A 56,752-nucleotide genomic window follows, 5' to 3' on the forward strand; every position below is an offset into this window, starting at 1 on the left:
GCGCAGCGAGGACTCCTCGATGCCGGTGACGGAGCCGCCCGTCGCGGTGCGCAGGCCGACGGCCACGGCGACGGCCTCCTCGTCGTCGAGGAGCAGCGGTGGCAGGCTGCTGCCCGCGCCGAGCCGGTAGCCGCCGACCGCGCCGCGGGTGGCGTGCACCGGGTAGCCGAGCCGACGGAGCCGTTCGACGTCGTTCCGTACGGTCCTGCTGGTTACTTCGAGCCGTTCGGCCAGCTCGTTGCCGGTCCACTCGCGGGGGGTCTGGAGGAGGGACAGGAGCTTCAGCAGGCGTGCCGATGTCTCAAGCATGGTCCGAGTCTCCCCCGGTTCTAGGAACGTGACGTTCCTGATGGCGGGAAAGTTATCCACAGGCTGTGCAGGGTGGGCGACCCACGGCCAGGGGCGGGGGTGGAGGCAGCACCACCCCCCATCGTCGCCCCAGACGGCTGGGTGCGGGCGGCACCGGGCGGGACAGTGGTGGCATGAACGAGACACTGGAACGGTCCGCACCGCTCGCCACCGACCGCACCGCCCCCCGGCCGGTCCCCGCCGCGCCGCGGCCGGGGCCCACCGGGCGCTTCGAGCGCTTCGGCCGCGAGGTCGGCTACCTGCTGACCGGACTGCCGCTCGGCATCGTCGCGTTCACCCTCGCCGTCACCGGATTCTTCCTCGGGCTCGGCACGCTGGTGATCTGGGTGGGCCTGCCGGTGCTCGTCTGGACGCTGACCACGAGCAGGTACCTCGCCGGCGTGGAACGCGAGCGCATCGGCTCGGTCACCGGCCGCCCGATCCCGCGGCCCGCCTACCGTTCGGGCGGCATGCTGCGCGTGCTGGGCGACGCGCAGGCGTGGCGCGACCTGGTGCACGCGATCGTGTCATTCCCGCTGCGGGTCGTCACGTTCTGCGTCGCGGTGACCTGGACCGTCGGCGGCCTGGGCGCGCTGCTGTACGTCACGTGGTCGTGGGCGCTGCCGCGCGAGGACGGCGAGGAGGGCCTGCCCGACCTGATCTGGGGCGTCGAATCCGAGGCCGCCGACATCGCGTTCAACACCGGCATCGGCGTCGTCCTGCTGGCCACGGCGATCCCCGTGCTCCGCGTCTGCACGGCGATGCAGGCCGGACTCGCGCGCACCCTGCTGGCGGACGGCACGCGCTGACCGGGGTGGCCGGGTTGAACGGAGGGAGCCGGGCACGGGCCCGGCTCCCGTGACCGTATGACAATCCCCTCGTTGGGCCAGGTGCGCGGAGGCGACTGGAGTACGAGGCGTCGAGGGTTTGTGAAGTGGTGGTAGCCGGCGGCGGCGAGTCCGCGCCGGTAGTGCAGTGAGTGGCGCATAGGGCAGATCTCCGCTCCTGGGCCCTGGATACGGGCGAATCTCACCATGCCCGTACGGGACCGGAAGGGGTCTCTCCGTCATGCACGAAGAACAAGTGCTGCTGGAGTCGCGCACGCTGCGCGACCGTTACACAGAGCGAGTGGATGTGCTCGACAAGGTCAAGGCACTCGCACTGCTGCCCGATGGACTGCACGTGACGACGGAGGCCGTGGCGGCCTACTTCGTTATCCACAGGTCGATCATCCGCAAGGTCATCGAACGCCACCGGGAGGAGCTGAGCGAGAACGGGCTGACCGTGCTCCGGGGCTCTGACCTGCAGGTCTTTGAAAGTGACAACTTGTCACTTTCAAAGCAGAGTTATCCACAGGGCAGGGCCCATCTGACCCTCTACACCCGCCGGACGGTGCTCAACATCGCGATGCTGCTGCGCGACAGCGCCGTGGCACGGCGGGTGCGGAGGTACCTGCTCGACGCGGAGGAGACCGGCATGCGTCCGGACGGTGACGTCTCGCGGGCCGTTCGGGAAATCGGTGGTGTGCTGGCCGAGTTGGGGCCGGTTATCCACAGGATGTCCGTTCGACTGGAGCATGTGGAAAGGCGTGTGGACAACACGGAGCGTATCGTCTGCGCGATGAGCGAGCGCCTCGCCACCCTCCAGGAACGCCGGCTTCCGTAACAGTCGGTCACCGGCCCCGGCCACCCGGCCGGGGCCGGCGGGGTGGCCGGCATTCCGCCCGGCGCTCCTGCGCCGGGCGGGATTCTGTTGACCCCGTTGCTCGCTGCGGCCTACAATTTCCATTGTTTTTCCCGGAATTCAAAGATGATCCGGCCGGTGCGCTCACACCCGGAGGACCAGGTGGCGCTACGAGACGTAATCAACGAGAATGACGAAGTCATCGGCCAGGCCGAGAAGGAGGAGATCCAGCACAAAAAGCTGATCTGCCGGGTCGCGTTCGTCATCATCGTCAACTCCGCGCAGGAGCTCCTCCTCCAGCAGCGTTCCGCCCGCAAGAAGGCGTACCCCCTCTACTGGTCCGGCGCCGCGGCCGGCCATGTGCACAGCGGCGAGACGTACGAACAGGCGGCGGCACGGGAGTTGAAGGAGGAGCTGGGCATCACCGCCCCCCTCCGCTATCTGGGCAAGCACTTCTCGGCGGAGGACAGGGAAATGGTGGCCTCGTTCCTCGCCTTTCACGACGGCCCCTACAACATCGAGCGTCATGAGATCGAGAAAATCGACTTCTTCACTCTCGAACGCTTGCGGCAGGAGATGCCCGGCATGAAAGTCACCAGCTTCCTGGAAAGGGCGCTGCCGCTCATCGACGGGAAGTTCGGCTAGGCCGCGGGCCGACGCGCGCCGCGCGAGGGCCGCGCCGGTTTCAGCGCCACCATCTTGATGTGGCTGTGCGCGTGCGGCTCCATGTCCTCGTGGGCTATTTCGAGGCGGTTCCGCTCGTAGTAGTGCAGCAGTTTGTCCCAGCCGCGGTACGCACGCGTGATGGCGCCGTCCTCGTCGTCGGGGAACGTGGGCACGACCTGGTGGCCCGGCGGGACGGGCGTGAAGGTGCTCCACGAGGAGACGGCATGACATCCGCCGGGCGCGGTCATCTCCTGCATGCGGGCGATCAGTTGCTCCTTGGCCGCCACGTAGTGGAGCAAGCCGTTGCAGACGACGAGGTCGTAACCGCCGGCGGAGTCGAAGGCCAGCGCATCGGTGTGGTGCACGGTCACCCGGGCACCGGCCTCGTACGCGAACCGCTCGATCTTCTTCGCCCCGACGTCGCTGATCTCCACCGCGTCGACCTCCCAGCCCAGCAGCGCCATGCGGATGGCGTCCGTACCCTCGCCGCTGCCGAGGTCGAGGGCCCGCCCCGGCGGCAGCCCGCGGACATGGCGCAGGACGACCTGGGTGATCAGCGAGGCCGAGTGGTCGGCCGGATCGGCGGAGTACCGCCGCTGTTTCCGCCACCAGTACCGTTCCGTCGCGCCATAGGCCGCGTTGAAGAATTCCCTGACTTCCATCCGGAGCCTTCCTCTCACACTTCGATCGGCAGGGCGGTCACCATGTCCTCGCTCTCGTAGCACGACTTGAGGTCGAGGACGGCCCGTCGCCGCACGGGGTCGTCGGCGAGCGCGGAGAGCGCACGGGCGGCGGAGGCCACGCCGACCGCGGCGTACACGGGAAGGATGTCGGTGAAGAAGCTGCGGTACTGGAGCCCGGCGAGTCCGGCCAGGTGCAGCTCACGCCCGGCCGAGTAGCGGCTGAGCCCCGACGCGTCCACGAGGGGCCGCAGCTCATCGGCGAGCTGCTGCCGCGCACGCTCCCGCGGCGGGCATTCCGCGACACGTTCCGCGAGCGCCGCGTGACCGTGCAGGAGCAGGTTCAGCGAGGCGATTCTCCCGGCGATGGCCCGCTGGGCGACCGTGAGGTGCTCGTCGGTGAGCGCGAGCACCGCGTTGCCCAGCACCTGGTGCTCGCGCACCCGCAGCAGTTCCGCGACCGTCCACGCGTGCATCTGGACGCTCGGCACGAATCCCGTATCCGCAGACAATTCCGTCTCGAATATGTAGAAGTACAGATTCTCCTTGTCCGGATAGTAGAACGGCACCGTGCCCGTGAGGCGCGGCACGCCCCTGGGATGGCGCACGCCCAATTCGTCGAGTAGTTCGCGGCGGACCGCGGCTTCCGCCGTGTCCCGGCCGAGCAGGAAATTCGACGGCGCGCTGCCCGATTCTGCGCGGTCGCGTGCACCGTGATCGCGCTGGTTGATGTACCCGCTCAGGTGGGAGACCTTGCCCAGCTCCCGCGTCGAATTCTTCGGAGTGTTTATTTCGAGCAGGGGCTCGACCTGGTCCTCCCGCCTGCGCCAGGTGATGACGATGACAGCGGGCAGCCAGTCATGGGTGTTCTGGTGGCTGATCATGACGCCCCTGCGGAACCGTGCGCCGTAACAGGAGAAACTCCCGCCGTCCCAGGCGGGACGCCCCACGAGCACGACCTCGTGGTCCTCTTCGCCGTGCTCCACGATCTCGTTGAATATCGACTCGAAGCGCTGATCGGGCAGGTCCTCGAATTCCATGCGGGACGCTTCCGGGCCTGCCAGGTGGGAGGGGGAGGCGGTCAGCTGGACGAAGACGCGGCCGTCGCCCATGCGCAGGACCGCGCCCGGCAGCGGCATCAGCCCGCGGTGCGCGTACACCTTCCAGCGCCCGGGAACGCCGCGCCGCAGGAGCAGCGACATCACCGTCCGTCGTGCGAGTGCCGCGCGCTGCCTGCGTTCCCGCGCCGCCGCCTCCGGGTCGGGGAACTGGGCCGTGAGATCGTCCCGCACGAGGTGCAGCAGATCGTCGCTCAGGAAGACGATGCACAGCTCGTCCCAGAACGCCGCCTCCCCGTACCGCTCGCGCTTGCGCAGCAGGGCCCGCTCCAGCAGCTCCGCCAGGTCACGGTGGACGGGGTCGACGATGACCACCCGCACGGCGTCGGCGAGCCGGTCGAGGAGGAGCCCAGGACCCACGGCGGTGTGCACGGCACGGCCGCCCGCCTCGGGAGCGGGGCCGGGCAGTGGAACGGGAACGGCGCCTTCCGCCCGCGGGGCGGGGTCCCGCGCGCGGTCCTGGCCGGGTGCCGGGGCCCGGGCGGCCAAGGCGGCCAGGATCTCCTCGGCCACCTGCTCGCAGATGGTCACCTCGTAGGTCTTCCTGAAATGGTCCGTCGTCACCCCGCACTGCTCGGCGGCCTTCTTCCGCCTTTGCTGCGCCGGCCAGGCGCGGGTCCCGGGAGCGAGACCGAAGGTGTACTCGGCGGCATCACCGAGTTCGCCGCCGCCGATGCCGGACACCGCCATTCTGAGCAGGTTTTCAATGGCGGTCTGCGACGAAGGCGTTGCCGAGGAAGCGAGGCCGCTCAGCCGCGCAGCCCTTTCCAGAGCGTCGAATCGGTGTCTGCGGACTTGGGTGAGTCCCTTTTCCCGCAGTTTCTTCAGGTCGGCGACAAGCCGGGGGTAGTCCGGCCCCCTCGATTCCTCCGGCATATCCAGATGGTCCCCGAACCACCACCGGGTGGCAACCGGGTGACGCCACATCAGGCGTGTTTCGATCGACGTAGGCGCCTTTCTTTCCACTTGCAGAGAAGGGGATCAAGACCAGATGTCCAGGGAACTCTCAGGTTTCGTCCTGCGGTACGCGGCCCGCACCATCGTCTGGTGCCAGGCCGGCGCCGAACCGGCGCACCTGCTGGTGACAGGGCTGTTCGAGCTGGCCGTGCTGCTCCTCGGGCGCCGTGCGCGGGGCGCGGCGCCCGGACCGGGCGCCGCCCCGCCCGCATCCGCCGCGGACCGGGACGCGGGCACCGCCCGGTGAACCGGCCGGGCGGGCGGCCCCCGCCGGACCGCCCGCCCGGCCATCCGCCCGCCCGGCCATCCGCCGGGGCCGGCCCGCTAGTCGTCGCCCGCGACCTTCAGGCTTCGCAGGCGTTCGCCCGCGTACCAGGTGCCGAGCACCGTGGCGACCACGAGGAGGATCACCGCGGTGGGCAGGGCGACGTCGGAGGAGATGTCGGCGCCGTCGGCCGCAATGCGCTCGGCCAGGGAGAGCGACCACTGCTGAATGGACAGCACGCGGGCGCCGGGGACGAGGTTGCCGAAGAGTGCCTCCCAGACCATGGCGTAGATCAGGCCGAGGACCACCGCGTTCCGCGAAAGGGTGCCGAGCAGCAGGAAGACCGCGCTGTAGGCGACGGAGGCGACGATGGCGGCCACGGTGAACGCGGTGGCGATCTGCTGGCTGTTGCCGTTGAGGATGATGCCGGCGATCAGGATGGGCACGACCGTGAACGCGAGGGAGACGCCGATCGCCACGAACAGCTTGGTGGTGACGATGGTCCGCCGGTTCAGCGGCTTGGACAGCAGGTAGACGATGGACCCGTCATCGATCTCCGGGGCGATGGCGCCCGTGCCCGCGATGACGCCGATCAGCGGGACCAGGGTGGCGAGCGCGAGGCCGCCGAGGATCTCGGTCGCGGCCCGGTCGTCTACGCCGGCGAACGCGCGCACGGCGACGGCGATGACCAGCAGCAGGGCGGGCAGCGCGCAGAGGATCAGGGCGCGGCGGCGCCCGAGCAGGGCACGGTAGGTGAGCCGGGCGACGGTGTGGTTGTACAGCATCGTGTCGAGTCCTTAACGGCTGACCAGGTAGGAGAAGACGCTTTCCAGCGACTCGTCGGACGGGGAGACCGTCAGCAGCCGGATGCCGTGGTCCTTGGCCAGCCGGGGCAGTTGGGTGGTGAAGCGGCCGAAGTCGACGGCCTGTACGCGCAGTGCGTTCTCCGCCGTGTCGAACTCGATGCCGCTGGTGGACCTGTCGGCGATCAGCGCGGCGGCCAGGGCCCGGTCGTCGCTGGAACGCACCAGGTAGCGGTGCGGCCGGTCGGTCATCAGGCGGCGGATCTTGCGGTAGTCGCCGGAGGCCGCGTGGCGGCCGGCGACGATGACCTCGATGTGGGTGGCGAGTTGTTCGACCTCTTCGAGGATGTGCGAGGAGAACAGCACGGTGCGGCCGTCGTTCCCCATCTTGCGCAGCAGCTCCATCAGATGCATGCGCTGGCGCGGGTCCATACCGTTGAACGGCTCGTCGAGCAGCAGCACGGACGGCTCGTGGACGAGGGCGGAGGCCATTTTGACGCGCTGGCGCATGCCCTTGCTGTAGGTGGCGATGCGGCGGTCGGCGGCGTGCGCCATGTCCACCGTGTCCAGCGCGGCGCGGGCGGCCGAGCCCGGGTCGGCCAGGCCGTGCAGCTCGGCATTGGCCAGGACGAACTCGCCGCCGGTGAGGTAGTCGTACATGCCCTCGCGTTCGGGGACCAGGCCGATCTCGCTGTAGACCGGGGCGTTGCGCCAGATCGTGCGGTCGTCGAGGGTGACGGTGCCGGAGGAGGGGGCGAGGAAGCCGCTCATCATGTGGATGAGGGTGGACTTGCCGGCGCCGTTGGGGCCGAGCAGCCCGGTGACACCGGGCCCGATCTCCATGGTGACGTCGTTGACCGCGACGACGTTGCCGAACCAGCGGGAGGTCTTGGTGATGCGGATGGTGGTCACTTAGCCCGCCTTCCGGTAGCGGCGCGTCAGCAGGAGGTAGCACAGCGCGATGATGGCGGCGATGACCACGACGTACGCGGCGCCCGCCGCGTTGGTGAGCATCTGGTCGCCGGGGAACTCCAGCTCGCCGCCGAGGAATTTGGCCTGAAAGCCCTCAAACAGGGAGCCGGGCGAGAACAGCCCGATCCAGCCGACCGCGTCGGGGCTGCCCTGCTCGTCGGCGACGACCATGAGGGAGATCACGGCGAAGTACGGGATGGTGAGCACCGAGATGATCGCGGCGACGCCGAAGCCGCGCCGGGGGGTCATCGAGGCGATCAGCAGGCCGATGGCGGCGTGCAGCACGGCGAACACCGCGGTGGCGACCAGGCCGCGGGCGAACGCGGTGGTCTGGTCCACGAAGTCCAGCTTGGCGAGGAGACTGCCGAGGTAGGAGATGAGCAGCGGAATACCGACGAAGAGGAACAGCGAGGCGGTCAGCGAGGCAAACTTGGCGATCACGTAGTCGCCGCGTTCGATCGGGCGGGAGAAGTACAGCGGGATCGTCTTGTACCGCAGGTCGAGCGACACCATCTGCGGCGCGGCGAGCGCGAGGTAGAGGCCGAAGATCGGCTGCATGAACACGCCGTAGGCGGTGTACTCGATCGGCAGCTCGTCCCGCCCCGTGGTCATCACGACCGCGACCATCACCACCGCGGGGGCGCACATGATCACGAACAGGCCGATGGGCAGCAGCTTGGAGCGCGCGGAACGGCCGAGCCCGTAGGCGCCGCGGAGCGAGTGGACGAACAGGGAGCGCCGGGCGTACATGGCGCCGAGCCGCTCGCCCTCGTAGCGGCGGTAGCCGATGTCGTGGATGCGTGCGTCGGGCGCTGGGGCAGTCATGAGCGGACCTCTTCCCGGCCGTCCTGGAAGACCTCGGCGATGCGGTGGCGGCGCTGTTCCATGCGGATGAGCCCGAGGCCCAGGTCCGCGACGACGTCGCGGACGGCATCGTGCACCACGTCCTGCACCACGTCCTGCGCCGCCTCCTGCGCGGCTTCGGGTCCGGGGCCGGCCGCCGGGCCGGGCTCGGGGGCGTCGATGTGCACGATGTGGCCGGTGCCCGCGGTGGCCGTGAGGCCGCGGGCGGCGAGCGCGTCCAGCAGGGCCCTGGTGCCGTCCGGGTGGGTGTCGCTGTCGGTGACCTCGACCGCCAGGGAGGCGGTCGCCTCGGTGAAGCCGGCGATGCTCTGGGCACGCAGCAGCTTCCCGCCGTCGATGACGACGACGTGGTCGCTGATGCGCTCCAGCTCGCCCAGCAGGTGCGAGGTGACGAGCACCGATATGCCGAACTCGGCGTGGATGCGGCGGATCAGCCCGAGCATCTCGTCGCGCCCCGCGGGGTCGAGGCCGTTCGTCGGCTCGTCGAGCAGCACCAGCTTCGGGTCGTGCACGAGCGCCTGGGCGAGCTTCACCCGCTGCTTCATGCCCGTGGAGTAGCCGCCCATCGGCCGGTACCGCTCCTCGTAGAGCCCGACGTGCCGCAACGTGTCGGCGGTCCGCTCGCGGGCCGAGGTACGCGGCAGCCCCGACATGCGGGCCATGTGCACGACGAACTCGGTCGCCGAGACGTCCGGTGGCAGGCAGTCGTGCTCGGGCATGTAGCCGACCTGCTCCCTGATGGCGCCGCCCTCGTGCGCGGCATTTCTGCCGAGCACGGTGGCGGTGCCGTCGCTGGCCGGGGCCAGTCCCAGGAGAATCTTGATCAAGGTCGACTTTCCGGCCCCGTTGGCACCCACAAGACCGGTCACACCCGGTCCGATGTCCACGGTCAGCCGGTCCAGCGCGGTCACCCTCGGGTACCGCTTGGTCAGGCTCTCGGTCTGAATCACGCTCACCCGGGTGACGCTAGTGTCTTTGTGCGGCAGCGCGCGTCACACTTTGGTAGGGCGGTACCGGACTTTGGTAGGGCCCTGACCCGGGTCGGTCCCCTAGGGGAGGGTCACTCGGCCCGCAGGAAGGCGCTGGTCGTCACCTTGCCGATCTTCGTCAGCCGGGTGCTGCCGCTCGCGAGGTGCTCGTCGGTGGCCTCCTTCACGCCCGGCCACACGTGGTCGTCGTAGTCGTCGATGACCACGACCGCGCCCGGCGCGGCCAGCTCCTCGACCCACTCCAGGTCCGCCTTGACGCCCTTCGCCGAGTGGTCGCCGTCCACGACGATGACGCCGAACTTGCCGCCGGCGAGCGACGTGTGGATGTCCGCGTCCGTGGAATAGCCGCGCAGCAGCCGCACGCGGTCGGGCAGCACCCCGGCGTAGTGGAGGTTGGCGCGGACGATCTCCTCGTTGATCGGCGTGGCGGAGGCGTCCGCGGTGATCTCCATGCCCTCCTGGAGCTGCACCGGGGCGATCGGGTCGACGATCGTCAGCTGGTACGGGATACCGGCCCGCAGCATCTGGCGCGCGAGGCAGCCGGCGAACAGCCCGTACAGGGTGCCGATCTCCAGCACGTCCCCGTTCGGCGGCTTCAGCAGCGGGGTCGTGGCCAGCTTCCCCAGGATGTTGGAGGTGCCGCCGGCGAGCCGGCCGACCCCCCGGTTCTCGACCTCGACCAGGGTGCGGTACGCCTGGATAACGGCACGGCGCGCGTGCTTCTCACCGGTGACCTCGCCGACCTGCTTGGCCACGGCGCCGAGCTGGGCGGGCCCCGGGTGGCGGTGGAAGCGGCGGCCGTCACTGCCGAGGAGCAGCTCGATGCTGTGCTGCTGCTCCTTGAGGCGCTTCAGCTCGTCCTTGGTATCGCGCAGCTCCTTGCGCACCTTCCGGTCGATGCGCTGGTCGATACGCCTGAGGACAGGACGAGCGGTTCTGCGGAGGAGACTCATGGTCCGACGCTAATGCGCGCCGGGCCATTCGGCTATCACATCATCCGAACGCAACAAGGCCCTGGAACACTTTTCACCCGCCGTTCAACTTCGCCGAAGATCACGGACGTTGATCATCCACACGGGGGTGCGGACGGCGGCGGCGCGGCGGCCCTCAGCCGGCCAGCTGTGGCAGGCCCTCGGTGACGACCCGCTCGAAAACGTCCAGGTCGGCGGCGAACACCGAGTCCGGGATCGGCCAGTGCAGCACCAGCTCGGTGAAGCCGAGGTCGGCGCACGCACCGGCGTAGTCGACGAACGCGGCGACCGAGGCCAGCGGGTCGATGCCCGGCGGGGTGCTGCTGGCATCGAGCAGGATCTTGCCGAGCCCGGCGGGCTCGCGGCCCGCCTCCTCGCACACGCCCTCCAGGTGCTCCATCTGCCGCGCGAGCCCGGCCATGAAGTCGGCCGCGGAGCCGTCGAACGTCCGCGGATCGCCCGTCGTCACCCATGCCTGCCCGTGCCGGGCGGCCAGCCGCAGCCCGCGCCGCCCGGTCGCCGCCACCGCGAACGGCAACCGGGGCCGCTGCACGCAGCCGGGCACCGTGCGGACCTCGTGCGCCGAGTAGAACTCGCCCCGGTAGGAGATGCCACCGCTGCCGCCCTCGCTCAGCAGCCGGTCGAGCACCCGGACGAACTCCTCGAACCGGTCGGCCCGCTCCCGCGGCGGCCACGCCTCGTTCCCCAGCGCCGTCGCGTCGAAGCCGGTGCCGCCGGAGCCGATGCCGAGGGTGACCCGCCCCTGCGCCACGTCGTCCAGCGTGATCAGCTCCTTGGCCAGCGTGACCGGATGCCGGAAGTTCGGCGAGGTGACCATCGTGCCCAGGCGCATCCGCTCGGTGACCGCGGCGGCGGCCGTCAGCGTCGGCAGCGCGCCGAACCAGGTGCGGTCGCGGAAGCTGCGCCACGAGAGGTGGTCATAGGTGTAGGCGGCGTGGAAGCCCAGCTCCTCGGCGCGCTGCCAGATCCGTCTGCCCTCCTGGGACCAGCGGTGGACCGGCAGGATCACGGTTGAGAGCCGCAGCGGAAGCTCGGGAGAGGCAGCCATAGGCAGCAAGCGTAGGCCCTTTCCGGCCAGTGTTCCGCCGCTTCACGAAGCACGCCGGGGCGCGGGCACAGCTGAGTGCTCCTCCGCACGCATGTGCGCGCATATGCTGATGGATTGTGCCCCCTCCCCCTCCCTCGCCCCGCCTCATCGCCACCGACCTCGACGGCACCCTGCTGCGCAACGACAAGACCGTCTCCCCCCGCACCGTCGCCGCCCTCGCCGCGGCGGAACGCGCCGGAATCCACGTCATCTTCGTCACCGGCAGGCCCGCCCGCTGGATGGGCGTGGTCAGCGCGCACGTACACGGCCACGGCCTGGCCATCTGCGGGAACGGCGCGGCCGTCGCAGACCTGCACCGCGGCGGCGAGCTGGTCGAGACCCGCCCGCTCGCCCCGGAGAACGCGCTGGCGGTCGTGCACGCGCTGCGCCGGGCCGCGCCCGGCGTGAGCTTCGCCGTCGAACGCACCGGCGGCATCCACCACGAGCCCGCCTACCCCCCGCTGAGCATGGACCCCGCCTCCGAGGTGGCGCCCGTGGAGAAGCTGCTCGCGCCGCCGCAGGAGCACCAGGAGCACCAGGAGCACCCGGTGCTGAAGCTCCTCGCCCACCACGGCGGCCTCGACCCCGACGAGTTCCTGCGGCTCGGCCGCGAAGCCGCGGGGGAGCACGGCGAGTTCACCCGTTCCAGCCCCACCGCGCTGCTGGAGATCAGCGCGCCGGGCGTCAGCAAGGCCAGCACGCTCGCGCAGCGCTGCCGCCGCTACGGCATCAGGCCGGACGAGGTGGTGGCGTTCGGCGACATGCCCAACGATCTGGAGATGCTGGGCTGGGCCGGCACCGGCTACGCCATGGCCAACGCGCATCCCGCGGTGCTCGCGGCGGCGCACCGGCACACCGTCTCCAACGAGGAGGACGGGGTCGCGGTGGTCATCGAGGACCTGCTCGGCCGCGCGGCCTGAGCCCGGCCCGCCCGCTCCACCGCCCCGCCGCCGCGCCGCCGCGGTCAGTCGCGGTCGGCGCCGCCCTCCGCGGGCGAGGTGAACGTGGGCCCTGAGAAGTCCGGGTGCCCGAACCGCGGCCTTGCGCCGTCCCCGCCGTCGGCGGGGCTGGAGAAGTCCGGCGAGGAGAACTCCGGCTGCGCCGCGTCCTGATCGTCATCGGCCGGACTGGAGAAGTCGGGCGAGGAGAAGTCCGGCGAGGAGAACTCGGTCCTGCCGTACCGCGGGGCGGCGGACGCCCCGCCGCCGCGGCTGGAGAACTCCGGCGAGCTGAAGTCGGGGGAGGAGAACCGCAGCCGGGGGCTGCGCCCCTGCCGCTCGTGGTCGGCCCCCGCGGCGTGCTCCCGCAGGAACGGGGCGATGCCGCGCTCCAGCAGCGCGCGCCGCCACTCCTCGCGGGCGCGGGCCAGCTGGTCCTGCCCGGTGGCGGTGGCGCGGATCGACGTCGCGCCGTTCCGCACGGCGGCGACCACCAGACCGCCGACCGCCACCAGCAGTCCGGCCGCGGCGATCACGGCGAACACCCAGCCGGCGCTCCGCATCGGCGCGGCCATCGCGGGCTCGGGGTCGGCGACGCGCAGCGCGTAGCCCAGGAGCAGGAAGACCACCGCGGCGATGGCCGCGAGCACCGGAACCAGCGCGAAGAACACCGTGATCACGCCGCTCCCGCCACCCGGTCCGTCCGGCCGCCCGGACGCGGACGCGGGCCCGGACGCGGGCCCGGACGCGCGGCCCTCGGTCCGCGGCTGGAGGCGCAGCCGCACCAGCCGTTCGTACTCGGGCGCGGCGGCGGCCGTGATCTGTGGCAGCGCGTCGACCGCCAGGCCGCGCAGTGCTTCGATGCGGTCCGTGTCGGCGTGCGTGGTGAGCCGGGCCGAACGCAACGCGTGGTCCAGGATCTGCTCGTACTCGGTGCGATCCTCCGGTGACAAGCCGTCAAGGCTGCTCATAGGCGTCCCCAGATACTTCTCCGGCAGAGAGCTGGTGAGCGGGCCATGATGGTAGAGCCCATCCGGCGTGTTGTGACAGAGAATTACCGGAATCTTCTCAACCTTCAGCCCTGCTCGACAATTACGTCCCCCCTTCCCGCTGACTTCGTTCGCACGCGGGTTGACGCCGAGTTGACCGTGAGGAGAAGACTCCGGAAGGGGCTCACTCCGCCAACGGCAGCCGTGCGACCAGGAGTTTGCCCGCCATGGTGACGCCGCCGTCCATCGCGATGGCGAGCGCGTCGGCGTAGACGTGCGGCCCCTCCACACGTGGCGTGCTGTCCGCCCCGGCCTCGCCCTGGGCGTCGGAGTCGGCCCCGCCGGTCTCGCCGGTGAGGTAGGGAATCGGGCTGTGGCCGTGGACCACGCGCCGCCCGCCGTAGGTGTCGAGCAGCTCCCGCACGGCCTGCGGCCCGCCCTCGTCGCGGAAGGCGAAACGCTTGGTGAACTTGCGGAACAGGTCCCAGGTCTCCTCCGCGTCATTGCGCTGGAGTGCCTGCCAGATCGCGTCGTTGACGTCGTCGACCGTGCCGCCGTACTCCAGGTAGGCGGTGGTGTCCGAGTGCAGCAGCAGGTGGCCGTCCGCCAGGGCCATCGAGTCCAGCCGCGACATCCACTGGATGTGGTGATCCCGCAACCGCTCCATGTCCGTCCGCTGCCCGCCGTTGAGCAGCCAGGCCGCCTGGAACGTGGCCGTGCCCGCCGCCGAGTCCACCGGGGTGTCGCCGAACCGGCTGGCGCCGAGCAGCAGCAGCTCGTGGTTGCCCAGGAGCGCCTTGCAGTAGCCGCCGGCCGCGGCGGCCTCCGCGGACAGCCGCATCACCAGGTCGATCACGCCGACCCCGTCGGGCCCGCGGTCGGTGAAGTCGCCGAGGAACCACAGCCGCGTCGTGCCCGCGGCCCACCGGTCCTCGGCGTCCGTAAGACCGGCCTCGCGCAGCGCGGCGCGCAGCTCGTCGAGGTATCCGTGCACGTCACCGACGACGTAGAGCGGTCCGGCCCCGTCGATCACGGGCAGGTCGGGCACCGTTGGGGAGTAGACGGCGTCTGACTCCTCCGAGCCGTCCCGCTCCTCGCCCTGCCACGCATCCGGTCCCTGGCCGGCCCCCTGAGTCATCGACCCCTCCACCACTACGCGCCGCCTCGCCTTCACGACCTGACCGTCCGGCCAGGTCACGGTGCCATTCGCCCATCATAGGAATCCCGGTGCCGGGCGTTGACACACCCGGGGCACCGTCGGCTGCCGGATAACTGTCTACCCGAAACTACTGGTCGGCGGCAGGGGGTGTACGAGGGGCTGCCAATGTGGCGTGCGGGAGACGGGGTGCGGGGCACCTGGCGCGCTGGGAGGAGGCGCGCACGATCAGCTCGGTCGGCATCACCTGGTGGCTGCCCTGTGCACGGCCGGCGGCCCCCTCGATGGCGTCGATGAGGAGGTGGATGACCGCGGTGCCGATGCGGCCCGGCTTCAGCGAGAGCGTGGTGATCGGCGGCTCGGTCGTCGCGTAGACGCCGGACTCGCTGCAGCAGACGAGGAGCAGGTCGTCGGGAACGCGCAGCCCGTAGCGGCGGGCGGCGGCGAGCAGGTCGGTGCCGTTGGGGTCGAAGAGTCCGTACACGGCGTCGGGCCGGTCGGCGCGGGCCAGCAGCCGGTCGGCGGCGACGGCGCTGGCGCACGGGTCGTGCGCGGGGTACGCCTCGTAGACCGGGTCCTGGCGGGCGCGGGCGCACCAGTCGAGGTAGGCGGTGGTCGACAGCCGGGTGTAGGTGTCGGTGCTGGTGCCGGTCAGCAGGCCGATGCGGCGGGCGCCGGCCGCGGCGAGGTGGTCGAGCAGGCCGGTGACGGCGGCCTCGTGGTCGTTGTCCACCCAGGCGGTGACGGGCAGGCTGCCGCCCGGCCTGCCGTCGGAGACCACGGGGATGCCCTGGCGGACCAGCTCGGTGACCACCGGGTCGTGGTCGGAGGGGTCGATGACGACGGTGCCGTCGAGCGCCACGTTGGACCACACGTCGAAGTCGCGGCGCTGGGAGGTGGCGGGCAGGATGACGAGGGCGTAGCCGCGGGCGAGGGCGGCGGAGGTGGCGGCGCGGGCCATCTCGGCGAAGTAGGCGAACTCGGTGAAGGTGAACGGCTCCTCGCCGTAGGTGGTGACCGTGAGGCCGATCAGCCCGGATTTCCCGGTCCGCAGGGTGCGCGCGGCGGCCGAGGGCCGGTAGCCGAGGCGGTCGGCGACGGAGCGCACGTGGCGCCGGGTGGTGTCGGGCAGCCGGCCCTTCCCGTTCAGCGCATCGGAGACAGTGGTGATCGAGACACCGGCGGCTGCCGCGACATCGCGGATGCCCGCTCGCCCGCCCGTGCGGCGACCGGTGGCCCGGGTCATCTGATGCTTCGCTGCTGTCATGGCGACCTGATGGTAGGCCCGGAGGAACCGGCGGACGGCTGGATCAAGACCCACGTGTGGCAGTACGTTTCTGCAAGGTCATGTGCCCATTTCACCTTGCATACGAAGATCATTCGACCAGATTCGACTTAACAGAACCGATGTGCGAGCGGCTGCTCCATATGGCCCACGGCCGTTCAACACCGTGGCCCTCACTCTCACGGGTGTAGCGCGCTACGGCGCTCGCCAGGGGCGCGGGCATCGCGGCATGCGCCGTTCGGCGGAGGGCTACGCCGAGACCGGCGTTCCCCATAAAGTGAGGAGGATGAGCACATCTTCTCAGGGACCCGTGGTGCCCGCGGCCTTGGGCCCCCGGCTGCGCGCGGCGCTCGACGGCGTCCCGGTCTACGCCCCCGGCCGGCCCGCAGGCACCGGGCCGCGCTCGTTCAAGCTCTCCTCCAACGAGAACCCGTATCCCCCGCTGCCCGGCGTGCTCGAAGCGGCGGTGGCCGCGGCGGGCTCGTTCAACCGTTACCCGGACATGGCCTGTTCCGCGCTGATCGACGGGCTCGCCGAGCACTACGGGGTACCGGCCGCGCACGTGGCCGTCGGCACCGGCTCGGTGGGGGTCGCCCAGCAGCTGCTCCAGGCCACGGCCGGACCCGGTGACGAGGTGATGTACGCCTGGCGCTCCTTCGAGGCGTACCCGATCATCACCCGGATCTCCGGCGCGACCCCGGTGCAGGTGCCGCTGACCGCCACCGAGGAGCACGATCTGCCGGCGATGGCGGACGCCATCACGGAACGGACGCGGCTGATCTTCGTCTGCAACCCGAACAACCCGACCGGGGCCGGCATCGGCCGGGCCGCCCTGGAGGCGTTCCTGGCGCGGGTGCCGCCGGATGTGCTGGTGGTCCTGGACGAGGCGTACCGGGAGTTCGTGCGCGATCCGGAGGTGCCCGACGGCCTGGAGATCTACCGGGACCGGCCCAATGTGTGCGTGCTGCGGACCTTCTCCAAGGCGTACGGGCTGGCCGGGCTGCGGGTCGGCTTCGCGGTGGCGCACGAGCCGGTGGCCACGGCGCTGCGCAAGACGGCCGTGCCGTTCGGGGTCAGCCAGATCGCGCAGGACGCGGCGCTCGCCTCGATGCGCGCCGAGGCGGCGCTGCTGGCGCGGGTGGACGCGCTCGTCGGTGAACGGGCGCGGGTGACGGCCGGGCTCGCCGCACAGGGCTGGCGGGTGCCCGCCTCGCAGGCGAACTTCGTGTGGCTGCGGCTGGGGGAGGCCACGTCGGCCTTCGCGGCGGCGTGCGAGAGCGCGGGCGTGATGGTGCGGCCGTTCGCGGGCGAGGGGGTCAGGGTCACGGTGGCGGAGCCGGAGGCGAACGACGTCCTGCTGGCAACCGCCGCCCAGTTCGCGGAACTTCGGGCCGGGACCGGAGCCGGGGCCGAGGCCGGGGCCGACACCGGAGCCGACGCCGGGGCCGAGGCCGCGGGCGGCTGACGGCCGGGGGTGCCCCGGGCCGCCAGGGCACCCCTCCGCACGCACCCCCTGGTCACGGGCTCGGGAGGAGGTGGTCCATAATGGCTTGTGAATGTGAATACGTTCACAAGATCCGATCCGCGGACCCTGCGGAGGAGCAGAACCATGGACCTCGCTCTTGCCCCGGAGACCCTGGCGCGGTGGCAGTTCGGCATCACGACCGTCTACCACTTCCTCTTCGTCCCCCTCACCATCTCCCTCGCCACCCTGACGGCGTGCCTCCAGACCGCCTGGGTACGCACCCGCAAGGAGAAGTACCTCAGGGCCACCAAGTTCTGGGGCAAGCTGTTCCTGATCAACATCGCGCTGGGCGTGGTCACCGGCATCGTGCAGGAGTTCCAGTTCGGGATGAACTGGTCGGACTACTCGCGCTTCGTCGGTGACGTCTTCGGGGTCCCGCTGGCCTTCGAGGCGCTGATCGCCTTCTTCTTCGAGTCCACGTTCATCGGCCTGTGGATCTTCGGCTGGGACAAGCTGCCGCCCAAGCTCCACCTCGCCACGATCTGGACCGTCGCCGTCGGCACGGTGATCTCCGCCTACTTCATCCTCGCCGCCAACTCCTGGATGCAGCACCCGGTCGGCTACCGGATCAACGAGGAGACGGGCCGCGCCGAGCTGACCGACTTCCTGCACGTCCTCACGCAGAACACCGCGGTCGCCCAGTTCGCCCACACCATCACCGCCGCCTTCCTCACCGGCGGCGCGTTCATGGTCGGCATCGCCGCCTACCACCTGGTCCGCCGCCGGCACGTCGCCGTGATGCGCACCTCGCTGCGGCTCGGCCTGGTCACCATGGTCGCCGCCGGGCTGCTGACCGCGTTCACCGGCGACCGGCTCGGCAAGATCATGTACGAACAGCAGCCCATGAAGATGGCCGCCGCCGAGGCACTGTGGGAGACCGAGGGGCCCGCGCCGTTCTCCCTCTTCGCCGTCGGCGACGTGGAGCAGGGGCACAACACGGTGGCCGTGGAGATCCCGGGCCTGCTGTCCTTCCTCGCCCACGACAACTTCTCCGAGCCCGTGCCCGGCATCAACGACATGAACGAGGCGCTCGCCGAGGAGTACGGCCCCGGCGACTACCGGCCCAACATCCCGCTGGCCTACTGGAGCTTCCGCTGGATGATCGGCTTCGGCATGGCCTCGGCCACCCTCGGCGCCATCGGCCTCTGGCTCACCCGTCGCCGCTTCCTGCTCGATCCGGCACTGCGCACCGGCGAGGACGAACGGCCGCGCCTCGCCCTCACCCCCGGCCGTGAACTCGGCCCTGCCCTCACCGGCTGGTACTGGCGGCTGGCGCTGCTCACCATGCTGTTCCCGCTGATAGCGAACGTCTGGGGCTGGGTCTTCACAGAGACCGGCCGCCAGCCCTGGGTCGTGTACGGCCTGCTGCGCACCGACGCCGCCGTCTCGCCCGGCGTCTCGCAGGGCGAAGTGATCACCTCGCTGGTCGTCTTCACCCTGCTCTACGCGGTGCTCGCGGTGATCGAGGTCCGGCTGATCGTCAAGTACGCCAAGGCCGGTCCGCCCGAGCTGACCGAGGCCGACCTGAATCCGCCCACCCGCATCGGCGGCGACAGCGGCGGTGGCGGCGCCGGTGACGCCGACGCGGACGCCGACCGGCCGATGGCCTTCTCCTACTGACCCACGTGAGGAGTCCGCGATGAATCTGCCCGAGCTCTGGTTCGTCCTCATCGCCGTCCTGTGGACGGGCTACTTCTTCCTGGAGGGCTTCGACTTCGGCGTCGGCATCCTGACCGGAACGCTGGCCCGCGACCGCGCGGAACGCCGCGTGCTGATCAACACCATCGGCCCGGTCTGGGACGGCAACGAGGTCTGGCTGATCACGGCGGCCGGCGCCACGTTCGCCGCCTTCCCCGAGTGGTACGCCACCCTCTTCTCCGGCTTCTACCTGCCGCTGCTGCTCATCCTCGTCTGCCTGATCGTGCGCGGCGTCGCCTTCGAGTACCGCCACAAGCGCCCGGAGGAACGGTGGCAGCGGAACTGGGAGCACGCCATCTTCTGGACCTCCCTGACCACCGCGTTCCTGTGGGGCGTCGCCTTCGCCAACATCGTGCACGGCGTGCCGATCGGCACCGACCACGAGTACACCGGAACGCTGTTCGACCTGCTCGGCCCGCACGCCCTCCTGGGCGGGGCCGCCACCGTGGCGCTGTTCGCCTTCCACGGCGCGGTCTTCACCGCCCTGAAGACCGTCGGCGACATCCGCGCCCGCGCCCGCCGCGCCGCGACCGGGCTCGGCCTCGCGGCCGGCGTGCTGGGCGCCGCGTTCCTGCTGTGGACACAGGCGGACAACGGCAACGGCCGCAGCCTCGCCGCGCTCGCCGTCGCCGCGGCGGCCCTGCTCGCCGCCCTGGCGGCGAACGGGCGCGGCCGGGAGGGCTGGGCGTTCCTGTGGTCAGGGCTGGTCGTGGTGGCGGCCGTCGCCATGATCTTCCTGGCCCTCTTCCCCGACGTCATGCCCTCCTCGACCGCCCCCGAGTGGAGCCTGACCGTCGACAACGCCTCCTCCACCCCCTACACGCTGCGGATCATGACCTGGTGCGCCGCGTTCGCCACCCCGGTGGTGCTGCTGTACCAGGGCTGGACGTACTGGGTCTTCCGCAAGCGGATCGGAACGCAGCACATCGCCGGACAGGCGGAACGCCATGCCCCGGCGTCCTAGGCCATGTCGTTCGGATCTTCGCGGGGCCGCGCCGCCGGCTACGGCACCTCTCCCTCCTTGCCCGCCACCGGGCAGGAGGGGCCCAGTTGTCGTATCGCGCGAGTACGTCCCCCAGATTCCGTCCGGGAGGTACCCCCCACGTACGAGCTGCGATCCTCCTCCCCCAGCCGCCAGGCTGGGGGAGCACCGCATCCAACGACGCGACCTGATCCACGAAGATCCAAACGACACGACCTAGCCGCGGGAGCGCACACGGACAGGTCAACCGCCGAGCAGGAGGCATCTCCCGGTGACATCAGGGACCACGCAGGCCGCGCGACCGGCCAGGGGAATGAGAGCCGTCGACCCGCGGCTGCTCCGCCATGCCCGCGCCACCCGCGGCTTCCTGATCGCCTCGGTGGTGCTCGGCCTGGCGGGCGCCCTCCTGGTGATCGCACAGGCGCTGCTGATCGCCCGCATCGTCACCGACGCGTTCACCGCCGGGCGCGGTCTCGGCGACCTGGGAACGCCCCTGCTGCTGCTCGCCGCCACCGCCGTGGGCCGCGCGCTGGTGACCTACCTCACGGAGCTGGCCGCCCACCGCGCCAGTGCGGCGGTGAAGTCCGAGCTGCGCCTGAAGTTGCTCGACCACGCCACCCGGCTCGGCGCCGCCGCGCCGGGCGGCCGGTCGACGGGCGAGCTGACCACGCTGGCCACCCGCGGCATCGACGCCCTGGACGGCTACTTCTCGCGCTACCTCCCGCAGCTCGGACTGGCCGTCGTGGTCCCCGTGGCCGTGCTGGCGCGGATCGTCACCGACGACTGGGTCTCCGCCGCCACCATCGCCGCCACCCTCCCCCTCATCCCGCTGTTCATGGCGCTGATCGGCTGGGCCACCCAGACCCACATGGACCGGCAGTGGCGCCAACTGGCCCGGCTGTCCGGGCACTTCCTCGACGTGGTCGGCGGTCTCGCCACCCTGAAGGTCTTCGGCCGCGCCAAGGCGCAGGCCGAGAACATCCGCCGCATCACCGACGACTACCGGCGCAGCACGCTGCGCTCGCTGCGGATCGCGTTCCTGTCGTCGTTCGCCCTGGAGCTGCTTTCCACCATCTCGGTGGCCCTGGTCGCCGTCGGCATCGGCATGCGCCTGGTGCACGGCGACCTCGACCTCTACACCGGCCTGGTCGTGCTGCTCCTCGCCCCCGAGGCGTACCTGCCGCTGCGGCAGATCGGCACCCAGTACCACGCCGCGCAGGAGGGCCTGTCGGCGGCGAACGAGGTGTTCGCCGTTCTGGAGACCGAGGCGCCGGTCCCGGGCACCGCCCCGGCGCCGGATGCGGGACGGGCGGTGATCACGCTTGAGGATGTCGTCGTCCGCTACCCGGACCGGGGCGCGGACGCCCTCGCCGGGGTGCGCCTGACCGTGGCCCCCGGCGAGACGGTCGCGCTGACCGGCCCCTCCGGCGGTGGCAAGTCCACGCTGCTGGCCGCGCTGCTCGGCCTGGTCCGCCCCGCCGCCGGCCGCGTCCTCGTGGACGGCCGGGACCTGGCGGACCTCGACCCGGCCTCCTGGCACCGCCAGATCGCCTGGGTGCCGCAGCATCCGCACCTGTTCGCGGGCACCGTCGCCGACAACGTCCGCCTGGTCCGTCCGGACGCCGACGACGCCGCGGTGGCCGCGGCCCTGCGCGCCGCGGCGGCCGACGAGGTCGACCCCGGCCTGCGGCTCGGCGAGGGCGGCTCCGGCCTCTCGGCGGGCCAGCGCCGACGCGTTGCGCTGGCCCGCGCCTTCCTGGCCGACCGGCCGCTGGTGCTGCTGGACGAACCGACCGCCGCACTGGACGGCGAGACGGAGGCCGCCGTCGCCGCGGCCGTGCGGCGCCTCGCGGCGGGCCGCACGATGCTGCTGGTGACCCACCGGCCGGCCCTCCTCGCGGCGGCCGACCGGGTGTTTCACGTGAAACCAGGCCCCGCCCCCGCCGCCGACCTCTCACCCGAACGGCCCACCGACGCCGTTCCCGCGGCGGCGCCCGCGGCCGACGGCCGGGGGACGGAGCCGGAGCCGGGGTCGGGTTCGGGTTCGGGTTCGGACCCGCGGTCCGGGATGCCGGGGCCGCTGGCGTGGGTCCGGGCCGCGGGCGCCGCCCGCCGGTGGCGGCTGATCTGGTCCGCGGTGCTCGGCGCGCTCGCGCTGGGCAGCGCCGTCGGCCTGATGGCCACCTCCGGCTGGCTGATCTCCCGCGCCTGGGAGCAGCCGCCCGTGCTCTACCTGATGATCGCCGTCACCGCGACCCGCGCGTTCGGCATCGGCCGCGCGTTCTTCCGCTACGCCGAACGGCTGCTGTCCCACGACGCGGTGCTGCGCATCCTGGCCGGCCTGCGCGTCACCGTCTACCGGCGTCTCGAACGGCTCGCCCCGGCCGGTCTCGGCCGCACCCGGCGGGGCGACCTGCTCTCCCGGGTGGTCGCGGACGTCGACACCCTCCAGGACTACTTCCTCCGCTGGCTGCTCCCGGTCGCCGCCGCGGCCACCGTCGGCACCGCGGCCGTCGCGTTCACCGGCTGGCTGCTGCCCGCCGCGGGCGCCGCACTCGCCGCCGGGCTGCTCGTCGCGGGCGCCGCGGTGCCCGCGCTGACCGGCGCGGTCGGGCGCCGCACCGAACGGCGCCTCGCGCCCGCCCGCGGCGACCTGGCCACCCGGACCGTCGACCTGCTGACCGGCACCGCGGAACTGACGGTCGCAGGCGCCCTGCCCGCCCGCCGCGCCGCGGTCCGCGACGCGGACGCCGAGCTGACCGCGCTCGCCGCCCGCTCCGCGGCGGCCACCGCGCTCGGCGGCGCGCTGATCACCCTGGCCACCGGGCTGACCGTGACCGCCGCGGCCTGGGCCGGGGTGCCCGCGGTGGCGAACGGCAGCCTGGCGGGCGTGTGGCTGGCGACCGTGGTGCTCGTTCCCCTCGCCGCCTTCGAGGCCGTCGCCGGGCTGCCGCAGGCCGTGCAGCACCGGCAGCGGGCCGGGCAGGCGGCCCGCCGGATTCGCGAGGTGACCGACGCCCCGGCGCCCGTCCGGGAGCCGGCGCACCCCGCGCCCGCCCCGGCGGGGCCGTTCCCGCTGCGGCTGCGCGGGCTGACCGCCCGCCACCCCGGCGGCGCCCGCCCCGCCCTCGACGGCATCGACCTGGACCTCGTGCCGGGCCGCCGCGTCGCGGTCGTCGGCCCCTCCGGCGCCGGGAAGACCACCCTCGCGCACTGCCTGCTGCGCTTCCTCGACGCGGAGGCCGGCAGCTACACGCTCGGCGGCACCGACGCCACCGCGCTGGACGGCGACACGGTGCGGCGCAGCGTCGGTCTGTGCGCGCAGGACGCGCACCTCTTCGACAGCACCCTGCGCGAGAACCTGCGCCTGGCCGCCCCCGCGGCCGACGACGACGCCCTGCGGTCCGCGCTCGCCGCGGCACGGCTGCTCGACTGGGTGCACGAGCTGCCCGACGGCCTGGACACGCAGGTCGGCGAGTTCGGCGCCCGCCTGTCCGGCGGCCAGCGGCAGCGCCTGGCGCTGGCCCGCGCGCTGCTCGCCGACTTCCCCGTGCTGATCCTGGACGAGCCCGCGGAACACCTCGACCTGCCCACCGCCGACGCGCTGACCGCCGACCTGCTCGCCGCCACCGAGGGCCGCACCACGCTGCTGATCACACACCGGCTGACCGGCCTCGCGGCGGTGGACGAGGTACTGGTCCTGGACGAGGGCCGCGTGGTGCAGCGCGGGTCCGCCGCGGCACTCGCCGCGGCGGAGGGCCCGTTCCGCCGCCTCCTCGACCGGGAGAACGCACAGGACGCACAGGACGCACAGGACGCGCAACGGGCACCGGTCGATGCCCGTACCGGAAACCCGACTTTCGCCATGAATCGGGACTGATTACCCTCGGTTCATGGAGGAGATGCCCCGACTGCTCCAGGCCATGGAGGCCATCGGCGGCGAGATCGAGCCCGGCGCCCTGCTGGACCGCATCGTGACGACCGCCGCCGAGCTGGCCGGGACCCGGTACGCCGCGCTGGCCGTGCTCGGTGAGGACGGCGACACCATCGGCCGGTTCGTCACCCACGGCACCGACCACCCCGCCGACGCCGAACGGCTCGCCCGCACGCTGCTCGACGGCGGCCGGCCGCGCCCGGACGCGCCCGGCACGCTGTGCGTGCCGGTCCTGGTGCACGGCGCCAGGTTCGGCGCGCTGCTGCTCGCGGGGAAGGCGGACGGCGTGTTCACCCCCGCCGACCGGCAGTTGCTGCACATCCTCGCGGGCGAGGCGGGCATCGCCATCGGCAATGCCAGGCTGCACGAGGCGGTCCGCCAGCAGGCCCGCTGGATGGACGGCAGCTTCGAACTGTCCACGGCCCTGCTGTCCGCGGACGACGACAACGCGCTGGCCGTCGTCGCCGAGCAGGCGCGGCGGCTGGCCGGCGCGGCCGCCGCGGCCGTTCTCGAACCCGACCAGGACGGCGGCCTCGAAGTCGTCGCCGCCGCCACCGACGGCGCCGGCCGGCTGATCGGCACCACCGTGCCCGCCGACAGCCCGGCCGTGCGCCAGGTGCTGGCCGGCGAACCGGTCTTCGTCGACGACCCGGCCGACGCGGCCGACACGGCCGACGCGGCCGGGCCCGTCGCCGGCCTGGTGCCGCACCCGGGGCCCGGCATGCTGCTGCCGCTGGCCGGCGACGGCACCGCGCTCGGCGCCCTGGCGCTGGCCCGCGCCGCGGGCGCCACGCCCTACTCGGTGGCGGAACGCGTGCTGGCCACGCAGTTCGCGCAGCAGGCCGCGGTGGCCGTGGTCCTCGCCAGGGCGCGCCGCGACCGGGAGCTTCTCGCCGTGCTCGCGGACCGCGACCGCATCGCCCGCGACCTGCACGACCTCGTCATCCAGCGGATCTTCGCCGTCGGGATGAGCCTGGAGAGCGCCCGCCGCGCCTCGCCCTCGCAGGATCTGCACGACCGCATCGACACCGCCACCGGGGAGCTCGACGCCATCATCCAGGAGATCCGCACCGCGATCTTCGCCCTGCGCCAGCAGCCCGACGAGGCGCCCGCCGGTCTGCGCGCCCGGGTGCTGCGCGAGACCGGGGCCGCCGCCCGCACCCTCGGCTTCACGCCGTCCGCCACGTTCACGGGACCGGTCGACAGCGTCGTCGGCGAGGCCATCGCGCGAAACCTCGTCGCCGCGCTCCGCGAGGGCCTGTCCAACGCCGCCCGCCACGCCCGCGCCTCCCGCGTCGAGGTCACCGTCGACGCCACCGCTCACCTGCCCGACGGCCGCGACGCGGTGCGCCTGACCGTCGCCGACGACGGCGTCGGCCTGCCGCCGGACGGCAGCCGCCACAGCGGCCTCGCCAACCTCGCGCACCGCGCCGCGGCCCTCGGCGGCTGGTCCGGCACGGGCCCGGGACTCGGCGGCAACGGCACCGAGCTGGTCTGGCAGGCCCCCCGCCCGCGGGTTACCTTCCGGGCATGACAGGACGCACAGTGATCATCAGCGGCGGCGGCACCGGGATCGGGTTCGCGACGGCCGGCTGCTTCGACCGCGACGGCGACACCACCGTCCTCGTCGGCCGCCGCGCCGCGGTCGTCGAGCGGGCGGCGGACCGCCTCGACCACGCGGTGGCCCTCCCCGCCGACCTCACCGACCCCGCCGACGTCGCCCGCGTCGCCACCGTCGTCGCGGAACGCTGGGGGACCGTGGACGTGCTGGTGAACGCCGCGGGCGGCAACGGCAGTCTGGAGCCGGGGCCGGAGCCGGGGCCGGAGCCGGGACCGGCGAGCGAGGAGCCGCTCGCCGCCGCCGCGCACGCCTGGACGGTCAACTTCCGGATCAACACCCTGTCCGCCGTGCTCCTCACCGAGGCCCTGCGCGACCGGCTGGCCTCCCCCGGCGGCCGGGTGCTCTTCCTCAGCTCCATCGCCGCCTACCGCGGCTCGGGCTCCGGCGCCTACGCCGCGAGCAAGGCCGCGCTGCACCCGTACGCGTACGACCTGGCCGGGGCCCTCGGCCCGCGCGGCATCACCGTCAATCTGGTGGCCCCGGGCTACATCGAGGACACGGAGTTCTTCGGCGGCGGCATGTCGCGGGAACGGCGCGCCACCCTCATCGGCCAGACGCTGGGCGGCCGCCCCGGCACCCCGGGCGACGTGGCCCAGACGCTGCACTGGCTCGCGTCGCACGCCGCCGGCCACGTCACCGCCCAGTCCGTGCAGGTCAACGGGGGTGCGGAGCGAGGCCGTTGACGCCCGCCGCGGCGATCGGCCCGGCGGCCGCGCCGAACGCCCGAACGGGCTGCACCGGCTGCACCGGCTGATCCGGCCGATCCGGCTGATCCGGCCGATCCGGCCGAACGGGCAGCGGGCGCCGCGGGCGCCGCGCGGGATGGCCGCGGACCAGCACGGCCGTGCCGCCCGCCACCGCGCCCGCGCACGCGCCGAGCGCCACCGACAGCCACGGCACCGGCGTGTCCGGCGCCGTCGGCAGCACCGCCTCGGTCAGCGGGACCACCGCGACGCCGGTGTCCGCCTCGGCGCCCGCCGCGTGCGCGACCAGGGCGCGGGCGACCGCGCCCGCGGCCCGCGCCGCGTCCTGCGGGCACGGTCCCGTGCCGGTGATCCCGATCACCGGCGCGTCCGGCGACGTCACCGCCCGCACCCGGGTGCGCAGCGTCGCGGCCGGGACGCCCGCGTCCGTCTGCGCGGTGCGCAGCACCGCGTCGCCGCCCGCCAGCCGCCCGTAGGACTGCGCGAAGCCCACGGCCGACGCCGGGTCGCCGGCCGTCACGACCACGGCCGCCTCGGCCGCGTACTCGCGGTCGGCCCACAGCGCGTGCCCGCCGCCCGCGAGCAGCCCGAGCAGCAGCCCGCACGCGCCCGGCCACCAGAAGGGCAGCGAGGACACCCGTTCCCGCAGTCCCCTCATCGTCCACGCACCTCTTCCCGAACCTCGCGGTACACGTCCATCAGCCGGTCCGCCGCCCGGTCCATGCCGTAGCGCCGCACCGCCCGCGGCACCGGCAGCCGCCGCACGCCGAGGGCGAGTTCGGCCTCCAGCGCGCCGGCCAGTTCACCGGGGGCGGCGCCGACCCGCCGCGCGCCGGGCGCCTCGCCGCGCGGCAGTTCCTCGACCGCGGGGCAGGCGACGTGCAGCACCGGCAGACCCGCCGCCAGCGCCTCCACGGCGGCCAGGCCGAACGTCTCCTCCGCCGAGGGCGACACGAAGACGTCCAGCGCCGAAAGCAGCCCCGGCACGTCGGGGCAGTCGCCCGCGAACACCACGCGGCGGGCGATGCCGAGCCGTACCGCGAGCGCGTGCAGAGCCGCACGTTCCGGGCCCTCGCCCGCCACCACGAGCCACACGTCCGCCGGCAGCCTGGCCGCGGCGCGCAGCAGCACGCCGAACCGCTTTCCCGCCACGAGCCGCCCCACCCCGCCGAGCACCACGGCGTCCGCGGGCAGCCCGAGCCGGGCGCGCACCGCGCGCCGCGCGCCCGGGTCGAACCGGTACCGGCACGGCTCGATCCCGTTCGGCACCAGGTGAATCCGTTCCTGCGGCACGCCCCACGCGCGCAGCCGCGCCGCGACCGCGGCGGACACCGCCACCGTCGCGGCGCCGAGCCGTTCCGAGGCCAGGTACAGCGCGCGGTTCGCCGGGTTCAGCGCCCGGCCCTCGATGCGGTGGTCGCCCAGCGAGTGCTCGGTGGCCACCACGGCCCGCACCCCGGCCAGCCGCGCCGCGACCCTGCCGTACACGCAGGCCCGGTACAGGTGGGTGTGGACCAGCTCGTAGCGCCCCTGCCTGATCAGCCGCACCAGCCGCGGAACGGCGCCCGCGTCGCGGTTGCCCGCCATCCCCAGGTGCGCGACGCGCACCCCGTCGGCCCGCAGCTCGCGCGCCACCGGGCCCGGGTGGGTGAGCGTGACCACGTCGCAGGCCACCGGCAGGCGGCGCAGCAGCGCGCACAGCTGCCGTTCCGCACCGCCGGTGCCGAGCCCCGTGATGACGTGCAGCACGCGGCGCGGCGCCCGCGCCGCCGCGTTCACCTGGCCTCGATCGGCTCGGCCGGCGCCGCGGGCGCGGGCAGCGGCGGCACCTTGCGGCGGCGCACCGGGTGCAGCGCCTGCTTCAGGCGCATCCGCGGGCCGGTGTCCCGTTCCCCGATGTGCACACGCGGCAGCGCGAACCGGCCGGTCAGCCGGCCGGGGCTGATCGCGCAGGCGTAGCCGTAGCCGGCGTCCTCGACCGCGGCGAGCGCGCGCCGGTCCACCGCGCCGTAGGGGTAGCAGAAGCCCTGGACGGGAACGCCGGTCAGGTCGGTGAGCCGCCGCCTGCTGTCCACCACCTCCCGCTCCAGCACGTCGTCCGCGGCGCCCCGCAGCGGAACGTGCCGCATCCCGTGCGAGCCGATCTCCATACCGGCCGCGGCGACCGCCTTGATGCCGTCCGCGTTCAGCAGCCGTTTGCGCGGCCCGTCCGCGTCCCAGGCGTTGCTGCCGTGCAGCCGGCCGGGCAGCACGAACACGGTGGCGGTGCAGCCGTGCCCGCGCAGCAGCGGCAGGGCGGTGTCGAGGAAGTCGCGGTAGCCGTCGTCGAAGGTCAGGCCGACCATGCGGCCCGCGCGGCCGGCCGCGCGGGCACGCAGCAACTCGCCCACGGACACCCCGCGCAGGCCGCGGCGCCGCAGCCAGCCGAGCTGGCTGTGCAGCCGGTCGGGGGTGACGGTGATCCGGTACGGGTCGTGGGCGGCGTAGGCGACCGAGTGGTACATCAGCAGCCACAGCGGGCCGGGAGCGGCGGCGTCAACGGGCATGGTGAGACCTTTGCTTGAGGTTTCCGATGCGGGTGGTGAGAACGGCGGGCAGGAGCACCGCACCCGGCACCCGCAGGACGCGGGCGGCCAGGGCGAACACGGCGGGCACCACGAGGCAGCCGAGCGCGAGGGCCGGCAGCGGCGAGGGGCCCGGCGGCGCGGCGGCCCAGCCCGCCGCCGCCGCGGCCAGCGCCGCGGCGGCGAGCCGCGCGAAGCGGCCGAGCAGCCGCCGGGCGTCGACGGGAACGGTGCGGGTGGCCAGGCCGCGCAGCAGCAGGAGCGCGGTCAGGGTGATACCGGCCGCGTTCGCGGCGGCGATGCCGGGCGCGCCGAGCGGCCCGACGGCCACCAGGCCGCCGGCGACCGTCACCAGCAGACCGGGCAGCATGGCGGCGAACGGGAACCACGTCGGCCGCCCGGCCGAGAAGAACGGCCGCACCAGCGCACCGGTCAGCGTGTGCCCGAGCAGCCCGAGGGCGTACACGCGCATCACCGCGGCGGTCGCGGCGGTGGCCTCGGCGTCGAACGCGCCACGCTCGAACAGCAGCCGGATGATCTGCGGGGCGAGGGCGGTCACGTAGGCCGCACCGAGCAGGACCACGACCCCGGCCGCCACGAGGTCGCGCTCCACGCGCCGCCTGGCCCGTTCGAGATCGCCCGCGGCGACCGCGCGGGCCACCAGCGGCAGGGTGACCGTGCAGATCATCATGGCCAGCACCATGGGCAGCTGCGCGACCTTCTGCGCGTAGTTGAGGCAGGAGATCGCGCCCGGCGGCAGTCCGGAGGCGAGGAAGCGTTCGGCGAGGACCTGGGACTGGCGGGCGAGCGCGAACAGCGCGACGGGCAGGGCCACCGACAGCAGCGCGGGCACCGCGACGGCGTGCGGCCCCGGGCGGCGGCGCGGCGCGCGCAGCCAGATCCGCAGGAAGAACGGCAGCTGCACCAGGACCATCAGCAGCCCGCCGACCGCGACCCCGGCCGCCGCCGCCCGCACCCCCCACAGCGCGTGGCAGGCCAGCGCGGTGCCGATGATGCCCGCGTTGTAAGCGAGGTGGATCGCGGCGGGCGGCAGGAAGCCGCGGTGCGCGCGCAGCGCGGCGCTGAAGTACCCGGCGACGCCGAAGGTGAGAAGAGTCACTGCGGTCAGCCGCGTGCAGTCCACCGCGAGTGCGGGGTCCGGCAGTCCTGGCGCGAGGACGCGGACCACGAGCGGCGCGCCCGCGGCCAGCGCGGCGGTCGGCACGGCGAGCGCGAGCAGCAGCCGGGGGAGCGTGGCGCCGATCAGGCCGCGCACCCCGCCGTGGGCGCCGTGCACCAGGGCGAGGCTGAAGGCGGGCACGAGCACCAGCGCCATCGCCTCGTCGATGAGGAGCGTGGCCGCCACCTCGGGCACGGTCCACGAGACGAGGAACGCGTCCGTGGCGCCGTCGGCGCCGAACAGCGAGGCGACGAGCTGGTCGCGCACCAGCCCGGCGAGCGCCCCGGCCGCGGTGAGCACGGCGGTCGCGGCGGCGGCCCGCGCCACGAACCGCTCCCCCGCGGGCGCCCGGCCCGTTACCGCGACCGCCGTACTCACCGCGGCTCCCGTACTCACCGCGGCTCCGGCACTCACCGCGGCTCCGGCACTCACCGCGGCTCCCGGCGCGCCGTCGGGGAGAACGCCCACCAGGCGGCGAGGCCGAACGCCACGGCGGTCAGCACGCTGTGCGGGCCGCCGACGTCGGCGTACAGAAAGTTCACCGCCTGCCAGACCAGCAGCCCGGTGGCGGCGAGCCCGACGTCGGGGGCGCCGGCGCGGCGCAGGCGCACCAGGCAGCAGCCGAGCAGCACCGCCCAGCCGCCGACCAGGGCGGTGGCCCCGGCGAGCCCCTGTTCGCCGAGCACCAGCAGGTACATGTTGTGCGGGGACTGAAGCTCCTGCCGCCGGAACTCCTCGCCCGCGCCCGCGGTGTCGCTCCCGCCGGACAGGGCGAGGGAGGCGTGGGTGTCCCGGTGTCCGGCGAAGCCCCTGGGCCCGGTTCCGGTCCACGGGTGGTCGCGCCACATGGACAGGGCCGCGTCCCACATGGCGTACCGGTCGGTCACCGACTGGTCGGGGGTGCCGGTCACCTCGCCGATGCTGCCGAGCCGTTCGCCGACGGCACCGCCGCCGGCCAGCAGCGTTCCGCCGGCCAGGAGCGTTCCGCCGAGCAGCAGCACCGCCAGGGCCCTGCGCGTCAGGCGGAACGCGACAGCCACCAGCACGACCGCCACCGCCGCGGCGGTGGCCAGCCAGGCGCCGCGGCTGAAGGAGAACGCCAGCGGCAGCGCGAGCAGCGCGGCGCAGCCGAGCGCGGCCGGGCGCCGCAGCCGGGAGGCGGCGCGGGGCGGGGCCAGGCCGAGGCACAGCGCGGCGATGAGGCCGTAGGAGACGACGGTGGCCATGCCCATCACGTGCAGCGGCCCGAAGGTGCCGACCGCGCGGACGTTCTCGCCCATGTACGAGGCGCCGGTGCCGGTGAGGTGCTGTGCGGCGCCCACCGCGCCCTGGAACAGGGCGAGCGCCACCATCGCGGCGGCCAGCAGCCTGGCGTCACGCCGGTCGCGCAGCACGAGCAGCACGGCGAGCGGCACGAGGACGAACAACTGGAGGAAGCGCAGGAACCCGGGCAGCGCGGCGAGCGGGTCGCCGCTCGCCATGGTGGCCGCGGCCAGCGTGGCGGCGGGCGCGGCCAGCACGACGGCGGCCCGCCGCGAGGGCCGCGGCACGGGGCGCCGGACCACCAGGACGGCGCACAGCGCGGCCAGGCAGAGCGAGGCCAGGTCGGCGGCGGCGATCCGCCCGCCGGCGGCCGTCCAGCGGCCCGGCACGGACAGCAGCAGCACGACGGCGACGGCGGGCAGCAGGTGCGCGCGACCGCGCAGAAGCCTGGCCGCCGTCCGGGGGGCCGTCCGGGGGGCTGTCCGGGGGGCCGCCATCAGCCGCGCCCGGCGCGGAAGCACAGCGCGGTGGTGCGCAGCATGATCTGAACGTCCCGCCAGAGCGACCAGGTGTCGATGTACAGGTTGTCGAAGCGGGTCCTGTCCTCGATCGAAGTGTCGCCGCGCAGCCCGCTGACCTGGGCGAGGCCCGTGAGCCCGGCGGGCATCCGGTGGCGGTCGGCGTAGCCGGGGTGGGCCCGGCTGAAGCGTTCGACGAAGTGCGGGCGTTCCGGCCGGGGGCCGACCAGGCTCATGTCGCCGCGCAGGACGTTCCACAGCTGGGGCAGCTCGTCCAGAGAGGTGCGGCGCAGCAGCCGGCCGGTGCGGGTCAGGCGCGGATCGTCGGCGATGCTCCAGCGGGTCGCGGCCTCCAGGCCGTCGGCGGGCCGCAGCGTGCGGAACTTCAGCATCACGAACGGCCTGCCGTCCTCGCCGACGCGGGTCTGCCGGAACAGGACGCCGGGCCCGTCGGTCAGACGCACGGCCAGCGCGCACAGCGCGAGCAGCGGCGCGGCGGCCGGCAGCGCCACGGCCGCGACGGCGACGTCGAGGACGCGCTTGGCCAGCCGGGCCGCGCGGCGGCCGGGCGGCGGCGCGATGCGCAGGCAGGCGAAGCCCCACAGGTGGCCGCGGGCCGCGGCGGGCCCGGCCGCGGACGGCTCTGCGCCCACCAGCCACACGGTGCAGCCGTGCGCCTGGAACAGCCGCAGCAGGGAGCCCTCGGGCGGGCGGGTGAAGACGGCATCGGAGACGGCGTTCCGCACGATGGCGCGCGAGACGTCCCGCGGCGAGGTCAGGACCGGCAGCGGCGACGCCTCGGGCAGCCGCTGCGGAACGGGCCCGACCATGCCGACCGGCCGCATGCCGTACTCGGGGTGCTGCGCCAGCACGGCCGCGACGCGGCGGGCGGTGCGGCCGGTACCGACGACGAGCGCGGACCGCGGCCTGGCCCGGGCGGCGCGGCGGCCCAGGTGGTGGGCCACGGCGCGGGCGGCGGCCGACAGCACGGTCTGCGCGGCGAGCAGAAGCAGCAGCGCGGCGGGGGAGCCGGCGACGCCGAGCAGGATCTCCGCCGCACACCAGGCCAGCGCGGCGTGGCCGAGCAGCCGGGGCAGTTCGTCGAGCGCCGTGGCGGCGGGCGGCGGGCGGTAGAGGCCGGCGGCGGCGTTCAGGCCGGTCAGCAACGCGAGCACCGCGGGGCCCACGGGCGCCGCCGCCGGGGCCGCCGCGGCCAGGGCCGCCACGGCGGCCAGGTCGGCGGCCAACAGCCGCCCCGCGCCCCGCCGGCGCGGCACGCGCCCGCGGCGCGGCGGGGGCGGCGCGGGCTGCGGGCCGCGCGGCGGGCCGACGGCGGCGGGGCGGGCACCGATCGTGCCTTCCATGGTCATGACCGGCACAACTCCCTCGTGCGCTCTGCCGCGTGCGGCGTCAGCAGCTCGCGGTACAGCAGGGCGCACGCGGCGGCGGAACGCCGCACGTCGTGCGCTGCCCGGGCGTGGGCGGCGGCCTCCCGGCCGAGTGCGCGTCGGCGCGCCGGGTCGTCAAGGAGCGCGGCGAGCGCGCGGGCCAGCCCTTCGGCATCGCCAGGCGCCACCAGGCAGTGCGGGGCGTGCCCCGGCGGCAGACAGGCGCGGGCGCCGCCGGTGTCCGTGAGGACCACGGGGCGTCCGGTGGCCATCGCCTCAAGCGGTGCCAGGGCCATGCCCTCCCAGCGGGAGGGCAGGACGACGACGTCGGCCGCCGCGTACCAGGGCCCGGGGTCGTCGGTGTGCCCGGCGAGCAGGACGCCGGGCCCGGCCGCCGCCCGCAGCGCGGCGCGCTGCGGGCCGTCGCCGACGAGCGCGAGCCGCGCGCCCGGCACCCGGGCGGCGACCTGGGGCCAGGCCCGCAGCAGCAGGTCCTGCCCCTTCTGCCGGCACAGCCGCGCCACGCACACGACGAGCGGGGCGCGCTGCGGCAGGGCGTGCACGGCGGCGAGCGCGGCCCGCGCCTGACGGCGGGCGACGCCGTCGGCGACGGGGTGGCGGCCGGGGTCGACGCCGTTGGGAACGACGGCCCAGCGGGCGTCGATCCCGGCGCCGAGGCCGCGTTCCCGCTCGGCTTCGCTGACGCACAGCACGCGGTCCGTCCAGCGCACGGCGAGGCGTTCCCAGGCGGTGGCGAGCCGCGCGGCGGGCCCGCGGACGGCTTCGAACGACCAGGCGTGCGGTTGATAGACGGTGGGCAGCCGGCCGCGCAGCGCGAGCCGGCCGGCGAGCCCGGCCTTGGCGCTGTGCAGGTGCACCAGGCGGGGCGCCGCGCGCCGCACGACGCGGGCGGCGCCAGCGACTTCGGCGAACAACCGGCGCCCCGGGGCGCGTTCCGCCTCCCAGGGGAGCACGTCGGCGCCGACCGCGCCGGCGAGCGGCCCGCCCGGCGGACAGCCGACGACCACCCGCAGCCCGGCCGCCGTCTGCGCACGCACGAGGTCCACGACGACCCGCGCCACACCCCCGTCGACGGGTTGGACAAGATGCAGCACGTCACTGCCCATGGCTCACCCTCCGCAGGCAACGTTCCGGCAGGCGGTGAAAACCATGACAGAAACCAAATCGGAAATCACGCAAAACGCACAGAACGGACACAAGTCTCTATTCTGTGATTTTCACACAAGAAACAACCCGCAAAATGGCAGCACAAAAAACGGGCCCCCTGATCTTCACGATCACGGGAGACCCGTCTTGTCAGTAACTCGTGGTGCGCGAGGGGGGAGTTGAACCCCCACGCCCTTTCGGGCACTGGAACCTGAATCCAGCGCGTCTGCCTATTCCGCCACCCGCGCATGTGCACCGCCGAGAGCGTCGGTCCGGATCTGCCTGCGGCTTCCGGGCCTCTGCCGACATCCAGAAGGCTAACACGCGCCGGACGGTGCCTTCACCCGCCTTCGCGCCCGCCCGGGCCCGCTCCCCGCATCCCCTCCGCATTCCCTCCGCACATGCGCGACACTGTTCCTTGCTCCCCCTTACGATCCGGGGAGCGGAGGACCGGTGCCCGGACGGGAACCACCTGATCGTCTCGCGCGTGGATACGATCAGTAAGCCGTACCACTTCAGCCGCGCGCCGGGACCTCGGAGAAGGAGGTGCACATGGGAGTACTGAAGCGCTTTGAGCAGCGGCTGGAGGGCCTCGTCAACGGCACCTTCGCCAAGGTCTTCAAGTCCGAGGTGCAGCCGGTGGAGATCGCTGGCGCACTTCAGCGCGAATGTGACAACAACGCGACCATCTGGAACCGCGAACGGACCGTCGTCCCCAATGACTTCATCGTCGAGCTGAGCGCCGGCGACTACGAGCGGCTGGCGCCGTACGCCGGGCAGCTCGGCGACGAGCTGGCCGGCATGGTCAAGGAGTACGCCAAGCAGCAGCGCTACACGTTCATGGGCGAGATCAAGGTCCACCTGGAGAAGGCGGACACGCTCGACACCGGCCTGTACCGGGTGCGCAGCCGCACGCTCGCCTCCTCCACCTCCGTTCAGCAGCCGTCCGCGCCGCACAGCGCCCCGCCGCCCTACGGTGCACCGCCGCAGGCCCCCGCCGCCGGCTACCCCACGAGGCCGCCGAGCGCCCCGCCCGCCGCGCCCGCCATGCCGCCCCGCCCCCCGGCCGCGCCCTACGGGCAGCAGGCCCAGGGCCGCATGCGCCGCTGGATCGAAATCAACGGCACCCGCCACCAGATGGCGCGCCACAGCCTCGTCATCGGCCGCAGCACCGAGGCCGACGTGCGCATCGACGACCCCGGGGTGTCCCGGCGGCACTGCGAGATCCAGGCCACGGAGCCCGCCAGCGTCAGGGACCTCGGATCGACGAACGGCATCGTGGTGGACGGACAGCACACCAAACGCGCTACGCTCCGCGACGGCTCACGGATCGTCGTGGGCAGCACCACAGTCATCTACCGGCAAGCCGAAGGGTAAGCGGGGGGCAATGTCAGAGCTGACCCTGACGGTCATGAGGCTGGGCTTTCTGGCCGTCCTGTGGCTTTTCGTGATCGTGGCCGTCCAGGTGATCCGCAGCGACCTGTTCGGCACCCGGGTCACCCAGCGTGCCGTCGCCCGCCGCCCGGAGCCGGCCCCGCAGCAGCCGCGCCGCCAGCAGCAGCAGCAGCAACCGCAGGCGCAGCCGCGCGGCAGGCAGCGCCGCGGCGCCCCCACCAAACTCGTGATCACCGAAGGTTCCCTCGCCGGAACCACTGTCGCCCTCCAGGGCCAGACCATTACGCTCGGCCGGGCGCACGACTCGACCATCGTGCTGGACGACGACTACGCCTCCGGCCGTCACGCGAGGATCTACCCCGACCGGGACGGCCAGTGGATCGTCGAGGACCTCGGGTCGACCAACGGCACCTACCTGGACCGCGGACGGCTGACCACCCCGGTCCCGATTCCGCCGGGTACGCCGATCCGCATTGGCAAGACGGTCATCGAGCTGCGGAAGTAGGTCCGACCACTATGACGACCGGAGGGTGGGAGAGGCGCGCATGAGCCTGTCACTGAGATTCGCGGCGGGGTCCCACACCGGCATGATCCGCGACCACAACGAGGACTCCGGCTACGCGGGCCCGCGTCTGCTCGCCATCGCCGACGGCATGGGCGGCCAGGCGGCGGGGGAGGTCGCCAGCTCGGAGGTGATCTCCACGATCGTCCAGCTCGACGACGACATCCCCGGCTCGGACGTGCTCACCTCGCTCGACCACTCCGTGCAGCGGGCCAACGAGCAGCTGCGCGCCATGGTCGCCGACGACCCACGCCTCGACGGCATGGGCACCACCCTCACCGCCCTGCTGTGGACCGGCCAGCGCCTGGGCCTCGTGCACGTCGGGGACTCCCGCGCCTACCTGCTGCGCGAGGGCGAGCTGACGCAGATCACGCAGGACCACACCTGGGTACAGCGGCTCGTCGACGAGGGGCGGATCACCGAGGAGGAGGCCACCACGCACCCGCAGCGCTCGCTGCTGATGCGGGCCCTCGGCAGCGCCGACCACATCGACGCGGACCTGTCGATCCGCGAGGTGCGGGTCGGCGACCGCTACCTGCTGTGCTCCGACGGCCTGTCCGGCGTCGTGAGCCACGAGACCCTCTGCGACACCCTGAGCACGTTCGCCCCGCCGGAGGAGACGGTCCGGGAGCTGATCGAGCTGGCGCTGCGCGGCGGCGGCCCGGACAACATCACCTGCATCGTCGCCGACGTCCTCGATGTCGACACCCAGGAGGGCGACACGCTCGCCCGCCAGCTGTACGACGCCCCGCAGGTCGTCGGCGCGGTCGCCGAGTCGCAGAACCAGCGCTTCGGCGACAAGCAGACGCCCGCCTCGCGCGCCGCCGAGCTCGGCCGCCCGCCGGCGCCGGGCGGCGGCGGCCAGGCCCCCGGCGTCGCGGGCCCGCCCACCGGCGTCTTCGGCTCGTTCGCCGACGACGAGTACGTGCCGACGCGGACGCCGCGCCACCGCGCGCTGAAGCGGACCGCGCTGATCGTGCTGGCCCTGGCCATCGTCGGCGGCGGTCTCTACGCGGGGTACCGCTGGACGCAGACGCAGTACTACGTCGCGGCCAACGGCGACCACGTGGCCCTCTACCAGGGCGTCAGCCAGAATCTGGGCCCCCTGAGCCTGCACAGCGTCGAGCGCGACCACCCGGACATCCAGCTGGAGTTCCTGCCCGAGTACCAGCGCAGCCAGGTGGAGGACTCGATCTCCGCCGGCAGTCTCGCCGAGGCCGAGGAGCGGGTCGGCGAGCTGGCCGAGCAGGCCGAGGCATGCCGTCTGCTGGCCGCCGAGCAGGAGGGGCAGAACGGAGAGGAAGGGCAGAACGGGCAGGAGCCCGGCGACGGAAAGGACGGCAAGGGCGGTGCCGAGGGCGGCGCCGAGGGTGACAGCGCCAACCCGGAGTCCCCCCAGCTGACCGACCGCCAGCGGGAGCTGGCCGGACAGTGCACGCGCTAGGCCATGTCGATCTAGGCCGTGTCGATCTAGAGACCACCGGACTTCCAGCAGAGACCAAGGCATGAGCAGCAGCAACACCACCGTCTCCACCGGCGGGCTTCCGAGCCGCCGGAACACCGAGCTGGCGATGCTCGTGTTCGCCGTGCTCATCCCCGTGTTCGCCTACGCCAACGTCGGCCTGGCGAAGGACGAGTCACTGCCCGCGGGCATGCTCGGGTACGGCCTCGGCCTCGGCCTGATGGCCGGCGTCGCGCACCTCGTCGTGCGCCGCTGGGCGCCCTACGCCGACCCGCTCATGCTGCCGATCGCCACCCTGCTGAACGGTCTCGGCCTGGTGCTCATCTGGCGGCTCGACCAGGAGCCGCAGATCACCACCGACGCGCTCGGCGGCCCGATGGCGGCGGACCAGCTGATCTGGTCCACGGTCGGGCTCGCCCTGTTCCTCGGCGTGCTGGTCTTCCTGAAGGACCACCGCATCCTCCAGCGCTACACCTACATCTCGATGGTCGTCGCGCTGATCCTGCTGGCCTCGCCCATCTTCATCGGCGAGGAGATCAACGGCGCCCGCATCTGGGTCCAGGTCCCCGGCGTCGGCTCCCTCCAGCCCGCCGAGTTCGCCAAGATCATCATTGCGGTGTTCTTCGCGGGCTACCTGATGGTCAAACGCGACGCGCTGGCCCTGGCCAGCCGCCGCGTCATGGGCATCTACCTGCCCCGCGGACGCGACATGGGCCCGATCCTCGTCATCTGGGCGATCAGCCTGATGATCCTGATCTTCGAGACGGATCTCGGCACCTCGCTGCTGTTCTTCGGCATCTTCGTGGTCATGCTCTACGTGGCCACCGAGCGCACGAGCTGGATCATCTTCGGCCTGCTGCTGTCCGCGACCGGCGCCGTGCTGGTCGCCAGCACCAACGCCCACGTCGGCGACCGCGTCCACAACTGGCTGAACCCGCTGGAGCTGCACGCCAACGGCGGCATCACCGAGACCGCGAACGTCATGTACTCCTTCGGCTCCGGCGGCCTGTTCGGCTCCGGCCTCGGCCAGGGCTACTCGCGGCTCATCGGCGGCATCGGCGCCAAGAGCGACTACATCCTCGCCACCGTCGGCGAGGAGTTGGGCCTGGCCGGCACGATGGCCGTCATCCTGCTGTACGCCCTGCTCATCGAGCGCGGCATGCGCACGGCGCTCGCCGCGCGCGACCCGTTCGGCAAACTGCTCGCCGTCGGGCTCTCCGGCATCTTCGCCATCCAGATCTTCGTGGTCGCGGGCGGGGTCACCGGCCTCATCCCGCTGACCGGCATGACCATGCCGTTCCTGGCGCAGGGCGGCTCGTCCGTGATCGCCAACTGGGCGCTTATCGCCCTCCTACTGCGAATCAGTGACACTGCCCGCAGGCCGGCCCCGGCCCCCGCACCCAGCCCCGACGCAGAACAGACTCAGGTGGTCCGAGCATGAACAAACCGATGCGGCGGGTCTCCGTCTTCTGCGGCCTGCTCATCCTCGCCCTGCTGCTGCGCGTCAACTGGGTGCAGTTCGTACAGGCCGACGAGTTGCAGAACGACGCGAACAACCGGCGGGTCAACATCGAGCGGTACGCCCACCCGCGCGGCGACATCATCGTGGACGGCGTGCCGATCACGGGCTCCGAGGAGGCCGAAGACCCGGACTTCCGGTACCAGCGCACGTTCACCGACGGCGAGATGTGGGCGCCGGTCACCGGCTACTCCTCGCAGGCGTACGCCACGAGCATGCTGGAGGGCGTTCACGACTCGATCCTCACCGGCGACGACGACCGGCTGTTCTTCAACAACACGATCGACATGTTCACCGGCGAGGACCAGCGCGGCGGGAACGTGGTCACCACGCTGAACGCCGACGCACAGCGCGCCGCGTTCGAGGGCCTGGGCGACGCGAAGGGCGCGGTCGCCGCCATCAACCCGATGACCGGCGAGGTGCTGGCCCTGGCCTCCACCCCCTCCTACGACCCGTCCTCCTTCTCGGGCAACGACGGGGACGACCAGGAGGCGTGGGAGGCGCTGGAGTCCGACGAGGACGAGCCCATGCTCAACCGGGCGCTGCGCGAGACCTACCCGCCAGGCTCCACGTTCAAGGTCGTCACGGCCGCCGCCGCCCTTGAGCACGGCGCGATGGAGGACGTCGACACGGCGACGGACACTCCGGACCCGTACTACCTGCCGGAGACCAACGACGTCGAAATGCCCAATCTGAGTGAAACCGCCCCCTGCGAGGACGCCGACCTCCGCACGGCCATCCAGTACTCCTGCAACACCGTCTTCGCCAAGCTCAGCGACGAGGTCGGCAACGAGCAGATGAGGGAGACCGCCGAGGAGTTCGGGTTCAACCAGGAGCACTTCGTCCCGATCAGGACCGCGGTCAGCGCCTACCCCGAGGACAACCGCCCGCAGAACGCGCAGGCCGGTATCGGCCAGGCGTCCAACCAGGCCACGCCGCTCCAGATGGCCATGGTCGCCGGCGCGATCGCCAACGACGGCACGCTGATGCAGCCCTACATGGTGGACCAGCTCGTCGCCCCCAACCTCAATGTGATCGAGCAGCACGACCCGGAGGAGATGAGCGAGCCGCTCTCCGCGGAGAACGCGCAGATGATCCAGTCCGCCATGGAGACCATGGTCGAGGAGAGCGACGCCATCGACACCAGCGCGCTCGGCGACGTCCGCGTCGGCGGCAAGACCGGCACCGCCCAGCACGGTGAGAACAACGAGGAGATCCCCTACGCCTGGTTCATCTCCTACGCCATGACCGACGAGGGCTCCCCGGTCGCCGTCGCGGTGGTCGTCGAGGACGGCAACGTCGAGCGCGAGGACGTGACCGGCGGCGGTCTGGCCGCGCCCATCGCCGTCGACGTGATGGAGGCCGTCCTGGCCGGCGAGGACGCCGGGTGAACGGCAGTCCGGCAACCACCCGGGCCCCGTCACACGTCATACACACGACCGCACGTTCCCTGCCGGTCGCGGTACCTGGCGATACCGGTTGCGTATCGGCCGACGACCGCCGTCCGGCGGGGGACGCCCGGCGGGTACCGTAATCCAGGGCTTGGACCCTTAGCCCCACGGGTCGGCCAGGGGGCGCGGCCCGGGACCGAACGGAGAGGGCTGGAAACATGGAAGAGCCGCGTCGCCTCGGCGGGCGGTACGAACTCGGCCAGGTGCTCGGCCGCGGGGGGATGGCCGAGGTCTATCTCGCCCACGACACGCGCCTCGGCCGTACCGTGGCCGTCAAGACGCTCCGTGCCGACCTGGCCCGCGACCCCACGTTCCAGGCCCGATTCCGCCGCGAGGCACAGTCCGCCGCCTCGCTGAACCACCCCGCGATCGTCGCCGTGTACGACACCGGCGAGGACTACGTCGACGGTATCTCCATCCCGTACATCGTCATGGAGTACGTCGACGGTTCCACGCTGCGCGAGCTGCTGCACTCCGGCCGCAAGCTGCTGCCCGAGCGCGCCCTCGAAATGTGCATCGGCATCCTCCAGGCGCTGGAGTACTCGCACCGCAACGGCATCGTCCACCGGGACATCAAGCCGGCGAACGTCATGCTGACCCGCACCGGGCAGGTCAAGGTGATGGACTTCGGCATCGCCCGCGCCATGGGCGACTCCGGCATGACCATGACGCAGACCTCAGCCGTCATCGGCACCGCCCAGTACCTTTCGCCCGAGCAGGCCAAGGGCGAGACGGTCGACGCGCGTTCCGACCTCTACTCCACCGGCTGTCTGCTCTACGAGCTGCTGACGGTCCGGCCGCCGTTCATCGGCGACTCCCCGGTCGCCGTCGCCTACCAGCACGTGCGCGAGGAGCCGCAGCCGCCGAGCGTCTACGACCCGGAGATCACCCCGGACACCGACGCCATCGTGCTCAAGGCCCTGATGAAGGACCCGGACTACCGCTACCAGAGCGCCGACGAGATGCGGGCCGATATCGAGGCCGCGCTCGACGGGCGCCCGGTCGGCGCCGCCGCGGGGCTCGGGGCGGCGCCGTACGGCTACGACGACCGGCCCACGACGGCCCTGCGGGCCGCCGATCCGGCGACCACGATGATGCCGCCGGCCGCCGACCCGGACTACGACGACTACGGCGGCCGGGGCGACCGGCGCCAGCGCAACCGGCACACGTCGACCATCCTGCTGGTGCTGGCCGGCATCCTCGTGCTGATCGGCGCCGTCTTCATCGGCCGCGCCCTGTTCGCGAGCGATCCGCCGGCGGGCAACAAGGCGGTGCCCGACGTGACGGGCTCGACGCTCGAAGAGGCGCGGGCTCAGCTGGAGAACGACGCCTTCGTGCCCGAGGAGGGCGGCAGCGAGCCGTGCGCCGAGGAGGCCGACACCGTCTGCCGCACCGATCCGGCGGCCGGTGAGGAGGTCGAGCGCGAAAGCACCGTCACGATCATCATGTCGGAGGGCCCCGAGCCCGTCGAGGTACCGGATGTCGTCGGCGACTCCTTCGAGGACGCGGAGGCCGAGCTGGAGGAGCTGGGCTTCGAGGTCGAGCGCGAGGAGGAGCAGACCTCGGACGAAGAGGCGGGCACGGTCCTGGAGCAGAGCCCCGAGGGCGGCGAGGAGGCCGAGCCGGAGTCGGTGATCACGCTGACGGTGGCCGCGGAGCCGGACGGCGTCGCGATTCCCGACGTGGTCGGCGACCACGTCGACCAGGCCACGGCCGAGCTGGAGGCCGCCGAGTTCACCGTCGTCACGCAGAACCAGGTGGACGACTCGCGCCAGGTCGGCGAGGTGATCCGCCAGGAACCGGGCGCCGGCACCACGGCCGAGACCGGGACGGTCGTCACGCTCCACGTCGCGGTGCACTCGCAGACCCCGCCGCAGGTCACCATCCCCGGCGACCTCAACGGACAGCCGCTGGTCAACGTGCGGCAGCGGCTCCAGGACCTGGGTCTGACGGTCGCGATCAACGGCCCCGACACCATCACCGCCGTCGTGACCGCCACCGACCCCGGCGGCGGCACCCAGGTCCAGCCGAACAGCACCGTCACCCTCACCACCGAGGAGCCGGGCGGCCTCGGCGGTCAGGACGGGGGCCAGGACGGCGGCAACGGAAACGGCGGCGGGGGCAACGGGGGCCCCGGCGGCGACGAGGGTGCGTTCGGCGACATCTTCGGCGGCGGTGACTGACACCGCACCGAGCCCCGCACCACGACCACCGGGGTGGACCCCGCGGCCTCGAAGCCCGCGGGGTTCACCCCGCGGTGCTTTCCTCCGTCTCCGTCTCCTCGGCCGTGCCGGGCGATGACGGCGTCACCTCGGTGGCGGGGGAGGGCTCCATCAGCCAGTCCGGATTGGTCTGGCCGCTCCACCACCGCCAGGCGGCGAACGCGCCGCCGGCCACCAGCGTCAGCAGCCCGATCCGCCTGGCCATGCGCCCGGTGCGCCGGCGGCGCTCGCGCCGCCGGACGGCGCAGGCGATCTCCCGCGGCGTGATGTCGCCGCGCAGCGCGGCGAGCGCCGCGGCCGACCGCGCCGACGCCTCGTCCCGCGCCGGCCCCGCGGCGGCCCTGGCCCGCGCCACCCGCGGCACGACCTGGGTCGCGTAGCGCAGCCTGGCTTCCGACGCGGCTTTGTGGGCACGCGGTTTGAGGTAGGTGCCCGCCTGGTGCGCGTAGTGCACAGCGTTGTCCTTGGCCGTCGCGGCGTACGGAGTCACCATGTCCGTGGCGTGCCGCACCCCCGACTTCCCGTTGTGGCTCACTGATTACTCCCTGATTGCACTCTTGATGGCCATTTCTCGCTGCCCATTCGTCTTGTCCACTTGTGCGCAAATCATGCCGGGTAGGACGGGGTGAGGCACGCGAAACGGCCATCCGGGGGCACGGCGTGTCGCCGGCGCATGGCAGGATCGGGGACCGTCACTGACGTAGACGGAAGGTACATCGTGGCCGAGCAGCTCTATGCCACCCTGAAGACCAACCGAGGCGACATCGAGGTCCGGCTCTTTCCGAACCACGCCCCGAAGACGGTCAAGAACTTTGTCGAGCTCGCCGAGGGCTCCCGCGAATGGACCCACCCCGCCACCGGCCAGCGGTCCGCCGAGAAGCTGTACGACGGCACGGTCTTCCACCGGGTGATCAGCGGCTTCATGGTCCAGGGCGGGGACCCGCTCGGCAACGGGACCGGCGGTCCCGGCTACAAGTTCGAGGACGAGATCCACCCCGACCTCGCCTTCACCCGCCCCTACCTGCTGGCGATGGCCAACGCGGGTCCTGGCACCAACGGGTCGCAGTTCTTCATCACCGTCGCGCCGACCACCTGGCTGACCGGTAAGCACACCATCTTCGGCGAGGTCGCGAACCAGGCCGGCCAGCAGGTCGTGGACGCCATCGCGAGCACCGCGACGGACGGCCGCACCGACCGCCCGGTCGAGGACGTCGTCATCGAGTCGGTCGTCATCGACACCCGCCAGGGCTGACCGCGCGGGAACCTTTCCGGCCCTCTGTCCGTAGGATGCAGGGGGCCGGAAGGCTTGCTGGGACGCGTAGAAGGGGAGTCATGGCGGAGCCGTACGGACAGCCGCAGCCCGGCGCCGGACTGGCGCACTGCTACCGGCATCCGGACCGCGAGACCGGCATCCGCTGCGCCCGCTGCGAGCGGCCCATCTGCCCCTCCTGCATGATCTCGGCCCCCGTGGGCTACCAGTGCCCCGAGTGCGTCCAGGGCGGCTCGGCCGCCGTGCGCGCCGCCCGCCCGCGCACGATCGCCGGCGGCAGCGTGGCGGCCGATCCGCGGCTGGTCACCAAGATCCTGCTCGGGATCAACCTGGCGGTGTTCTTCGCCGTCCTGGCCGGCGGGGACCGGATGGTCACCGATCTCGGCATGCTGGGTTACGCGATCGACGGCGAGACGTTCACGTGGATCGGCGTCGCCGACGGCGAGTGGTACCGGATGCTCACCTCGGCGTTCCTGCACGAGCAGATCTGGCACCTCGGGTTCAACATGCTGGGGCTGTGGTTCCTCGGGCCGCCGCTGGAAGCGGCGCTGGGCCGCGCCCGCTATCTCGCGCTGTACCTGATCTCGGCGCTGGCCGGGAGCACCCTGTCCTACCTGCTGGCCGAGCAGAATCAGCTGTCGCTCGGCGCCTCGGGCGCGGTCTTCGGCCTCTTCGGTGCGACGGCCGTGCTGGTGCGGCGGCTGCGTTACGACTTCCGCCCCATCGCCATCCTGCTCGCGGTCAACCTGGTGATCACGTTCACCTGGTCCAACATCGCCTGGCAGGCGCACATCGGCGGGCTCGTCGCGGGTGCGGCGGTTGCCTTCGGCCTCGTGAACGCGCCCCGCGAGCGCAGGACGCTGGTGCAGACCGGGACGTGCGTCGTGGTTCTGCTGGTCATCGTCGTGGCCTGTGTGGTCAGGACCGCGCAACTGCTCGGCTGACCGCGGCGCTCCTGGCTTCCGGCGCTGCTCCGACCGTTCGGAAGCCGAAGTTATCCACAGCAGGTGCCCGCACAGGTGCGGGCTGTGGATGACGGTCGGCCGCCTCCGTGTTCGACCACGTTTCCGCAGGCGAACAGGGGTACGGGACAACGGGAGGATCGGACGGGCGTTCCCGTTCTCGCTCAGTTATCCACAGATCTTGTGATGTTCGGGCGAGCTGTGGATAACCTTCGTGACGGCGCCGCGACCCTCACTTCCACTGTGTGGAGACCACGAAACCCACGGCGATGAACCCGAAACCGATCACGATGTTCCAGTCCTCGAGGGACTTGATGGGGAGATCGGCCTGAGTGACGTAGTACACCACGATCCAGGCGAGGCCGATCACGAACATCGCCAGCATCAGCGGCGCCACCCACCGGCGGCCCGACCTCATGTCGATCTTCGTCGCCTGCCCCTTCTCGGGAGGGGTGAAGGCGTCGCCCTTCTTCTTGCGGACGCGTGACTTCGGCACGAGAGGCTCTCCTGTCGATGCGCTGCCTGATCGCGCCGGACAGCGCGTAACTAAGGGATCGTCCGTTAGCGTAGTGCTTCATCGGCCGATTAAGGAGACCAGGGGTACGGTGAGCATCAATCGCTTCCGCCCGGCACGCCTGGGTACCGTCGCCGTCTTCGGACTCGCCGGCCTCATATTCTGGCTCAGCTTCAACGTCTCCGGCGGCAACAACATCCGCACTGATGACTCCTTGCTTCAAATGTCCGATCTCATCCGCGAGCGGGCCCGGCAGAACGAGTCCCTGGAGTCCTCCGCCGCCGAGCTGCGCGCCGAGGTCGACGCCCTCGCCGAACGTGACGGGCCGCCCGATCCCGGCCGCCAGCAGCGCCTCGACGATCTCACCGCGGCCGCCGGCCTCGACGACCTCACCGGCCCGGGGCTGACCGTCACGCTCACCGACGCGCCGCCCGACGCGGAACCCCTGGTACCCGATGTCCCCGAGCCCTCGCCGAACGACCTCGTCATCCACCAGCAGGACCTCCAGGCCGTCGTCAACGCCCTGTGGACGGGCGGCGCCACGGGAATCCGGGTCATGGACCAACGTCTCATCTCCACCAGCGCGGTCCGCTGCGTCGGCAACACGCTGATCCTCCAGGGCCGCCTCTACTCCCCGCCCTACACCATCACCGCCGTCGGCGATCGCGACCGGCTGCGCGCCGCGCTCGACGCCTCGCCCGAGATCGGCAATTACCAGCAGTACGTGACCGCCTACGGCCTCGGCTGGGAGGTCGAGGAGCACCCCGCGGTGACCCTGCCCGGCTACGGTGGCAGCGTCGCGCTCCAGCACGCGAGGCCCGTGGAATGACCGCGAATCCCTCTTCCCCCTCCAGCGCGTCGCGGGCGCGTCGTACGCTTGGGGCACGCGGCGTCAGCTGACGCGTCGGACGAAGGGTAGAGAGCAGAGACCATGTACGGGTGGATCTGGCGGCACCTGCCGGGCAACGTGCTGGTGCGGGCACTGATCTCGCTGGTGCTCGTGCTTGGCGTGGTGTACCTCCTCTTCCAGTACATCTTCCCCTGGGCCGAGCCCCTGCTCCCGTTCAACGACGTGACGGTGGACGACGGAGGGGAGGAGACCGGCACGTGAGTGCAACGCGCATCCTGGTCGTCGACAACTACGACAGCTTCGTCTACAACCTCGTTCAGTACCTGTACCAGCTCGGTGCCACCTGCGAAGTCCGGCGCAACGACACGGTCGGCACCGATCACGTCGCCGAGGGCGGCTTCGACGGCGTCCTGCTGTCCCCCGGCCCCGGCACGCCCGAACGGGCCGGTGTCAGCGTCGACATGGTGCGGCACTGCGCCGCAACCGGCACCCCCGTCTTCGGCGTCTGCCTCGGCATGCAGGCGATGGCGGTGGCCTACGGCGGCGTCGTGGGCCGCGCCCCCGAGCTGCTGCACGGCAAGACGTCCGAGGTGCACCACGAGGGCGGCGGCGTCTTCGCCGGGCTGCCCTCGCCCCTGACGGTCACCCGCTACCACTCCCTGGCCGCCCGCGAGGAGACGCTGCCCGCGGAGCTGGAAGTCACCGCCCGCACGGGCGGCGTGCTGATGGGCCTGCGGCACCGCGGCTTCCCGGTCGAGGGCGTGCAGTTCCACCCGGAGTCGGTCCTCACCAGGGGCGGGCACCGGATGCTGGCCAACTGGCTGGAGCGCTGCGGCGATACCGAGGCGGTCGCCCGCTCGCACGGCCTCGCCCCCGTCGTGGGGCGCATGGGCCAGCAGGGGCCGGCGGCGTGACCGCAGGGCACCCGGACGGGGGTGCGGGGTGGGGCGGCGGCAGTGACGCGTACGCCTACCCGGACGTCCAACCGGACGCCTACGCCGCCCCCTACGCCGACACCTACGCCACGGGCCGGCCGGACGCCCACGGCGACCCCGACCCCTTCGCCGCCGCGGTCGGCGCGCTGGACGATCCGCTGAACGACCCGCTGCCGGGCGACCGTTACCCCGAGGAGCAGCAGGCGTACGCGCCCGGGCACCACGCGGCCCACGACGAGTACGACCCGGAAACGGTCGGCCTGCGCCGCCCCGCGGACCTCAACACCGGCGGTCGGCACGCCCAGGGCGAGGCCGACACCACGGCACTGCGCACAACCGAACCGGCCCCGAGTCCAAATCCGAGTCCTGGCCCGGGCCGGGCGGCACGCCGCCGCGCGGCCAACGCCACCGAGCCCGCCCCCGCCGAGGGCCGCGCCGCACGCCGCAAAGCGGCGGCCGCCACCGAGCCGGCTCCCGCCGAGGGCCGGGCGGCACGCCGCCGCGCGGCCAACGCCACCGAGCCCGCCCCCGCGGAAGGCCGCGCCGCACGCCGCAAGGCGGCGGCGGGCGGTCAGCCCGCCGCCGCCGAGGCGGCGGTCGGCGGGGGCCGCGCGGCGCGCCGCAAGGCGGCCAAGACCGCCGCGAAGGCGGCGAAGCAGACCGGCACCGCCATCAGCAATGTCATCGGCGAGCTGTTCATCACCACCGGCGTGCTGCTGCTCCTCTTCGTCGTCTACCAACTCTGGTGGACCAACGTGCAGGCCAGGGCGCACGCCAACGACGAGGCCGACCGGCTCACGGAGCAGTGGGACGGGAACGGCTCCGGCGGCGCGGGGGGCGAGGAGAACCGCGACCCGGGCACGTTCTCCGCGGGCGAGGGCTTCGCGATCCTCTACATACCGTCCCTCGACGTGCGCGTCCCGATCGCCGAAACGGTCAATCCGGAGAACGTCCTCGACAAGGGCATGGTCGGGCACTACTCGGAGGAGGACCGGCTGCCGACCGCGATGCCCTGGGACGAGGAGGGCAACTTCGGCATCGCCGGCCACCGCAACACCCACGCCGAGCCGTTCCGCTACATCAACCGCCTGGAGCCGGGCGATCCGATCGTCGTGGAGACCGAGGACACGTTCTACACCTACGAGATGGCCAGTCGGCTGGACTCGACCTCGCCCTCCAACACGGCCGTGCTCGATCCGGTCCCCGAGCAGGGCGGCTTCACCGAGCCGGGCCGCTACATCACCCTCACCACCTGCACCCCGGAGTTCACCTCCACATACCGTCTGATTGTCTGGGGTCAGATGGTGGAAGAACGTCCGCGAAGCGAAGGGAAGCCGGATGCCCTCGTCAACTGAGCGGAACACGCCGGCGACGCCGGAGGAGGAAGCGACCCCGGCCCCCGCCGAGGAGACCGCGGACACCACGGAGACGGAGAAGCCCGAGCCCGCCGCCGAGGAGACCGCGGAAGCCGAGAACGGCACGGAATCCGCGGACACCACGGAACCCAAGGACACCACGGAATCCGCGGAGGCCACCGACACCACCGAATCCACCGACACCGAGGAGCCCAAGGGGCGCGCCGCCGGCCGGGTCGGTGCGGGGCGGCGGCGTCTCGCTCTCGCCGTCAGCGTGTTCGGCGAGCTGCTGATCACGGCGGGCGCCGTCCTCGCCCTCTTCGTCGTCTACTCCCTCTGGTGGACGAACGTCCTCGCCAACCAGGAGGCCGAACGTGACGGCAACGCCGTCCGCGAGAACTGGGCCGCCGCCGGGGACGACGACGGCGACGACCGCACGTCGCCCGCCACGTTCGAGCCCGAGGACGGCCTCGGCTTCCTGCACGTTCCGACGATGACGGGTGCCGACATCCTCGTGAAGGAAGGCATCGACCTCGACATCCTCAACGGGGGCGTCGCCGGGTACTACGACGAGCCGGTGCAGTCGGCGATGCCGTGGGACGAGGAGGGCAACTTCTCGGTCGCCGCCCACCGCGACGGGCACGGCGCGAAGTTCCACAACATCCAGCGCATCGAGGAAGGCGACCCGATCGTCTTCGAGACGAAGAACACCTGGTACATCTACCGGGCCTACGCCATCCTCCCGGAGACGTCGCGGTACAACACCGCGGTCCTCGACCCGATCCCCGAGGAGTCGGGGAAGACCGAGGCCGGCCAGTACATCACGCTCACCACCTGCACGCCCGTCTACACTTCCGAGCACCGCTACATCGTGTGGGGCGAGCTGGAGCGCACCGAGCACGTCAACGCCCAGCGTGATCTGCCACAGGAGCTGCTGGAGTTCCAGGACGACTGACCCGTGGCCGCCCGCCCGGCAGCCCGCAGCCCGCAGCCCGCGGCCCGCCCGCCTCGACCCGTCTGGGGGTGTCCGTGAACAGCGCTCCGTGGTCGGACGACCATCCGGTGCTCGATGTCCTGCGCCGCAGGCGCGACAAGGGACATTCGCCGCACGCCCCGGCGGACGACCTGAAGGTCGGACTCGCTGTCGAGGGCGGCGGCATCAGGGGCGTGGTGTCGGCGGCGATGCTCACCGCGCTGGAGGACCTGGACCTCACCCACGCCTTCGACGCCGTCTACTCGGCGTCCTCCGGCGCGATCAACAGCGCCTACTTCCTCAACGGCCACACCTGGTACCCGCTGTCCATCTACTACGACGATCTGGCCACGCGGAAGTTCGTCGACGTGCGGCGGGCCCTGCGCGGCCAGATCCTGGACCTCGACTACGCCTTCGAGGTCGTCGACCGCGTCAAGCCGCTCGACTACGACGGGGTCATCGCTTCACCCACGACGCTGAACGTGGCGGTGACGCTCGTCGACGAGATGCGCACCGAGGCCGTCAGCGACTTCACCTCGCGCGCGGACCTACGGTCCGCGCTGGTCGCCAGCGCCTGGCTGCCGGTCGCGGTGCGCGGCACCGCCGAGTTCCGCGGCAGGCGCGCGGTCGACGGCGGGGTCCTCACCCAGCACCCCTACCGCCTCGCGCTGGACGACGGCTGCACGCACGTGCTCTCGCTGAGCACGCGGCCGATCAGCCCGCCGAACGACAGGCTGCTGCTCTCGCAGCGGTACGCGATCCGGCATCTCAACCGCATTCGGCCCGGTCTCGGCGCCGGTTACGCCGCGGCCATCGGCCGTTACCGGCACGAACGCCGTGCGCTCCAGCGGTGGATGAGCGCGCCGGGCGAGGAGACGCCGTTCGTCCTCGACCTCGCGCCGCTGCCGTGGATGCCGCAGGTGAAGCGCCACGAGGTGGACCCGGGCCGCATCCTGGCCGGCGCCCGCGGCGCCTACGAGGTGATGTACTGCGCGATCGAGGGCCGCGACCCCGCGCTGATCCGCAGCGGCGGCGTGCGCGCCGTTCCGCAGCTGACGATCGTGGCCGAGGATGGCCCGGCGTAGGGGCGACCCCTCACCGGATCACCGGGCGGGATGCTACAAAGGGCGGGCTGCCGCCCGAAGGAGGAGGATTCCATGGCTTCTCACATCCGGCCCGCGGCCCGCCTGCGCGCGTTCACCGTCACGACCGCTCTCGCACTGACCACCGCTGCCGCGGTGACCCTGGGCTACGCCTCGGACGAGGAGCCGGTGGGGCGCGAGGCGCCCCCGCAGTCCGAGCCGGCGTCGTCGGCGCCGTCGGCGCCGGGGGAGGCGTCACCGTCTCCGGGGTCGCCGATGGAGCAGTGACGGTCACCGCCGGCGGCTGAGCCCGCCCGTCAGTCGGCGAACGCCCCGTCGAGCGCCGCGAGATGGGGCGGCACCAGTGTCGTCGACATCATCAGCTCCCGGATCAGATTGTCGTTCAGCGCATTGCCGACCGGCTGCGGAACCTCCGCCTCGACCAGGCCGAACACGCCGCCGTGGGACAGCCGTTCGCGGACCCGGGCGACCAGGTGCGCCAGCACGGGAACGGTCCACCCCGCGGTCGGCTGGAGCGCCTGGAGCTGCGCCGCGGCCTGCTTCCACGTCAGCGGCTGCGGGCACGCCTCGTGCAGCAGGTACCGCTGCCCCAGCACCGTCAGCGCGAGGTGCTCCTCCGGCGAGAGCGGCCACGTCTTCGGCGGGCGCGTCGGGTCGTCGGGCCTCGGCTTGGGCAAACTGCTGTCCGCGCCCGACACGAACAGCTCCAGCAGGTGCTCGCGGCTGCTGGAACCGCGGACGAACAGCGGCGTGTAGCCCTCGCCGAGCGGCACCGGGTCCTCGTCGGTGAAAAGCAGCAGCGAGCCGGGGAGCCGTATCGGCAGCCGCCCGGTGTTGCGCACCCACCACCGGTCGGCGCGGTGCACCACGGTGCCCTGCTTGCGGCTGACCCGCCCGTCGTCCTCGCCGATGCACACGTGCACGCTCTCGCGGTGCCGGCCGAAGAGGATCTCCCGGCCCTCGCCCGGCCGCAGGCGGAAGTCACCGCCGAGGGAGCGGACGTGGATCGTGCCGCGCTGCGCGGGCGGCACGCCGAGGGCCAGACTGGCCTTGGCCCGGTTCGACGCTGCTGATGCCATGGGACACCGACCTCTCTGCACTCCGTGCCACGGGCGGGCGGACCCGCCGCCGCCGGACCGGCCGCCGGACCGGCCGCCGCCGGGCCCGCGGCCATGATTCCGCAGCCGCCCGCGACCGGTCGCGGGCCCCGTCCACGGGCCACTGCCCGGCCCTCCTCAGACGGCCGGGGGCAGTTCCGCGGCCATCGATTCCATCAACTCGCCCGCTGTCTCGCACAGTACGCCCGGCTCCCCCGGCCCGGAGACGACCAGGAGCAGCTTCTCCACCGCCGGGGCGTTGTCCGAGTCGTAGTAGGTGCGGTACTCCAGGTGCCCCACGCAGGTCTTCGGCCCGTCGCCATCCGGCTCCAGGGCGCCGGAGTACCGGCCGAACCGCACGGGCTCGCCGTCCTCGGCGGTCAGCGGGCCGTCCCGGTCGAAGCGCAGGTCGATCCAGGAGTCGTCCATGCTGCTGTGCCAGCCGCACGACCAGTCGCCGAACCCGACGTCCGCCTCCGCCGCCCTGACCCCGGGCAGCGCGGCGACCAGCGCCTCCGTGGTGGGCAGCCCGCACGCGTCGTGCAACGCCAGGGAGACGTCGGGGAACGGCACCGGGCGGCGCGGGAACGGGTCCCCGGAGTTGAGCACGCCGAGGGCGTGGTCCGTGGCCGCGTCGGCCATGCCGCACAGATCGGGGTCGGTCTCGTAGGAGTGCTTGGCCGCCACCAGGGCCCAGTTGCCGTCGGGCAGCAGCAGGAACCGTTCGCACGCCGACTCGTCCGCCGCGAAGCGCACGACGCCGACCTCGCCGTCCCGCTCGATCCGCTCCGCGCTCTCCGGCGACGGCGCCGTGTTCAGATCCACCAGCACGTCCACCTCGCCGCCCGCCGCGGGCTCCACCAGCAGGTCGCACCGGTCGAAGTTGCCGTAGTCCCGGTCGAGCCGCACCGCGCCGAAGCGCGCGAGCGCCCGGGGCGACAGCAGGCCGCACGGGTCCGCGGTCCGCTGGTCCTCGATGTGCGGCGCCCCGCCGCCGTTCTCCCGCGCCCCGCCGTCCCCGCTCGCGTCCCCGCTCGCCTCCCCGTCGACCAGCACGTCGCCGCCCAGCCAGCCCGCGGCGGCGAGCGCGGCCGCGGCGAGGGCGGCCGTCCGCGACCTCCGCCGCCGGGCGGCGCCGCTCCGGCCCGCCAGCGCGCGTTCCAGCAGCCGCCGTGCCTCGGCCGCGTCCGGCCGGTCCTCCGGCAGCGGCTTCAGCAGGCTGTCCAGCACCTCGGTGAGCGGCCCGGCGCGCCGCGGTCCGAGCGGCACGCCCGCCCGGGCCCTGGTCTCCGGGTCCACCCCGTCCTCGCCGTCCCGGCCGTACACGGAACGGCCCTCCAGCGCCGCGAACAGCGCGGCGCCCAGCGAGAACACGTCGGAGGCCGCGGTCGCCCGCCCGCCCCGGTGCACCTCGGGCGCGGCGTACGCCGCCGTGTACGGGCACCGGCCGGTGTCCCCGAAGGTGTCCTCGCCGTCGCCGCCGCCCGAGGTGCCGAAGTCGCCCAGCTTCGCGTGCCAGTCCGCGGTGACGAGAACGTTCCCCGGCTTCACGTCGCGGTGGACCACGCCCTTGGCGTGCACCGCCTGGAGCGCCCGGGCGATCTGCACGCCGATGCCCGCGGCCCGCCGCCACGCCGGCACCCCGTCCGCGTCCGTGTCCGGCAGCCGGCGGTCCGGCAGTCCGCGCAGCACCGACGAGAGGCTCCGCGATTCGACGTACTCCATGACCAGCCAGCACTCGGTCCCCTTGCCGGGGTCCGTGCCGCCGTCCTCGGCCTCGTGCACGTCGTGGAGCACCACGACGTTCGGATGCTGCATGTCGGCGAGGATCTTCGCCTCGCGCTGGGCGTACCGCCGGCCCCGCTCTCCTTCGAGCAGAATCCGCTTCAGGACGACGGTGCGCCGCAGCCGTTCGTCGGCGGCCCGCCACACCTCGCCCTGGCCGCCCTCGTCGAACCGCTCCTCCAGCGCATAGCGGCCTCCGACCATGTCCCCGATGTCCACGGACCCGTAGTACCAGCGGTCACGGGCGGGAATCCAGCGATTGCACAGAATGACCACAACAGGGCGACGAGAGACCGGAAAATGAGCGCTCCCGCCACCGAACGAACGGGAGGCGGGAGGCGGGGGTGGAGCCTAGGAGAGTCGAACTCCTGACATCCGCCATGCAAAGACGGCGCTCTACCAACTGAGCTAAGGCCCCGGGGCCCGGTAGCGGGCCAGAACCAAGGTTACCCAATCTTCCTGCCGGATACCGACCGGGTATCGCCCCGAGTACGGGTCCCTCCGTAGGATGACGCGCAACTTCGCTCAGGTGAAGCGATCAGGGGAGAACAGGGGAGACACGATGGACGCAGCTCAACAGGAGTCCACCGAAAAAGCCAGAGAACAACAGACGACGTGGTACGGGGAGCCACTGGGCTCGCTGTTCCGCCGGCTCATCGCGGACCTGGGCCTCAACCAGGCGCGGCTCGCGGTCGTTCTCGGGCTTTCGGCGCCGATGCTGTCCCAGCTGATGAGTGGTCAGCGGGCGAAGATCGGCAATCCGGCCGTGGTGCAGCGCGTCCGTTCACTACAGGATCTGGCGGGCGAGGTCCGGGCGGGCCGCGTCAGCGCCGCGGAAGCCACCGCGGCCATGGACGAGATCCGGCGCACGTCCGGGGGGAACGTGCTCAGCTCGGGCTCGACGCCCACGAGGACCAGTTCGACGGGCGTACCCGCGAACCCCACCAAGCGGGTGGTACGGGAGATCCAGGCACTGCTGCGCTCCGTGTCCGACGCGACCGAGATCCAGAACGCGTCACGGCTGCTCGCGGACAGCCATCCGGAACTGGCCGAATTTCTGCGCGTCTACGGCGTCGCGCGGACGCGGGAGGCCGTAGAGCACTACGAGAGCCACCAGGGCTGAGATACCCCGGCGGGCCAGGATTTGCGAACGCACACGAAGGCCCCTCGGGCCCCCGTCCGTCGCACGCGGCCGGGGGTCCGGGACTTCCGTCCTTCGCTGTCGTGCGTGTCTTCGGGGTCAGGCACCCGTGGAGCCGGAGGGCACGGAGTCGGTCGCCTCCGTCCACAGGTCCTGCTCAGCCTTGTCCGCCTGAATCTGGCGGTACACGAGGAGGCCGCCGATTGCGGCCAGGGCGACCAGGAGGAGCTTCTTCACCGCGCTACCTCGTCCTTCTTGAACGTGATCGGACCATCTGGCGCCCGATGATACCCAACGACCTGAAGACACAAAGGGCTCGGTCCGACCGGATATCTCCGACCGGACCGAGCCGTGCCGTGGGGCTAACAGGACTTGAACCTGTGGCCTCATCCTTATCAGGTCGATTCGGCGGGAATCGCGGTCACCGGTGACCGCGTGTGTTCGTGCAGCGGCCGGGAGAGAAAATTCCCCGTTCTTCCTCGGCCATCGTTCGAAGTCTGCCGATGTTGATGTCAACGTTCGCTGTCAGGTGATGTCAGGTCCCGCGCCACCGGCCGCCACCTGCGCCGACGCCGCCCGTCCGGACTACCCGGTTCCGCTTCTGCCGTCCTACACGGTCCCGGGCACGAGGCGACTGACAAAACCGTCCGCCCGAAGACGCTCGAACGCGCTCCGTACCGCTGCCGGGATTGGCTGCTCAATCATGTAACCCGCCCGCGGATAGATCATGAGCCGCTGTAGTGCACCGACAAGCATGTCAATGACCAGCCGCTCGTCACCGATGGATTTTGCGTAGGCGTCGTAGGTCAAATTCGTTGAGGCGCATACGACCTCGACGTCCGGCCACAGCTTCCGCGTCGTCGCGTAGGCCCGCCGTTCCTCGTACGGCTTGCTGACCACGAGCACCGAGGACACCACGACCCCGGCGTCCGCCAGCAGCACCCTGGAGAAGGTGATGTTCTCCCCGGTGTTCCGGGCCCGCGGCTCAACGAGGATGGCCGACTCGGGCACGCCCAGGTCGATGGCCCGCTCCCGGTAGTGGACCGCCTCCCCGCGCGGCATCCGCTCCCGCGATGTCGGGCTGCTGGCCCCGGTGAACACGATCAGCGACGCGAACCCCTGCTTGTAGAGGCCGGCGGTCGTGTCCGCAACGCCGAGATCGTGACTGCCAAGACCGACCACGACCGAACAGGCCCGCGGCTCGTGGTGCATCTGGTGGAAGTCCCAGATGCGCAAGGCATCACCCCGCGCCCGATCCGTGATCAACCCCGATCCTCCTTGTCACGCGCCGAGTCCGGAAGCTTGAAGTCATACTCCCAGGCGAACCGCGACGCGGCGTGCAGGCCGATCGCGTACTCAATGACCGTGCCGTCCGCCGTGTACGTCGTCCGGTGCAGCTCCACCACCGGCTCACCGGGAGGAAGCTTCAGCAGCTTCGCCTCCTCGGCCGTGGGCATGCGCGCGCTCAGCTCCTCCTTCATCTCGTCCGGCTCGTACCCCGCGTCGTAGAGCACCCGGAAGCCACCACCGCGCCCCGCCGGCCCCGGGGTCGGGTCGACCAGCCGCGTACCTTCCACGTGCTCCGGCCGGTAGTAGCTGGTCAAGGTGTGCGTCGGCTGGCCGTCTTCCTTCACGAGCCGGGCCCGCGCATACACTTCGGCCCCTTCGGGCAGCCCATGTGCCGCGGCCACCTCCGGCAGTGCCGTCACACGGCTGACCGTCTGCGTCTGGTCGCCCCGCTGGTACTTGCGTCCGGAAGCCACGCGGTCCGCGATGAACGCGACCTCATCCCCGTCGCGCCACTTCGCCTTGTCGTACCG

At 72.5% G+C, this 56,752-nt stretch carries 52 protein-coding genes, 2 tRNA genes and 1 pseudogene (2 of these 55 cut by a window edge); 27 read left to right on the top strand and 28 right to left on the bottom strand.

Annotated features, from left to right (window positions below):
• On the bottom strand, positions 1-309 hold the 5' portion of the coding sequence (locus RM779_RS25400) for a helix-turn-helix transcriptional regulator (protein WP_311620085.1). It extends 660 nt beyond the left edge of the window; the window shows 309 of its 969 coding nt (coding positions 1-309); its start codon is at positions 307-309; its stop codon lies beyond the left edge, outside the window.
• Positions 310-482: 173 nt separating this feature from the next.
• Between RM779_RS25400 and RM779_RS25405 the strand changes: the two genes are divergently transcribed.
• The 3 genes from RM779_RS25405 to RM779_RS25415 all read left to right on the top strand — a co-directional run bounded on the left by RM779_RS25405 (position 483) and on the right by RM779_RS25415 (position 2,676).
• Positions 483-1,157, top strand: a complete 675-nt coding sequence (locus RM779_RS25405) for a sensor domain-containing protein (protein WP_311620086.1) — start codon at positions 483-485, stop codon at positions 1,155-1,157.
• 259 nt (positions 1,158-1,416) lie between these two features.
• Positions 1,417-2,013, top strand: coding sequence for a hypothetical protein (locus RM779_RS25410; RefSeq protein WP_311620087.1), 597 nt, complete (start codon positions 1,417-1,419; stop codon positions 2,011-2,013).
• A gap of 156 nt (positions 2,014-2,169) precedes the next feature.
• Positions 2,170-2,676 (top strand): NUDIX hydrolase, encoded by a 507-nt coding sequence (locus tag RM779_RS25415; protein WP_311620088.1) that lies wholly within the window; start codon positions 2,170-2,172, stop codon positions 2,674-2,676.
• Here the strand turns inward: RM779_RS25415 and RM779_RS25420 are convergent.
• On the bottom strand, positions 2,673-3,359 hold the full coding sequence (locus RM779_RS25420) for a class I SAM-dependent methyltransferase (protein ID WP_311620089.1): 687 nt from the start codon (positions 3,357-3,359) through the stop codon (positions 2,673-2,675). The two genes, RM779_RS25415 and RM779_RS25420, sit on opposite strands and share 4 nt — an antisense overlap.
• Before the next feature lie 14 nt (positions 3,360-3,373).
• Positions 3,374-5,185: a hypothetical protein gene (locus RM779_RS25425; protein ID WP_311620090.1), complete on the bottom strand. Its 1,812-nt coding sequence runs from the start codon at positions 5,183-5,185 to the stop codon at positions 3,374-3,376.
• A 301-nt stretch (positions 5,186-5,486) separates the two neighbouring features.
• Between RM779_RS25425 and RM779_RS25430 the strand changes: the two genes are divergently transcribed.
• The gene (locus RM779_RS25430; RefSeq protein WP_311620091.1) at positions 5,487-5,699 is read left to right on the top strand and encodes a hypothetical protein; all 213 of its coding nucleotides are present in this window, start codon (positions 5,487-5,489) and stop codon (positions 5,697-5,699) included.
• 77 nt (positions 5,700-5,776) lie between these two features.
• Here RM779_RS25430 and RM779_RS25435 read toward each other — a convergent pair whose 3' ends face one another.
• The 6 genes from RM779_RS25435 to RM779_RS25460 all read right to left on the bottom strand — a co-directional run bounded on the left by RM779_RS25435 (position 5,777) and on the right by RM779_RS25460 (position 11,385).
• Positions 5,777-6,499: an ABC transporter permease gene (locus tag RM779_RS25435; protein WP_311620227.1), complete on the bottom strand. Its 723-nt coding sequence runs from the start codon at positions 6,497-6,499 to the stop codon at positions 5,777-5,779.
• A gap of 15 nt (positions 6,500-6,514) precedes the next feature.
• Entirely contained in the window at positions 6,515-7,432 is a 918-nt protein-coding gene (locus tag RM779_RS25440; protein WP_311620092.1) for an ABC transporter ATP-binding protein, read from the bottom strand.
• The gene (locus RM779_RS25445) at positions 7,433-8,317 is read right to left on the bottom strand and encodes an ABC transporter permease (RefSeq protein ID WP_311620093.1); all 885 of its coding nucleotides are present in this window, start codon (positions 8,315-8,317) and stop codon (positions 7,433-7,435) included.
• Positions 8,314-9,312 carry an ABC transporter ATP-binding protein gene (locus tag RM779_RS25450; protein WP_311620094.1) on the bottom strand — a complete coding sequence of 333 codons (999 nt, stop codon included), beginning with the start codon at positions 9,310-9,312 and terminating at the stop codon, positions 8,314-8,316. The genes RM779_RS25445 and RM779_RS25450 overlap by 4 nt, the downstream gene beginning before the upstream one ends.
• 104 nt (positions 9,313-9,416) lie before the next feature.
• Positions 9,417-10,298: a class I SAM-dependent methyltransferase gene (locus RM779_RS25455; protein WP_311620095.1), complete on the bottom strand. Its 882-nt coding sequence runs from the start codon at positions 10,296-10,298 to the stop codon at positions 9,417-9,419.
• A 154-nt stretch (positions 10,299-10,452) separates the two neighbouring features.
• Positions 10,453-11,385: an LLM class flavin-dependent oxidoreductase gene (locus RM779_RS25460; RefSeq protein WP_311620096.1), complete on the bottom strand. Its 933-nt coding sequence runs from the start codon at positions 11,383-11,385 to the stop codon at positions 10,453-10,455.
• 116 nt (positions 11,386-11,501) lie between these two features.
• On the opposite strand from RM779_RS25460, the gene RM779_RS25465 reads away from it, so the two are divergent.
• Positions 11,502-12,344, top strand: a complete 843-nt coding sequence (locus RM779_RS25465) for a Cof-type HAD-IIB family hydrolase (RefSeq protein WP_311620097.1) — start codon at positions 11,502-11,504, stop codon at positions 12,342-12,344.
• A gap of 44 nt (positions 12,345-12,388) precedes the next feature.
• On the opposite strand, the gene RM779_RS25470 is transcribed toward RM779_RS25465, so the two are convergent.
• The 3 genes from RM779_RS25470 to RM779_RS25480 form a co-directional block, all read right to left on the bottom strand.
• Positions 12,389-13,315, bottom strand: a complete 927-nt coding sequence (locus RM779_RS25470) for a hypothetical protein (RefSeq protein ID WP_311620098.1) — start codon at positions 13,313-13,315, stop codon at positions 12,389-12,391.
• Between the two features lie 220 nt (positions 13,316-13,535).
• Complete coding sequence (locus RM779_RS25475) at positions 13,536-14,489, bottom strand: metallophosphoesterase (protein ID WP_311620099.1); 954 nt, start codon at positions 14,487-14,489, stop codon at positions 13,536-13,538.
• 148 nt (positions 14,490-14,637) lie between these two features.
• Complete coding sequence (locus RM779_RS25480; protein ID WP_311620100.1) at positions 14,638-15,774, bottom strand: LacI family DNA-binding transcriptional regulator; 1,137 nt, start codon at positions 15,772-15,774, stop codon at positions 14,638-14,640.
• A gap of 304 nt (positions 15,775-16,078) precedes the next feature.
• Between RM779_RS25480 and hisC the strand changes: the two are divergent.
• The 6 genes and pseudogenes from hisC to RM779_RS25510 all read left to right on the top strand — a co-directional run.
• A pseudogene (hisC, locus tag RM779_RS25485) lies at positions 16,079-17,170 on the top strand (histidinol-phosphate transaminase); the annotation flags it as partial.
• Between the two features lie 231 nt (positions 17,171-17,401).
• Entirely contained in the window at positions 17,402-18,937 is a 1,536-nt protein-coding gene (locus RM779_RS25490) for a cytochrome ubiquinol oxidase subunit I (protein WP_311620101.1), read from the top strand.
• 19 nt (positions 18,938-18,956) lie between these two features.
• Complete coding sequence (gene cydB / locus RM779_RS25495; RefSeq protein ID WP_311620102.1) at positions 18,957-19,979, top strand: cytochrome d ubiquinol oxidase subunit II; 1,023 nt, start codon at positions 18,957-18,959, stop codon at positions 19,977-19,979.
• Between the two features lie 331 nt (positions 19,980-20,310).
• Positions 20,311-23,877, top strand: coding sequence for a thiol reductant ABC exporter subunit CydD (cydD, locus tag RM779_RS25500; protein WP_311620228.1), 3,567 nt, complete (start codon positions 20,311-20,313; stop codon positions 23,875-23,877).
• 13 nt (positions 23,878-23,890) lie between these two features.
• Entirely contained in the window at positions 23,891-25,465 is a 1,575-nt protein-coding gene (locus tag RM779_RS25505) for a GAF domain-containing sensor histidine kinase (protein ID WP_311620103.1), read from the top strand.
• Positions 25,462-26,235, top strand: coding sequence for an SDR family NAD(P)-dependent oxidoreductase (locus tag RM779_RS25510; RefSeq protein WP_311620104.1), 774 nt, complete (start codon positions 25,462-25,464; stop codon positions 26,233-26,235). Before RM779_RS25505 ends, RM779_RS25510 begins: the two co-directional genes overlap by 4 nt.
• Here RM779_RS25510 and RM779_RS25515 read toward each other — a convergent pair.
• From RM779_RS25515 to RM779_RS25550, 8 genes are all read right to left on the bottom strand, one after another.
• The gene (locus RM779_RS25515; RefSeq protein WP_311620105.1) at positions 26,207-26,914 is read right to left on the bottom strand and encodes a lipopolysaccharide biosynthesis protein; all 708 of its coding nucleotides are present in this window, start codon (positions 26,912-26,914) and stop codon (positions 26,207-26,209) included. The two genes, RM779_RS25510 and RM779_RS25515, sit on opposite strands and share 29 nt — an antisense overlap.
• Complete coding sequence (locus tag RM779_RS25520) at positions 26,911-28,035, bottom strand: glycosyltransferase (RefSeq protein WP_311620106.1); 1,125 nt, start codon at positions 28,033-28,035, stop codon at positions 26,911-26,913. Before RM779_RS25520 ends, RM779_RS25515 begins: the two co-directional genes overlap by 4 nt.
• Complete coding sequence (locus tag RM779_RS25525) at positions 28,032-28,802, bottom strand: polysaccharide deacetylase family protein (RefSeq protein WP_311620107.1); 771 nt, start codon at positions 28,800-28,802, stop codon at positions 28,032-28,034. The genes RM779_RS25520 and RM779_RS25525 overlap by 4 nt, the downstream gene beginning before the upstream one ends.
• Positions 28,792-30,378, bottom strand: a complete 1,587-nt coding sequence (locus tag RM779_RS25530) for a lipid II flippase MurJ (RefSeq protein WP_311620109.1) — start codon at positions 30,376-30,378, stop codon at positions 28,792-28,794. The genes RM779_RS25525 and RM779_RS25530 overlap by 11 nt, the downstream gene beginning before the upstream one ends.
• Before the next feature lie 50 nt (positions 30,379-30,428).
• Positions 30,429-31,760: an O-antigen ligase family protein gene (locus tag RM779_RS25535; RefSeq protein WP_311620110.1), complete on the bottom strand. Its 1,332-nt coding sequence runs from the start codon at positions 31,758-31,760 to the stop codon at positions 30,429-30,431.
• The gene (locus tag RM779_RS25540; protein ID WP_311620111.1) at positions 31,760-33,151 is read right to left on the bottom strand and encodes an exopolysaccharide biosynthesis polyprenyl glycosylphosphotransferase; all 1,392 of its coding nucleotides are present in this window, start codon (positions 33,149-33,151) and stop codon (positions 31,760-31,762) included. The genes RM779_RS25535 and RM779_RS25540 overlap by 1 nt, the downstream gene beginning before the upstream one ends.
• Positions 33,148-34,296 carry a glycosyltransferase gene (locus tag RM779_RS25545; RefSeq protein ID WP_311620112.1) on the bottom strand — a complete coding sequence of 383 codons (1,149 nt, stop codon included), beginning with the start codon at positions 34,294-34,296 and terminating at the stop codon, positions 33,148-33,150. Before RM779_RS25545 ends, RM779_RS25540 begins: the two co-directional genes overlap by 4 nt.
• A 201-nt stretch (positions 34,297-34,497) precedes the next feature.
• Positions 34,498-34,584 (bottom strand) — tRNA-Leu (locus RM779_RS25550).
• Positions 34,585-34,888: 304 nt separating this feature from the next.
• On the opposite strand from RM779_RS25550, the gene RM779_RS25555 reads away from it, so the two are divergent.
• The 6 genes from RM779_RS25555 (at position 34,889) to pknB (ending at position 42,908) form a co-directional block, all read left to right on the top strand.
• Positions 34,889-35,713, top strand: coding sequence for an FhaA domain-containing protein (locus RM779_RS25555; RefSeq protein ID WP_077060127.1), 825 nt, complete (start codon positions 34,889-34,891; stop codon positions 35,711-35,713).
• 10 nt (positions 35,714-35,723) lie between these two features.
• A complete protein-coding gene (locus tag RM779_RS25560; RefSeq protein ID WP_311620113.1) occupies positions 35,724-36,236 on the top strand; it encodes an FHA domain-containing protein FhaB/FipA in 513 nt (170 codons plus the stop codon).
• A gap of 40 nt (positions 36,237-36,276) precedes the next feature.
• Positions 36,277-37,737 (top strand): PP2C family protein-serine/threonine phosphatase, encoded by a 1,461-nt coding sequence (locus RM779_RS25565; RefSeq protein WP_311620114.1) that lies wholly within the window; start codon positions 36,277-36,279, stop codon positions 37,735-37,737.
• A 61-nt stretch (positions 37,738-37,798) separates the two neighbouring features.
• Positions 37,799-39,196 carry an FtsW/RodA/SpoVE family cell cycle protein gene (locus RM779_RS25570; RefSeq protein ID WP_311620115.1) on the top strand — a complete coding sequence of 466 codons (1,398 nt, stop codon included), beginning with the start codon at positions 37,799-37,801 and terminating at the stop codon, positions 39,194-39,196.
• On the top strand, positions 39,193-40,665 hold the full coding sequence (locus RM779_RS25575; RefSeq protein ID WP_311620116.1) for a peptidoglycan D,D-transpeptidase FtsI family protein: 1,473 nt from the start codon (positions 39,193-39,195) through the stop codon (positions 40,663-40,665). Before RM779_RS25570 ends, RM779_RS25575 begins: the two co-directional genes overlap by 4 nt.
• 218 nt (positions 40,666-40,883) lie before the next feature.
• Positions 40,884-42,908 carry a Stk1 family PASTA domain-containing Ser/Thr kinase gene (pknB, locus tag RM779_RS25580; protein ID WP_311620117.1) on the top strand — a complete coding sequence of 675 codons (2,025 nt, stop codon included), beginning with the start codon at positions 40,884-40,886 and terminating at the stop codon, positions 42,906-42,908.
• Between the two features lie 64 nt (positions 42,909-42,972).
• Here the strand turns inward: pknB and RM779_RS25585 are convergent, their stop codons facing one another.
• The gene (locus RM779_RS25585) at positions 42,973-43,482 is read right to left on the bottom strand and encodes a DUF5324 family protein (protein ID WP_311620118.1); all 510 of its coding nucleotides are present in this window, start codon (positions 43,480-43,482) and stop codon (positions 42,973-42,975) included.
• Between the two features lie 183 nt (positions 43,483-43,665).
• On the opposite strand from RM779_RS25585, the gene RM779_RS25590 reads away from it, so the two are divergent.
• Both RM779_RS25590 and RM779_RS25595 read left to right on the top strand, forming a co-directional pair.
• Positions 43,666-44,199 (top strand): peptidylprolyl isomerase, encoded by a 534-nt coding sequence (locus RM779_RS25590; RefSeq protein ID WP_077060135.1) that lies wholly within the window; start codon positions 43,666-43,668, stop codon positions 44,197-44,199.
• Positions 44,200-44,279: 80 nt separating this feature from the next.
• Positions 44,280-45,161 carry a rhomboid family intramembrane serine protease gene (locus RM779_RS25595; protein ID WP_077060136.1) on the top strand — a complete coding sequence of 294 codons (882 nt, stop codon included), beginning with the start codon at positions 44,280-44,282 and terminating at the stop codon, positions 45,159-45,161.
• Between the two features lie 250 nt (positions 45,162-45,411).
• Here RM779_RS25595 and crgA read toward each other — a convergent pair whose 3' ends face one another.
• Positions 45,412-45,675, bottom strand: coding sequence for a cell division protein CrgA (crgA, locus tag RM779_RS25600; RefSeq protein WP_077060137.1), 264 nt, complete (start codon positions 45,673-45,675; stop codon positions 45,412-45,414).
• 109 nt (positions 45,676-45,784) lie between these two features.
• Between crgA and RM779_RS25605 the strand changes: the two genes are divergently transcribed.
• The 7 genes from RM779_RS25605 to RM779_RS25635 all read left to right on the top strand — a co-directional run bounded on the left by RM779_RS25605 (position 45,785) and on the right by RM779_RS25635 (position 51,176).
• Positions 45,785-46,522: a DUF881 domain-containing protein gene (locus tag RM779_RS25605; RefSeq protein ID WP_311620119.1), complete on the top strand. Its 738-nt coding sequence runs from the start codon at positions 45,785-45,787 to the stop codon at positions 46,520-46,522.
• Positions 46,523-46,624: 102 nt separating this feature from the next.
• Positions 46,625-46,804 carry a hypothetical protein gene (locus tag RM779_RS25610; protein ID WP_077060138.1) on the top strand — a complete coding sequence of 60 codons (180 nt, stop codon included), beginning with the start codon at positions 46,625-46,627 and terminating at the stop codon, positions 46,802-46,804.
• Positions 46,801-47,457: an aminodeoxychorismate/anthranilate synthase component II gene (locus RM779_RS25615; RefSeq protein ID WP_311620120.1), complete on the top strand. Its 657-nt coding sequence runs from the start codon at positions 46,801-46,803 to the stop codon at positions 47,455-47,457. The genes RM779_RS25610 and RM779_RS25615 overlap by 4 nt, the downstream gene beginning before the upstream one ends.
• Positions 47,454-48,833, top strand: a complete 1,380-nt coding sequence (locus tag RM779_RS25620) for a class E sortase (RefSeq protein ID WP_311620121.1) — start codon at positions 47,454-47,456, stop codon at positions 48,831-48,833. Before RM779_RS25615 ends, RM779_RS25620 begins: the two co-directional genes overlap by 4 nt.
• On the top strand, positions 48,817-49,788 hold the full coding sequence (locus tag RM779_RS25625) for a class E sortase (RefSeq protein WP_311620122.1): 972 nt from the start codon (positions 48,817-48,819) through the stop codon (positions 49,786-49,788). The genes RM779_RS25620 and RM779_RS25625 overlap by 17 nt, the downstream gene beginning before the upstream one ends.
• A gap of 74 nt (positions 49,789-49,862) precedes the next feature.
• Positions 49,863-50,891: a patatin-like phospholipase family protein gene (locus tag RM779_RS25630; protein ID WP_311620123.1), complete on the top strand. Its 1,029-nt coding sequence runs from the start codon at positions 49,863-49,865 to the stop codon at positions 50,889-50,891.
• 72 nt (positions 50,892-50,963) lie between these two features.
• Positions 50,964-51,176, top strand: a complete 213-nt coding sequence (locus RM779_RS25635) for a hypothetical protein (protein ID WP_311620124.1) — start codon at positions 50,964-50,966, stop codon at positions 51,174-51,176.
• A 29-nt stretch (positions 51,177-51,205) separates the two neighbouring features.
• Here the strand turns inward: RM779_RS25635 and RM779_RS25640 are convergent, their stop codons facing one another.
• From RM779_RS25640 to RM779_RS25650, 3 genes are all read right to left on the bottom strand, one after another.
• Entirely contained in the window at positions 51,206-51,988 is a 783-nt protein-coding gene (locus RM779_RS25640; protein WP_311620125.1) for an FHA domain-containing protein, read from the bottom strand.
• A gap of 156 nt (positions 51,989-52,144) precedes the next feature.
• Positions 52,145-54,010 (bottom strand): serine/threonine-protein kinase, encoded by a 1,866-nt coding sequence (locus tag RM779_RS25645; RefSeq protein WP_311620126.1) that lies wholly within the window; start codon positions 54,008-54,010, stop codon positions 52,145-52,147.
• 126 nt (positions 54,011-54,136) lie between these two features.
• A tRNA-Ala gene (locus RM779_RS25650) sits at positions 54,137-54,209 on the bottom strand.
• A 144-nt stretch (positions 54,210-54,353) separates the two neighbouring features.
• Between RM779_RS25650 and RM779_RS25655 the strand changes: the two genes are divergently transcribed.
• Positions 54,354-54,914: a helix-turn-helix domain-containing protein gene (locus RM779_RS25655; RefSeq protein ID WP_311620127.1), complete on the top strand. Its 561-nt coding sequence runs from the start codon at positions 54,354-54,356 to the stop codon at positions 54,912-54,914.
• A 117-nt stretch (positions 54,915-55,031) separates the two neighbouring features.
• On the opposite strand, the gene RM779_RS25660 is transcribed toward RM779_RS25655, so the two are convergent.
• The 3 genes from RM779_RS25660 to RM779_RS25670 form a co-directional block, all read right to left on the bottom strand.
• Positions 55,032-55,169: a DLW-39 family protein gene (locus RM779_RS25660; protein ID WP_216355937.1), complete on the bottom strand. Its 138-nt coding sequence runs from the start codon at positions 55,167-55,169 to the stop codon at positions 55,032-55,034.
• Between the two features lie 372 nt (positions 55,170-55,541).
• Positions 55,542-56,144, bottom strand: coding sequence for a YdcF family protein (locus tag RM779_RS25665; RefSeq protein WP_394813391.1), 603 nt, complete (start codon positions 56,142-56,144; stop codon positions 55,542-55,544).
• A 50-nt stretch (positions 56,145-56,194) separates the two neighbouring features.
• A protein-coding gene (locus tag RM779_RS25670; protein ID WP_311620129.1) for a GntR family transcriptional regulator crosses the window boundary here: on the bottom strand, positions 56,195-56,752 show its 3' portion. Its footprint extends 237 nt past the window's final position; 558 of the gene's 795 nt are visible here — the last part of the coding sequence; its start codon lies beyond the right edge, outside the window; it ends in the stop codon at positions 56,195-56,197.

The organism is Streptomyces johnsoniae, from assembly GCF_031845565.1.
In the GTDB taxonomy this organism is placed as follows: domain Bacteria; phylum Actinomycetota; class Actinomycetes; order Streptomycetales; family Streptomycetaceae; genus Streptomyces; species Streptomyces johnsoniae.

What these genes read in the sequence shown, in the direction of transcription:
- RM779_RS25505 (WP_311620103.1), top strand. Translation starts at nt 23,891, where the DNA reads ATGGAGGAGATGCCCCGACTGCTCCAGGCCATGGAGGCCATCGGCGGC.
- RM779_RS25560 (WP_311620113.1), top strand. Translation starts at nt 35,724, where the DNA reads ATGTCAGAGCTGACCCTGACGGTCATGAGGCTGGGCTTTCTGGCCGTC.
- RM779_RS25635 (WP_311620124.1), top strand. Translation starts at nt 50,964, where the DNA reads ATGGCTTCTCACATCCGGCCCGCGGCCCGCCTGCGCGCGTTCACCGTC.
- RM779_RS25525 (WP_311620107.1), bottom strand. Translation starts at nt 28,802, where the DNA reads ATGCCCGTTGACGCCGCCGCTCCCGGCCCGCTGTGGCTGCTGATGTAC.
- RM779_RS25540 (WP_311620111.1), bottom strand. Translation starts at nt 33,151, where the DNA reads ATGACCATGGAAGGCACGATCGGTGCCCGCCCCGCCGCCGTCGGCCCG.
- RM779_RS25405 (WP_311620086.1), top strand. Translation starts at nt 483, where the DNA reads ATGAACGAGACACTGGAACGGTCCGCACCGCTCGCCACCGACCGCACC.
- RM779_RS25610 (WP_077060138.1), top strand. Translation starts at nt 46,625, where the DNA reads ATGTACGGGTGGATCTGGCGGCACCTGCCGGGCAACGTGCTGGTGCGG.
- RM779_RS25515 (WP_311620105.1), bottom strand. Translation starts at nt 26,914, where the DNA reads ATGAGGGGACTGCGGGAACGGGTGTCCTCGCTGCCCTTCTGGTGGCCG.
- RM779_RS25625 (WP_311620122.1), top strand. Translation starts at nt 48,817, where the DNA reads ATGCCCTCGTCAACTGAGCGGAACACGCCGGCGACGCCGGAGGAGGAA.
- RM779_RS25595 (WP_077060136.1), top strand. Translation starts at nt 44,280, where the DNA reads ATGGCGGAGCCGTACGGACAGCCGCAGCCCGGCGCCGGACTGGCGCAC.
- cydD (WP_311620228.1), top strand. Translation starts at nt 20,311, where the DNA reads ATGAGAGCCGTCGACCCGCGGCTGCTCCGCCATGCCCGCGCCACCCGC.
- RM779_RS25445 (WP_311620093.1), bottom strand. Translation starts at nt 8,317, where the DNA reads ATGACTGCCCCAGCGCCCGACGCACGCATCCACGACATCGGCTACCGC.
- RM779_RS25430 (WP_311620091.1), top strand. Translation starts at nt 5,487, where the DNA reads ATGTCCAGGGAACTCTCAGGTTTCGTCCTGCGGTACGCGGCCCGCACC.
- RM779_RS25555 (WP_077060127.1), top strand. Translation starts at nt 34,889, where the DNA reads ATGGGAGTACTGAAGCGCTTTGAGCAGCGGCTGGAGGGCCTCGTCAAC.
- RM779_RS25665 (WP_394813391.1), bottom strand. Translation starts at nt 56,144, where the DNA reads ATGCACCACGAGCCGCGGGCCTGTTCGGTCGTGGTCGGTCTTGGCAGT.
- RM779_RS25410 (WP_311620087.1), top strand. Translation starts at nt 1,417, where the DNA reads ATGCACGAAGAACAAGTGCTGCTGGAGTCGCGCACGCTGCGCGACCGT.
- RM779_RS25425 (WP_311620090.1), bottom strand. Translation starts at nt 5,185, where the DNA reads ATGGCGGTGTCCGGCATCGGCGGCGGCGAACTCGGTGATGCCGCCGAG.
- RM779_RS25545 (WP_311620112.1), bottom strand. Translation starts at nt 34,296, where the DNA reads ATGGGCAGTGACGTGCTGCATCTTGTCCAACCCGTCGACGGGGGTGTG.
- pknB (WP_311620117.1), top strand. Translation starts at nt 40,884, where the DNA reads ATGGAAGAGCCGCGTCGCCTCGGCGGGCGGTACGAACTCGGCCAGGTG.
- RM779_RS25490 (WP_311620101.1), top strand. Translation starts at nt 17,402, where the DNA reads ATGGACCTCGCTCTTGCCCCGGAGACCCTGGCGCGGTGGCAGTTCGGC.
- RM779_RS25565 (WP_311620114.1), top strand. Translation starts at nt 36,277, where the DNA reads ATGAGCCTGTCACTGAGATTCGCGGCGGGGTCCCACACCGGCATGATC.
- RM779_RS25475 (WP_311620099.1), bottom strand. Translation starts at nt 14,489, where the DNA reads ATGACTCAGGGGGCCGGCCAGGGACCGGATGCGTGGCAGGGCGAGGAG.
- RM779_RS25420 (WP_311620089.1), bottom strand. Translation starts at nt 3,359, where the DNA reads ATGGAAGTCAGGGAATTCTTCAACGCGGCCTATGGCGCGACGGAACGG.
- cydB (WP_311620102.1), top strand. Translation starts at nt 18,957, where the DNA reads ATGAATCTGCCCGAGCTCTGGTTCGTCCTCATCGCCGTCCTGTGGACG.
- RM779_RS25460 (WP_311620096.1), bottom strand. Translation starts at nt 11,385, where the DNA reads ATGGCTGCCTCTCCCGAGCTTCCGCTGCGGCTCTCAACCGTGATCCTG.
- RM779_RS25570 (WP_311620115.1), top strand. Translation starts at nt 37,799, where the DNA reads ATGAGCAGCAGCAACACCACCGTCTCCACCGGCGGGCTTCCGAGCCGC.
- RM779_RS25655 (WP_311620127.1), top strand. Translation starts at nt 54,354, where the DNA reads ATGGACGCAGCTCAACAGGAGTCCACCGAAAAAGCCAGAGAACAACAG.
- RM779_RS25480 (WP_311620100.1), bottom strand. Translation starts at nt 15,774, where the DNA reads ATGACAGCAGCGAAGCATCAGATGACCCGGGCCACCGGTCGCCGCACG.
- RM779_RS25510 (WP_311620104.1), top strand. Translation starts at nt 25,462, where the DNA reads ATGACAGGACGCACAGTGATCATCAGCGGCGGCGGCACCGGGATCGGG.
- RM779_RS25575 (WP_311620116.1), top strand. Translation starts at nt 39,193, where the DNA reads ATGAACAAACCGATGCGGCGGGTCTCCGTCTTCTGCGGCCTGCTCATC.
- RM779_RS25535 (WP_311620110.1), bottom strand. Translation starts at nt 31,760, where the DNA reads ATGGCGGCCCCCCGGACAGCCCCCCGGACGGCCCCCCGGACGGCGGCC.
- RM779_RS25455 (WP_311620095.1), bottom strand. Translation starts at nt 10,298, where the DNA reads ATGAGTCTCCTCCGCAGAACCGCTCGTCCTGTCCTCAGGCGTATCGAC.
- RM779_RS25640 (WP_311620125.1), bottom strand. Translation starts at nt 51,988, where the DNA reads ATGGCATCAGCAGCGTCGAACCGGGCCAAGGCCAGTCTGGCCCTCGGC.